Origin of the sequence: Alcaligenes sp. AB3 (assembly GCF_031844565.1) — a bacterium.
Classification (GTDB): domain Bacteria; phylum Pseudomonadota; class Gammaproteobacteria; order Burkholderiales; family Burkholderiaceae_B; genus Alcaligenes; species Alcaligenes faecalis.
Genome location: NZ_JAUZVM010000001.1, coordinates 114,868 through 169,093 on the forward strand (window position 1 = coordinate 114,868; position 54,226 = coordinate 169,093).

A 54,226-nucleotide genomic window follows, 5' to 3' on the forward strand; every position below is an offset into this window, starting at 1 on the left:
CAAGGGGATGTTGGCTTCTTCGGCCAAGCTGGCTTTCAGGGCTTCCGCGTAAATGGTGAACTGACGACCCAGCATCTTGCCCAAATCCATCAACATCTTCTCTGACAACATGCTGTGCTCATCGTTGTGCGAGGACCAGTTTGACCGGGCCCCGGCGTTTTGCGCGCCAGGGTGAAAGTTCACTGGCAAATTGACCGGGTTCATGACTTTATTCATCATTTCCGGCCACCTCCCAGCAGACCGCCGACCAGGCCCGTGACGGGGGCCAGCAGGCCGCCGTTTGCTTGTCCACTACCGGCTTCGCCAGCATTTGCCTGTACGTTGACGCCACCTGTTAAACCGCCGACCAAGCCACCGACCAAGCCGGTGACGGGTGCCAACAAGCCGCCGCTTGCCTGGCCTTCTGCTGCTGCACCACCACCAATTGCAACACTGCCTGTGATGCCGCCCAAAAGACCCGTGACAGGAGCCAGCAAACCACCGCTGGAGGCGTCGCCGCCGGTCAGGCCGCCCGTCAAACCACCGACCAGATTGGTGACGGGGGCGAGCAAGCCGCCGTTCGCACCTTCGCCGCCGGTCAGGCCGCCCGTCAAACCACCGACCAGATTGGTGACGGGGGCGAGCAAGCCGCCGTTCGCACCTTCGCCGCCGGTCAGGCCGCCCGTCAAACCACCGACCAGATTGGTGACCGGGGCCAACAAGCCGCCGTTCGCACCTTCGCCGCCACCCAGGCCGCCTGTCAAACCGCCGACCAGATTGGTGACTGGGGCCAGCAGGCCACCGTTAGCGGCATCGCCACCGCCCAAACCACCAGTCAAACCGCCCAGCAAACCAGTGACAGGAGCCAGCAGGCCACCGTTTGCCGTATCACCACCACCCAGGCCACCTAACAGGCCGGTCACGGGTGCCAGCAATCCACCACCTTCACCGCCTGTAATACCGCCCAGCCCACCCGTCAGGGAGGCGACGGCTTGAGTGGCGTGATTCAAGGTATTACCTAGAGGATTGGTGTTCGCATCGGTCTTGTGCAGCAGGCCACCTGCCGAGGCGACTGCCTGGCCCAGATGTTCCACCACACCGCCCAGTCCCAGCGGTGCTGCGTTGTCCAGTTGGCTGCCAACATTGCCCAAAGCGCTACCGACCCCACCCAACAAGGCGTTGATAGGTTGTCCAACCCCCAGACCATCACCTACCTGTTGAGTCACGTTGGTGACGGTGGCAGCAATAGGTGCCACCGTGTTATCCAGGGCACCCCCCACATCACCCAGGATCGGGTTCAGGCCCAATGGTAGAATGTTGTCTACGGTTTGACCGACATTGCCCAGCGCAGGTTTCAGGATGGGCTCACCGCCATCCGCCAGCAAGATACCGCCCAGCCCCAACTGCGAGGTCAATGGGTGCAGCAGGCTGCCTTCACCCAGCAAGGAACCGGTCAGCACTTCTACGCCTTTGGTGGCGTGGTGCAGGGTATTGCCCAGTGGGTTGGGGTTCTTGGGATCGTTGACCAGCAGGCCGCCGACCGAACCCACGGCTTGACCCAGATGGGACAGCAGGCCGCCAGCACCTTCACCCAGATTCAGGGGCAGGCCTGTCTTGCCCAATTGATCGCCCAGATTGGTCACGACACCACCGACTTGATTTGTCAGGCCGTTGACAGGCTGGCCCAGTCCAGTGACGCCTCCGACGGTGCGTGTGGTATCTGTCACGATATCGGTGACGGGCTTGAGTGCGCCATCCAGCGTTTTGCCCAGTTGATTACCCGTTTTGCTCAGGTTCAACGGCACCACGTTGTCGACGGCCTGGCCCAGGTTGCCCAGCGCATTTTGCGTCAGGCTCGTGTCCTTGCCACCTCCGTTGTTTCCGCCGTTATTGCCCCCGCCATTGTTGCCACCGCCGGTGCCGCCGTCGCCGGGGTTGGGCAGGTTGGGATCAACCACGGGTGGGCGGACCGACACATCCAGACCATCGCGCACACCGCCGCGCGAGGAGCAGCCAGCCAGAACGGCGGCGCTGATGACCAATGTAGCGACAACGGCACGTTGCAAGTTGCGTTGTACCGAAGCGTTTCTTGCTGAATTCCTTGCTTTCATGTCTAACTCCGATTTGAAGTGTAAGCACGCCCTCAAGGGGCTGTTGATAGACATGAAGCAAGTAGCGTGCCATGTTTTTTTGTTTTCCTTTTGTTTTATTTTTATCTTTATTAATCAGCGACTTATTATTTTTTCTTATTCTTTTTTTGGCTGCTGTAGCCAAAATCAAAGAGCAATTTGAGCTTCTTTGGGGCTGTTTTTGCAGGGTGTTCCGTTCCCGTTACGTAACGTTTTTCGTAACACCTGGGGGCAAAATACGCCGGGATGGGAAACAAAAAAGGCCATCTTGCGATGGCCTTGGGGAAGATCGGCAGTAGTCGCCGCAGTGAAGCGGGCTTTAAAAACCGTCGTAAAAGAACAGAAAGTTGGTGTTCAAGCGTACTTTGCGCTTGTCGGAGTTAACCGGCAAATCGCCCAGCGGTTTGGCAACGTTGATATCAAACAAATAGTGTTTGTTATTGGACAGTCGCACCCCAATCGCCGCGGAGCGCAGGCTGCGGTTGTTATAGCTGTTGAGCCGCTCCAGGTTGTACCAGGCGCGAGCCCAGTCATACGCAATATAGGGCTGGATGTTATTGAGCCAGGTGGAGGAGTTCGTAAAGCGGCGGTTGATCTCCAGGGTGGCGCCCAAGCCCTTGTCACCCGCCAGTTCGCCTTGCGGATAACCGTAGCCATGCCGCCAGGCACCAAAAGACACCTGTTCGGAGTTCGGCAATACATCGGAGCTGTACTGGCCGCTGGCCGAGAAGCTCATGCCAAACTGCCCCGGCAGAGCCAGATTCTGTTTGAAGGACGCTGTCCAGCGAGTGAAGTTCAAATCCAGATCCGATTCGGCATCACGCTGCAAATAGGTGTTCAAGGATTTGCGAGCCCCCATGGCGTCCAGACCTTTATACACCCCGAAATTGACTTCGCGTGACTGCCGCGGCGAGGCATCGGTATAGCGTAATTCGGCTTTCAGCGCGCGCACATCTGTGGTGTTTTCAATCCAGACATTGTCCAGCGTCTTGTGGGTGTAGTCATCCAGAGAGCGGCTGGCATAAAAGCCTGCCGTGCCCTTCAGGCTGCGCTGATTGTTCAGGATGAAGGGGTAACTGATGGCTGCCCCGATACGTTCGTTGATGACCTTGCGGTTCCAGCCCTGACTCTCCAGTACCTCGTCGCGCGGCTCGGAGCGGTAGTGATAGCCATCAATTTCCAGGTTCAAACCATTGCCGGTCAGGGGAATGGTCAGGTTGCCGCTGATGTACTTCACATCCTCAGAACGGGTGGGAATGGCGGCAGTCAGTTTCAGCTCTTCGCCTAAAGGTGTCAGGCTATTGGCACTCAACTGCACCAGAGCCTGTTTGCTGGACCCCATTTCCGCAACGCTGGCATTTGCGCTGAAGGATTTGTGCTGAGCATTGATGACCAGCTCCGAGGCGCCATCAGTGCGTACGGGCATGTCCAGCTTGGGATCGATTTTCAGGCCAGGGACGGTGCGAAGCAGATTCATGGTGCGCTCCAGCGTGCGCTGGGTAAGCGGCTTCTCATCCACCATGGCCTGGGCAATACGCTCGATGCGGGCCTGGCTGCGGCCCGGATCGCCTTCGATACGGACACTGCCTACATGACCTTCTACCACGGTGACCTTGATATGCCCTTGCGAGAAGTCCTGCTGCTGCAAGATGGCAAAAGACAGGGGGTAGCCCTGCTGCTGATACAGGGCAGTGATCTTGTTCACCTCGTTGATCAGCTGGGCAATGCTGAGCGTTTTACCGGCCAGGGGTTCCAGAATGGCGGTGATTTGCTCGAAAGGGATGCTGCGGCTGCCGCTGACATCAAAGCTGCGCACCACCAACTGCAGTTGCAGCTGCTGTTGCAACTGACTCTGGGCTGCGGCGGGAGGAATGTTCAGAGACGGGGCGCGGGTGCTCGGTGCCGGCGTATTAATGGGCGGCAAAGAATCAACCGGGTTCCCCCGCAACGGGGCGTCCGCCCAGCTTTCTGAACCGGTCGTGGCCAGACCCACAAATAATCCCAAGCTCACCATCAGGCTGGGATTTTTTTTTCTAAGGAAGGCCAGTGACAAGTGGTGCTTGGAATTCATATTCATTAATCGTTATTCGCTAGAAATCGGGCGCTTTTTTCTACTGTGCCGTAGTTTATCTTCGCTGTCACTTTTTGCTGTTTGAAAGCGGGGTATTTCTCCATAGCGTTTTAAAAAGCGTTAACTATTACATTTTGAAACGCAAAAAAAATAGGCCTGATTTAACTCGTTGGCAGACAGTCCTTTATCGCTGTATTCATGCTTACTTGAAGCGCTGCGGGTTTTCCCTTGTCGCCCTCTATAAATTGAAAAAAAACTATTTTCTTTCAAGTAATTAAAGCGACTTCCGGGATGCTTTGCGGCAGGGGCGGACTGGTTTTTTTGTTTCATTCTGAAATGATAAAAACGGTAACAATAACAAATTTAGACACAATTTAGGTAAGTAAAGGTTTCAGGTTAGCCGGTTTTTGCTGTTTTCTTATGGGTTTTTTGATGTTGTAAATACACAATCATGCGTTTTTCGTATCTTTAGGCTAGAATTCGGTTGTGTGTTTCTCTTCTGTTACACGTAAATCTTATTAAAAACATACACATACGTGGGTATTGAGTGGTTTCGTTGGGGAAATGCAAAAATTGATAATGGTTTGCAGTGAAAGTTGCCAAAGTTGGCAAAATGTTGTGCCTCAAGGGGCCTCGATCCCTCGTCATTGAGGGTGGTTTTTTCTTTTTATTTGGGGACAGTCATGAAGACTCAACTTCAACAGTTCTGGCAGGACGAAGATGGTGCAACGGCTATTGAGTATGGCCTGATCGCAGGGCTGATCGCTGTGGCGATCATTGCTGCTTTGACAGCACTTGGTGCTGACTTGCGTGCGATGTTTGAGAAGGTTTCGACATCAGTTAAGGCTGGCACAGATGGGTCCAGCAGCGCCGGTAGCTAATTAATAAGAATGCTTTTGTTTTAGCATCAGCCAATTCAATTGTGGCTGTGCCTTTTATTTTGAATGGCTGATGCTTATGTTTGGTTCTATAAATCTTTCTTTTATTTTTATCTTGATTTTCTTTTCCGTTCAGATTCTGTATCGCGATCTGAAACTCCGGAAAATCCCGAATTCTTTACTTGTTTTTTACGGTGTAACGGTTGTGCTGCACAAGGTTCTTGTCAGTGTGTCCTATGGCCTTCCCTGGGGATGGGTGGCGGGCTGGGGAGACTCCCTGATCGGTTTTGCAGCCGCCTTGATTGTGTTTTATCCAGTCTGGCTATTGCGTTTGATGGGCGCCGCCGATGTAAAGCTGATGGCTGTGCTGGGCCTGGCCCTGGGGTGGAAAGAAGCAGGCATGGTGGTGTTGTTTGGCACGGTACTGGCCGGTTTACATGCCTTGATACTGGTGCTGATCCCATCCTTGGAACGTAAGTACGGATTTGCTTTGCCGGGAACCCGCGTCAAGGCACGTAGTGTGCCCTTAGGGGCCTGGTTATCCCTTGCAACAATGGGGTGGGTATGGATTCAAAATCAATAAAGCCCCCACGAGAGGGCCAATTAGCAACACGGCGTGGCGTAATTAAAAAGTACCAGCAAGGGGCTTACGCGCTGGAGTTTGCATTGGTCTTTCCTTTGTTGTTTCTCTTCATGTATGGCTTGCTGACTTTCGGTCTGATCATGACCGCGCAGCAGTCCCTGAATTTTGCTGCCGAGTCCGGTGCCCGTGCTGCCTTGATTGAGCCAGGGGCCGGGCAAGATGGCCCCATGCTCAGCCCGGACCGTTTGCAGGCACGTGCGGCTCGCGCCAAGGAAGTGGCTGCTGATCAGGTTCAGTGGTTAAGCAGCTGGGTGGGCAGTGAGCATGTACGTATCACCACTGATTTGCTCAGTGACGAGCTGCGTGTCGGCATTGTGTACGACTACCTGCAAGCCCCGCTGATTCCGCGTTTTGCGCCCGACACCTTGTTTTCGCTGGTTGTGCCTGAGCAGTTAAAGGGCCATGCGCAGATCAATCTGCTGGTTGCCGGCGAAGTGGGCGCCACGGGAGGCACGCCATGACTCGCGTCACCCAATTCACTCCTGCTGCACAACGCCAGCAAGGTGTTGCCGCTATCGAGTTTGCCTTGATGGTGGGGATTCTGTTGCTGATCTTCAGCGGCATCATCACTTTCAGTTCCTTGTTTCTGGCCAAGCAAAAAATGGATCATCTGGTCGGTGACCTTTCTCGACAAGCGACGATGCAGGTCAAAAACGCTGATGAGATCGCGCCCTTTGTCAATCAGGAACTGGCCAAGAACTATGGCAGGGGCCAAGCCAAGAGCGATGCGTTCTTGCACTGGTTTGGCGACCTGAGTGCGGATGTTCAATCTCAGGCCTGTGCCTCGGAGCCTCAGTACGACTGCGCCCAGCTTTCCCTGAAGCTGGAGATTGAACCCGGAATTCTTTCTACAACCCTGGATCTGCTCAGACCGCAAGAGGAACAGGCAGATCAATTGCGCAGCTTAAGCGCCAAGACATTACTCGTACTCAGGAGACCAAATTAATGAGCGGCATCATGAAGGGGGCGGCAGTCCTTTTATTGCTGATCGCAGCCGTACTGGTTGCGTTTGCCTTGTACCTGGGCATGAAGCCCAAACCCGAGGTGGTCCAGCCTGTAGTCAGCACGCAAAGCACGGAACCAGCGGCGACCTTGCAGGCAGTGGTCCTCGTCAAACGAGATATGAAAGCCGGGGAAACCTTGCAGGCTGATGCGCTGGAGCTGGCGCAGTGGCCGGCAGCACCCGCTCAGTCTTTCAATACATTGGAAGCCTTGACCGGCAAAACCTTGCGTTTTGATCTGGGCCAGGGCCAGCCTGTGCTGAGCAGTTTTATCGCGAAAAGCCTGGCGAGCTATCTGGAAGATGGCGAGCGGGCCGTCACCATTCCTATTGATGTGATTACCGGCGCCAGTCACCGGGTGGAGCCGGGTGATCTGGTGGATATCTTCATTACCTTCAACAGCGGCAACGAGGTCAATGACACACAAGCCCGTTTGTTGATGCCGCGGGTGCGCGTGCTGGCTTATGGCGGTGCCTCCTTGTCCGGGCCAGATCCGGCAGAAGCCAGTGCCACCAATCGTGCTGAAACCCAGGCGCGCCATGCCATGCTGGCCGTCCCTGTGGAGTCGGTCAATGAGCTCTTGCTGGCCAGCCGCGGCGGCAGCCTGCAACTGGTCTTGCGTGCGCCCAAGGACGAGAACTTGCCAGACGCTTCTTTATTCCCCGAATTTGCAGGCTTGATCCCGGCACGTGCTGGGCTGGACGCGGATCAACGCGACGCCTTGAAGTTGCCGGAAAACCGTGCCATGGCCGGTTTGGGCTTGCGTGAATTTGCAATCAGCCAGACTGAAAAAGAACAGGTGCAGGCACGAGCCAAGGCCAGTGGTGAACCGTATGCTGCGCCACCGCGCCGTACGGAAGTCATCCGCGGGGGCCGGTTAGAGGTCATTCAGTACTAAGCAATACAGAGCTTGTTGTGGGGACGGGTCAGCCTGCGTGTCTGGGCTGACGGGAAGCGACGCAAGGCAGCATGGATTAAACACATGAGACAGAAAATCAAAAAAGCAGGTCTGGGTTTGGGGTGCTGGTATGCGCTCTGCTTGTCGGGTCTGGCGCCGGTGCCAGTCATGGCGCAAACGACGCAGACCAGTGCCAGTCAAAAGGTGATACGCCTGGTGGCCAACGATCAGGATATCTTGCGCTTGTCGCAAGTCCCGCAGCGAGTGGCGATCAGCGATGAAAGCGTGGCGGATGTGCAAATCCTGTCCGCCTCGTCCGGGCAGCGGGGCGAAGTCCTGCTGATCGGCAAGCGCGCCGGTACGGCCGATTTGCGTGTGTGGATGCCGGGTCGAAGCAATCCGGATCGCTGGACCATCGAGGTGACCAGCCAGGTGCAGCAGCAACTGGCGCAATCGGGCAGTCCCATGTCGGCGCAGGTCTCCAGTGCGGGACAGCAGCCTTTGATTACCGGGAGCAGCCCCTCCTTGCTGGATCACCAAAATGCCATGGCCGCTGCACGCTCCGGCGCGGGGCCGGATGCGGCTGTGCTGGACCTGTCCGAGGTCAGCGCCAGCGGCATGGTGCAGGTAGAAGTCAAGGTGGTGGAAGTCTCCCGCGAAGTGATGAAGGACATTGGCTTGAGTGCCAATGCCATTGGCGGCAAGCCCTGGTCGGGCGGCATGAACCTCTTGCCCCAGGCCTTGAGCGGTGGCCTGAGCCTGGCGTATAACTCGCGCAACTTTAGTGCGGCTTTGAATCTGCTGGAACAAAACGGCCTGGCCCGTGTGTTGGCCGAGCCGACTTTGGTAGCCATGTCTGGCCATAGCGCCAGCTTTCTGTCCGGTGGTGAAATCCCCATCCCCAGTTCGGGCGGATTGGGAACGACTACGGTGGAATACAAGCCTTTTGGTATCGGTTTGACGGTAACCCCGACGGTGCTGTCTCCCGAACGTATTGCCTTGAAGGTCGCCCCTGAAGCCAGTGATCTGGATTATTCGCGTGTGGTGGAAATGCCCGGTGGCGGCGTGATGCCTTCCCTGCGCACCCGCCGTGCCGATACCACGATCGAGCTGGGTGATGGCGAGAGCTACATCATCAGTGGTCTGGTGTCGCGCCAAACCGCCGCTGCCGTCAAAAAGATTCCCTTCCTGGGTGATTTGCCGATCTTGGGCAGTTTTTTCCGCAACGTGCAGTACAGCCAGAAAGAGCTGGAACTGGTCATTGTCGTCACTCCTCGCCTGATCAAACCTATCCAGAAAGGCGCCACGATTGCCTTGCCGGGGGGACGTCAGGAAAAGCTGGATGACGCACCCAATGCCTGGGGCTACTTCTTGCTGGGCCGTCATGGTTACGAGCAGATGCCGGGGTTTTCGCGCTAAGCGCGTGGAGTGGTGACGTGCAACGATACCGGGAATATCTCTTGTGTACAGAGCACCCCGAGCTGGCTGTGATGATCAACACGGCAGCCGCCGGGCTGCTGACGGTAAGGGCGATTGAGCCTACGCCCGAGAGTTTGCGCCGGGAGCTGGCCAAGCAAGCGGAACCCTTGGTGTTTTTTGACTTTGTTCATGGGCAGCATGGGGAAGAGAACGGACAGATAGTGACCTTGGTGCGCAGTTTGGCTCGGCTCGATGCCAGTGTGCAGCGTGTGGCGGTGGGACGGGCTTCGGTGCCGCAGGGCCCGGTGAATGCCTTGCGCGCAGGCGCCAATGAGTTTCTGAATCTGGATACGAATGAAGACCTGCATCATCAGTTGCAGGTGTTGATTGAAAAAATGGGCCAGACCCAGCACAGCCCCTTGCTGGATAAACCCTTTCGCAGTGTCTTGTTGTTGGGGGCGCGTATTGGAGTCGGTTGCAGCACCGCCGCCAGCAGCCTGGCCTGGCTCTTGCAGCAAGAGATGAACCGCATGGGCAAGGAAGTCCGTGGTGTGTCCTCGGCCAAGCCCCTGCCGGTTGAGCTGGTGCCGCTGCCCGAGCGAGTCGGTTTGCTGGACCTGGGCGCACCGACAGGGGACTGCGCCTTGTACATGGGCCTGGGTTCGAATTTTGATTTCATTCAGGCGGCCTCACAGCGTCATCGCATGGACGACACCATGCTGCATTCGGCATTGGCGCAGCACAGCAGCGGTTTGAACCTGCTGTCTTTGCCAGCCGACGTGAATACCTTGAATCAAATCAGTCTGGAAGATTCGCTGGGTCTGTGCAGTTATTTGCGTGAACGCATGGGCTGCCTGGTGATTGATGCTGGTGGTTTTCCCAACCCGCGCTTTCTGGTGGAACTGGAATCGCTGGTGGACGAGGTGTTGGTGGTAACTGACCAAAGCATGGGAGCCCTGGTGTCCCTGGCCGAATTCATGGCCTTGCGCGCGCAGTTCGATGCGCTGGCCAATGTGCGTCTGGTCGTGAATCAGTTTGATCCGGCTTACGGCTTTTCAGGGCAAGCCATTGCAGAGCGCTTTGATCTGGATTTGGCGGCCGTGCTGCCGGATCGGCGTCTTGGGCATATGCGCAGCGCGAGCCTGGGCAAGATTCTGGTGCAAGTTGATGAGAAGGACCCGTATACCCGTGCCTTGCAAAGTCTGGCATCGGGTTTGGCGGGGCGCAGGCAGGGGCTGTCGCAGAACAAGGTCAGTACGGTTCTGGGGCGGTTGAAATTCAGGTTCGGGGGCTGAACAGGCCCAAGCATGGAAAAGTAAGGCATGAACAATACTTCATTGCTCGGTGGGCGTCCCGACCTGATTCAGGTCCGGGAACAGGCTCATGAACATTTGCTGGCCCGCATCGAAGAGCTGGGGGCCGAGTTTGGCCGCTGGACACGGCAGGCCATACAGGATTTTGTTGGCATTGAACTGGCCAGCTTTGTACGTTTGAAACGGGTGCCCGTCAACGAACAGGAAGTGCGCGAGATCGTGCAGGCGCTGACCCGTGAACTGGCGGGCCTGGGGCCGTTGGAAGACCTGCTGGAAGATCCGGCGGTTGAGGATATTTTGATCAACGGCTACGACAAGCTGTTTGTGTCGCGCGGCGGCGTGCTGGGCCAAGAACCCAGTGGGTTTACGGATGACCAGCACGTGCTGCGTATCGTGCGCCGTATTCTGGCTCCGTTGGGACGCAGACTGGACGAGTCGGTCCCGATGGTGGATGCCCGCTTGCCCGATGGTGGCCGCCTGAACGTGGTCATTCATCCCCTGGCGGTGGATGGTCCTATGGTCTCCATCCGTAAGTTCCGCAAGGACCCCTTAAAACCCGAAGACCTGATGCGTTTGGGTGCATTTGACGAGCCGGTGGATCGCCTGCTGCAAGCCGCGGTGAGATCGCGTTGCAATATCCTCATCTCTGGAGGAACCAGTTCGGGCAAGACTTCCTTGCTCAATGCCTTGGCTTTTTACATCCCCAAAACCGAGCGCGTCGTAACGGTAGAAGATACCGCCGAACTGGCTTTGAACCACCCCCACGTGGTGCGTCTGGAAGCGCGTCAGGCCGGGTATGACGGCAGTGGTGAAATCTCGATCCGCGAACTCTTGCGCAACAGCTTGCGTATGCGACCAGACCGCGTGGTCGTGGGTGAGGTGCGGGGTGCCGAGGTCATCGACATGCTGCAAGCCATGAATACCGGCCACGAAGGCTCCATGGCCACTATCCACGCCAACTCGCCACGCGAATGTGTGTATCGCGTGGAAATGCTGGCCGGTTTTGCGGGTTTTCAGGGTAGTGAAGACAGCTTGCGCAGGCAGATTGCCAGTGCGCTGGACTTCATTATTCAGATTGGTCGTTTGCCCAATGGCAAGCGCCGGGTGCTGTCCATTACTGAAATCACCGGCATGGGCGATGGCGTGATTGCCATGCAGGAGCTGTATCGCCACGAATCCTATGTGCTGGACGACGGCACCGAACAGGATCGCTGGGCCAGCCTGGGTATTCATCCACATACCCGCAAGTTGATGCAGTACCGCGATCAACTGGCTAACGAGCAGGTTCAGGCCCAGGAAAACACGCCTAAAGAAGGTGGTGGTTTCTGGGATTGGAGACGCTAAATGATGGCTTTGTATATCGCACTGGCGGCTGTGATTCTGATGCTGGGCGCTGTGCTGCTCTGGGCCAAAGGCGCGCAGCGTCAGCAGGCCCAGCGTTCAGCGCAGGTGCTGGAACAGCAGTTGGCCTTGCGTCCGGCGGTACAGAGCAGCGTAAGAGCCCAGCCCAGTCCCCAGGATGCCTGGCTGGGGGCACCCAAGGGGTGGCGGGAATTCATGCTGCGTACCGGCATTCAGCCATCGCAGCGTTTTTATCTGACCCTTTTGTTGGGCATTGTGGTGCCGCCTGCCGTATTGCTGGCCTTGGTTGGCCCCGTGACGGGGGTCGCCATGCTTATCGCGACGGTGTTGGGAGCCTATACCTTTTTGTGGTTCCGCAGCGATAAGCGTCACCGCAAAATCGTGTCGCAAATTCCTGACTTTCTGGATCTGATGGTGCGACTGATCACCATTGGCAACAGTATGGGCGCTGCCTTTTTGAATGCTGCGGACAACACGCCGCAACCGTTGGGGCAGGTGTTGCAGGACGCGAACTCCCTGCATCGTTCGGGGCAGGATCTGGATGTGGCCTTGCGTGCGGTGTCGCGTCAGCATGGATTGCACGAGCTGTTTCTGGTGGCTGCCGTGATCAGCGTGGCCATGCGTTTTGGTGGACGCAGTGACCAGACCATGGAACGTATGGCGGGCTTCATGCGTGACCGGGAAAACGCGCGCAGCGAGCTGGTGGCTTTGTCAGCGGAAGTGCGTCTGTCTGCCTGGATTCTGGCTTTATTGCCGATCCTGATCGGTGTCTACATTCTGATTTTCAATAACGAGCTGTTTCTGACCATGTGGAACGACCCGGTGGGTTTTCGCATGCTGCTGTTCGCAGCAGTCCTGCAGTGTGTGGGTTGTTATTGGCTGTATTGGATGGCACGCAATGTCTAGGAGCAAGACATGATGGCCTTGGAAGCACAAACCGTTCTGGTCTGGGGAGCCGTGGCTTGCGCTCTGGCTGGCCTGATTCTGTTTGCCTTGTGGTTTCACAACCATTGGCAGCAGCGTCAGCAAGCCATGCGCTTGAGCCAGGTCGTTGATGAACGCCTGAAGGGTGCGCCACATACGTCGCAAGCGCCCAGCCAGTCTCGTCAGACGGTGGAACAGATCAAGATCCAGGCAGGCAGTCTGGGGGAGCGCTGGCTGAAAGGGCGCTTCGGCTCCAGTCTGCTTAGCGAAGAGGACCGCGTGCTCATCATGAATGCCGGCTTCAAGCATATTGACGTGGCGCGGCAGTATTTCGTCTTGAGTCGAGTGGGGCTGAGCCTTCTCCTGATTGTTGTGTTCAGCTTGCTGCCCATGACTCGCAGGCTGAATGAATATGTGCCGTTTGTGTCCGTATTCATTGGCTTTGCCCTGGGCTGGATGCTGCCCAAATGGTGGCTGGCACGCCGAGTCTCGCAGCGTCGTCTGCGTATCGCTGCCGAGCTGCCCCTGTTTGTGGACCTGCTGCGTTTGCTGCAAGGCGTGGGCCTGTCCATGGACCAGACCTTGCACACCATTGAGCGCGAGTTTCACGACGTGATTCCCGTCATGGGTTCCGAGCTGACGATTGCAGTTGAGCAATATGCCCGTGGCCGTACTCGTGAACAGTCCCTGGAGCGCATTGCCAGCGGCTTTACCAACGAGGATCTGGCCGTGATTTGCCGTCTGATTGTGCAAGTGGATCAGCACGGGGGCGCCATGCAAGAACCCTTGCACCGCTTCGGTGTGCGTCTGCGAGAGCAGCGCCGTCTGGAACTGAAGGCCAAGGTGGGCAAGTTGACTGTGAAGATGACGGGCGTCATGGTGCTGACCTTGTTGCCTGCCTTGTTGATCATTACTGCAGGGTCAGGTTTTCTGGCCTTGTTCCGTGGCTTGAGCCAAGTGGCCGGAGGATGACTTTGATGAAAACGTCGAGATGGATTCGTCCCGTGATGCGCTGGGCCGCACTGGGTTTGAGCAGCACCTTGCTGGTGGCGTGTTCCACCACGGATTCGGCTTACGAGCTGGTGCGTCAGCAACAGGAGCAGGAAGCCTTTTTGCAGAGCAAGGAAATCGAGCATTGGGAAAAACGCAAACCCACTGACAAGCAGATGGCGGTACGCATGCTGCAAGAGACGCAAAAGCAGGGGCGTTACTTTGCGTCCCTGGCCTATGCCGAGGCCATGGAAAAAGAGTACGGAGCGGATCCCGAAGTCATGGTGTTGCGGGCTGAAGCGCAGCGTCAAACCGGCCAGTTGGAACAAGCTGCCCAGACCTTCAAGGCTTTGCTGAACACGCCAGTCGCCGGCCAGGCCTATCAGGGCTTGGGCTTGATTGCAGGGTCGCAACAGCACTTTGATCAGGCCGCTCATTTTCTGAAGCAGGCGGCGCAGCAAGATCCGACCAATGCAATTGTGCAAAGTGATCTGGCCTATGCCTACTTGCGCTCGGGTCGCCCTCAGGAGGCGCGTCTGGCCCTGGGCAAGGCGGCCGAACTGGCTCCGGACAACCCCAAGATCTTGAGCAATATGGCCTTGTATTTGCTGGTCAGCCAGGAAACGCAACGGGCTGGCTTTGTGATGCAGCAAGCGGGTATGGACGCCGCAACCCAGCAAGCCATTGTGCAGATGGCAGAACAAATTGGACAGGATCTGGAGCAATTGCACGCCCGTCAGCAAATGCAGAAACAACAAGAGCTGCGCATGGCAGCGGCTGCAAAGGATGAGCAGGCCAGAGCTCAGGCGGTGGCATTGAGTCCGGCAAGCCCGGCGCCAATGGGGCAAGTGGTCTTGAATCGATCCGCTCAGGCTCAAAATCCGGCGGTGGCTCGTCCAGCAGCAGTCGTAGTGTCGTCTACGCAAGCGGGCTTGAATCGCCCCTTGCTGGAAAGTCTGGGCCCTGTGTCCTCGTCAATGAATTGATTGCCGTTTTTTCAAGGATATCGCAATGAACCGATCCCGCATTTTGGCCTGCTGCACCTTGTTGATGGCCAGTAGTGCCTGGGCGCAGACACAAGCTCCGCTGACAGGAACCATGGTTTCAGGCACCAGCACCTACCCGGTCAGCACCAGCCCGGCAGCAGCCGGCAATCAGGGGGTGCATACACCGGCCGCTCCGGCGGCGGAAACAGCGCCCGCTGAACGTCAGCCTTACGAGAAGTACCGCTTGAGTGATGAGGAAGTCCACCCTTGGCCTGAAGTGGAAGGCCTGCCTGTGCATGTACAAAACGAGCGTCGTCATATTCCGCCACGTATCGAGGTCGGCCCGGATACCCGCAGCCTGCTCAGCATGCAGGCGGATCCGGACCGGGAAGGCAAGGTCTTGCCCGTGCATGGTGCGGCAGCGAATCTGGCCTGGGAGCGTTACTTGAACAGTTTCAAGCATCCCATCCCCGAGTACATGAAAGAGCGCATCAAAACAAACGGTAGTGATTAAAGCCCACAGGGCTGGAGCGGGTCAGGAGAGCGAGATGAAATGGGGAAGAACTCGAACCCGGAACGAGCAGGCGCACAAGCAGCAAGGTTCCATTATTGTGCCTGCGGCCGCCGCGTTGCTGGTGGGGCTGGTGTTGCTGGGTGCGGCGCACCTGGGACATAACTTCCATGTGAAGCGGGGGCTGCAAAACGCGGCTGACCTGGCTGCACTGGCGGGGGCGCAGGCTTTGGGTTCCGGGGATGCGCTGGGTTGCCAGCAAGGTGAAAGCATGGCCAGGTTCAGCCTGAATAGCCAGCCCGATTCGCCTGCTGCGGGTTTGACAGGCGATGGCGCCAAAGTCCTTTGCGGTAAATGGAATAGTAGCCACAGTGATCCGGCCCAGCGTTTTGTTTCTGCCTTGCCCGCTGATTCCGTGCGCGTGCATTTGAGCTATCAGCCGCCTTCCTTGTTCCCTTTCTTTACTTCCTCGGTGATTGAGGCGGTTGCCACCGCCAAGAACAGTGAGCCGGTTGCGACCTTCTCCGTGGGCAGTCGCCTTTTGTCCTTGAAACGCAATGGCCTGGTCTATAACCTGCTGCGTGGCGTGGGCCTGCGTCCCGATCAATTGACGGTGCTGGATTCGGCCGGTCTGGTCAATGCCAAGATCACGCCTTCCGGCTTGTTGAAAGCCTTGGGGCTGCCTGCAACGGTGATCGCGGGTGTGGGTACGCCGGAGGAGTTGGCGCGACTGGAGCAGCTGACTTTGGCGGATCTGCTTAGCGCCAGCCTGGATTTGCTGGATCAGCAGAAAACATTGGGCCTGGATGTGGGGGCCTTGCAGGAATACATCCGCTTGCTGCTAGGTGTTGGTCCTCTGGATCTGCCCGTCAAGTTGCTGGGTGATGGCGGTATTCTGGCCTTGATCGATGGCGTCGATCCCTTGTCGGCTTTGAATGTGAATCTGGACGTGCTGCAACTGGTCAATACCGGCTTGGTAGTGGCCAACGGCCAGAACTTGATTGATCTGAATCTGACTGCACTGCCTTCCGGTTTGACCAATATGTTCAATAACGCACTGGATCTGCGAGTGCGGGTTGTGGAACCACCCAGTATCGCTATGGGCGGGATAGGCACCAAAGCGAACTCGGCGGGTGTGCGTGTCTATCTGAATCTGGACACGTCCAAGATCCCATTGGCAGGCCCGATCTTGAAAGTGCTGGGAACTGAAGTCAGCTTGCCAGTCATTATTGAGCTGTCCCAAGCCACGGGTGAATTGGTCAATATTTGCCGCGCACCGATTGCCGAGAATCAGGCCACGATTGCGGTCAGCTCCTCGCTGGTGAACGTGTGTCTGGGCAAGTTCCCGCATTCGGATTTCTTTTCGACCAGCAATAGCTGCAAGGATGAATCCTTCGGGCAAATTCAGCGCCATCGTGTCATCAATGTGTTGGGTATCCTGCCGTTGACAGCCAAGGTCACCTTGCCCTTGATTGATACCAAAAAACCGGTGCATGTGACCCTGACCGCGCCTCCGGGCGAGCCGTCAGAGGCAACTGTCAACGCGACCCAGCTGGACTTGTCCCGCAGTGTGCGCCTGCTCTCTGATGCGGTTCTGTCGGGCATTTTGGGTGACTTGCTGAACACACCCTGGAGCGGTGCATCCGGCAAGCGTCAGATGGCAGAAAGTCTGGTGGGGGATGGGGCAGGTCGCTCAGTGTCGGCTGTTGTGAACGAGATGAACTGGTCCAAGGAGCGCATGGAGCAATTGTCTCGAACCATGAGCCAGAACGGCTTAATTGGTGTGCTGGGCGGAACTCTGGGCTTTGTCGATAATTTGCTGACAACCCTGCTGGGCGCGCCCTTGAGTGATCTGGCCTGCGTGATCGGTGGTATTGGTGGTCAGCAAGCGATGCGCGAGTGCCGGACAGGTGCGGTTGAGGTATTGGTCTTTAAAGACTCCAACCTGGTTGGTGCCGTATTAAGTCTGGTTGTCGCGTTGCTGGACCCTGTATTGCAAGGCTTGAGCGCGCTGCTGGAAGAACTGTTGAAGCTGCTGGGCCTGAGCCTGGTCGAGGCTGATGTGAAACTTCACGATGTGCAGTGTGGTACTGCCTATCTGGTGCAATAGGGCGGGAGGCGAACACAGCAATGAGTGTCAGCTTTATGGGTAATGAACCTGTTTTATACGTCTGGGAGGGCAGCTCCGATCTGGTGACGCGCGCTGAGCGTGCCATGGAACCCAGCTCGGTAGCGGTCATGCGCGTAGAGCCTTCCCTGGTGCTGGATGCCGAGCGTCATCCCACGCGCCATGCGGTGGCACTGGTGTCCGTCAGTGTGATGGCGCAAGGGCGTTTTGAGCAGCACCAGTGGCTGGTCGAGCACGCCATTCCGGTGATCTGGGTGGCCTCGGAGGACCGAGGTTACGACCCGCGTTTTTACCCCTCGGCCTACTCCTATACCTTGCCCCTGTCCTTTAGTCAGGCTGAACTGCGCACGCTGGTCGCCAAGCTGGCCGGACTGACCGCACAGGTCGAGCGCGAAGGGCAGGGCGGCCCCCAACCATTAGTAGCCGTATCGCCTGTGATGCGGGCCCTGATTGCTGAAGCCGATATGTATGCCGATAGCGGGGCCAGTGTCCTGATTCATGGCGAAACAGGTGTGGGCAAAGAGCGCATTGCTCAGCTGCTGCACGAGCGCTCTTCACGTGCTCAAGGTCCCTTTGTTCCCGTCAACTGCGGGGCGGTTCCGGAAGGTTTGTTCGAGGCCCATTTCTTCGGCCATGCAAAAGGGGCTTTTACGGGTGCGATTGGTGCCCATAAAGGCTACTTTGAGCAGGCAGATCAAGGGACCTTGTTTCTGGATGAGATCGGGGACTTGCCCTTGCACCAGCAGGTCAAGCTGCTACGAGTGCTGGAGCAGCGTTCGGTAACGCGCCTGGGATCGACACAACAGATCCCAGTAGATTTTCGTATGGTGGCTGCCACCAACAAAAACCTGTTGGGGCTGGTGCAACAAGGCCAGTTCCGTGCAGACCTGTATTACCGTCTGGCCGTGGTGGAGCTGCTGATTCCGAATCTGGAGCAGCGTGGCTCCCAGGAAAAAATCGCCATTTTCTGCGCCTTGCTGGAACAGGCCCTGGAGTGTGATGTCGAGGATATCCCTCAATGGGTATTGGATGCGGTGGGCAGCATGCGCTTTAACGGCAATGTGCGTGAGCTGGCCAATCTGGTTGAGCGCGTTGCTGTCATGAGCAAGCAGTTTGGGGCTTGGGAGTCAGTGCAGTTGCGACAGGTGCTGGAGCGCTTTAATGCCCCCGTTATGGCACCCGCCCTGGCCTTGCCTGATGATGCGCCTATTCTGGAGCGGCCCGAGCCCGTCATCAGCCTGAGTGCACAGGAGCAGGAAGAACGTGCCCGTATTATTTCGGTTCTGGATACACAGAACTGGCGACGTCAGGATACCGCTGCCGTATTAGGGATTTCTCGTAAAGTATTGTGGGAAAAGATGCGCAAATTCAACATAAAGGCACAAGATGCGACAAGCCGCGTTTAGAATACGGGCTGATTCTGTGTATCAAGCTAAACACAAAAAATTGATTATCAAGGGATGGGTATGGTGAACCTTAGTCAGAAGACGGCGGTGTTGCTGTCCATGGGAGGACTTCTTTTATTGTCAGCGTGCAGCTCGGTGTCTTTGGTACAGGAACCAGAGCGGCCCGTGGTGGCGCAAACCCAAGAGCAAGAGGTTGAAGAGGTAGCCCCGGTTGCGGCTCCAGCAGCTGCGCCTGCGCCCGCAGCGGCCCCGGCTTATCACAACACCACTGTGGCTCAGCTGCAGCAGCTGATTCAGGCCCGTGCCGTACAAGAGCTGCGTACCGCCTATAACGGCCGCTTTGGTGCCAGCCTGTTGTTCTCCGCCGAAAGCATGACCTATTACGTGGCCCTGTTCCAGCAGCGTGAGTTCTGGCGCGTCTTCAAGACCACCGACGAATCCCTGGCCGAACGTATGTACACCCAGTACCGTCAGGACACGGTGGACTACGCTGCCGCCGATCTGGAGCGCATCAAGCTGCAGGCTGAAGTTGCCAAGGCTGAAAAGCAATTGAATGAAAGCGCGGACCAACTGACTGTGTTGCAGAACGATCTGGCATTGCAGCGTCAGCAGGAAGCCTTGGCCATCGCCCAGCGCGAGGAGTCCCGCCGCGAAGCCCAGGCGCTGGCTGAACAAGAGCGTGAAGCCCGAGAGCAGTTGCGTGAATTGCAGAGTCAGATCAAGGATCTGGAGCGACAACGTGCCGGGATGTTGCAGCGTCAGAGAGGTCGTTGATCGCTGCAGTAGCAAAGCCTGATGGAAAGCCCGCACAGTCGCAAGATTCTGCGGGTTTTTTAGTCGTAAAAAAAGACCCGAAATTCGGGTCTTTTAATTTCCTGCTTGATAGAAGTCTGACGCTACCGCGACAAGTACCGCATCGCCTCTTCCAGCCCTGCACTGGTAACGGGGTACATGTGGTCGGACATCAGGTTTTGGATGATGGCGATGGATTGGCGATACGGCCAATAAGCCTGCGGTTCCGGGTTGAGCCAGGCAATACGCGGCCAATGGTCGTTCAGGCGTTGCAGCCAGGCCGCGCCAGTTTCCTTGTTGTAGTGCTCGACGGAACCACCTGGAGCCATGATCTCGTAAGGACTCATGGTGGCATCGCCCACGATGATGATGCGCCAGTCCTCGTTGTACTTGCGCAGCAAATCCCAGGTTTCCAACCTCTCGCTTTGACGGCGCGAATTGTTCCGCCAGACTGATTCATACACGCAGTTATGGAAGTAGTATGCCTCCAGGTGTTTGAATTCGGAACGTGCGGCCGAGAACAAGGATTCCACCTGAGCAATGTGGTCATCCATGCTGCCGCCTATATCCAGCAGCATCAGCACATTGACGCGGTTTTGTCGCTCGGCCTGCATTTGCAGGTCCAGCATGCCCGCATTGCGAGCCGTCTCGCGTATGGTGCTGTCCAGATCCAGCTCGGTAGGGGCGCCCTGGCGCGCAAAGCGGCGCAGGCGTCGCAACGCCATCTTGAAGTTGCGTGTGCCCAGTTCCTGCTGGTCGTCGTAATCCACGAACTCGCGCTTTTCCCAGACCTTGATGGCGGTACGGTTGCCCGCAGAAGGGCCGCCGATACGGATACCTTCGGGGTGATAGCCGCCGTGTCCAAATGGGGATGAGCCGCCCGTGCCGATCCACTTGTTGCCACCTGCATGTCGCCCTTGCTGCTCTTTCAGACGCTCTTTGAACATCTCCAGCAGTTTTTCCAGACCATGTTTTTCCAGCGCGGCTTTTTGTTCCGGGGTCAGGTTACGCGTCAGGGTTTTGCGCAGCCAGTCCTCGGGCAAGGTTTTATCTTTGGCCAGTGCTTCCAGTTGCGGTTGATAGAACTCGCCAAAGGCCAGATCAAAGCGGTCGTAAAGCGTTTCGTCCTTGATCAGCACCAGTCTGGACAGATGATAGAAGTCGTCCAGCGTGGGGGGCATGATCCCTTTGCACAATGCGTCCAGCAGCGTCAGGTGTTCCTGGATGGAAACCGGCAGGCCGCGTTCGCGCAGGTGGTAGAAGAAATCAAGCAACATGGCCGTGCTGCCTTAGTTTGTCCAGCAAGTGGGCGCGGGTATCGGGCCATTCGCCTGCCATCAGGCTGTAGAACATGGTGTCACGTATCGTGCCGTCGCGACGGATGGCGTGGTGGCGGACCCGCCCGTCAAAACGCGCTCCCAGGCGGGTGATGGCTTGCTGGGACTTGAAGTTCAGGTGGTCGGTGCGCCAGCCTACGACTGCGGCTCCCAGGGTGTCGAAGGCATGTTGCAGCAAGAGCAGCTTGGTCGCGGTGTTGACGTGGCTGCGCTGGGCGCTGCGGGCGTACCAGGTGTAGCCTATTTCCAGGCGGGCCAGCGGCGTGACAATATCGTGATAGCGTGTCGTGCCGACAGCCCGGCCTGTGCGCAGATCGCGTACAAGAAAGGGCAGCATATGGCCTTGTTCCAGGCCGTCCAGTGCTTTTTGTACATAGCCCTGAGCCTGACCGGGGGCGGGCACGCTGGTCACGCGCACATTCCAAAGCTCGCCATCGGCAGCGGCGGCTTCCAGCAATTCCACATGCGCCAGTTGCAAAGGCTCCAGACGTACGTCCCATCCTTCCAGTGTCAGGGGAACCAATGGCTGGGAGAAAGCGCTTGTTTGCATATCAGCTCCGGCGTTGGCTGCGTTGGCTCATGGCGGCCAGACGCTGCATCAAGGACAAGTCCTGTTCGTTTTTCAGCAAGGCTCCGGCCATGGGGGGCAGGCCTTCATCCAGCTCGTGCAGAGCATCGGAAGGAATGTCGTTGGCCAGCAGCAGACGCAGCCAATCCAGAAATTCCGAGGTGGACGGTTTCTTCTTCAGACCAGGGACGTCACGCAGGGCAAAGAAGGTGTCCAGGGCGCTGGACAGGATGTCGCTGCGCAGATTGGGGTAGTGCACGGCCACGATCTGTTCCATGGTCTCGCGCTCGGGAAAGCGGATGTAATGGAAGAAACAGCGGCGCAGGAAGGCGTCGGGCAGGTCTTTTTCGTTATTGGAAGTAATGATGATCAAGGGACGATGACGAGCCTTGACGGTTTGGCGAGTTTCGTAAACATGAAACTCCATGCGGTCCAATTCCTGCAGCAAGTCGTTGGGGAACTCGATGTCGGCCTTGTCGATTTCGTCGATCAGAACAACAGTGGGCTCTTCGGACTCAAAGGCTTGCCACAGCGTGCCCTGCACAATGTAGTTGCCAATGTCGCGGACTTTTTCATCGCCCAGCTGGGAGTCGCGCAGACGCGAGACAGCATCATATTCATACAGGCCCTGATGCGCCTTGGTGGTGGACTTGATATGCCATTGCAGCAGGGGGCGTCCTAGGGCGCGAGCCACTTCCAAAGCCAGCAGTGTCTTGCCGGTTCCCGGCTCGCCTTTGATCAACAAAGGGCGTTGTAGCGTCAAAGCGGCGTTGACGGCCAGCTTCAAGTCATCGGTGGCAACGTACTGGTCGGTGCCTTCAAAACGGGTCGTAGTAGTCATAAATCGGCTCAAACTTGTACTTAAAATGTTGATCTGTCAAGAATAGAAACTCGGGTATAAATACTAGTATCAGTCATCCTTGGCAATTATCATACAATCGACTCAGTACTCGTCGGTCAGCATCACAGAGCCAGGTGTCGCGTTGATTCACCTTTTGCTGCAATAGACGCAGAGCCTGACCCGGACCGTTTTCAACTCCACGACAAAGCGAATAGCGATGATGAAGTTGCAAATGAAGCGGTATGTCTCTTTCTTTCTTCTGGCCTCAAGCTCCTGTCTGCCCTGGGCAGCCCAGGCGCAGGATTCCGAGCCGATCAAGGCCAATCCCGAGGCGGCGCGCGACAAGATCTCCATGTGCATAGGCTGTCATGGCTTGCCCGGTTACAAGGCCAGTTTTCCCGAGGTCTATCACGTTCCCATGATTGCCGGGCAGGGGGCTGCTTATATAGAAGCAGCACTCAAGGAGTATGCCAGCGGCGCCCGAACCTTCCCCACCATGCAAGCCATTGCGCTGAGCTTGTCCGAACAGGACATGGCGGATATTGCCGCGTACTACGCGGGCAACAAACCTTGAGGACGGGGAGGCACGTATGAGAAAAACAGTCTTGCTGGTGGCAATGGGGCTGATGGTCGGGGTGGCCGGTCAGGCAATGGCCGCTGAAGATCTGGTCAAGGCAGGCGGGGAAGCCTGGAAGAATCTGAATTGCGCATCCTGTCATGGCGACGATGCGAAAACGCCCTTGAATCCGGAATATCCCATTCTGGCTGGCCAGCATGCGGATTATTTGCGGCAGGCCCTGATGGCCTATCAGCGCGGTCAGGCCGGAGCGCCGGCTACCGCCAATATTCGCAAGAATGCGGTCATGGGGGCGATGGCCAACACCATGAGTCAGGCTGATATCGACAGCATCTCGGTATGGCTGTCGCGTCAGCCCGGCCCGTTGAGCAATAGAAAATAGAGCAGCTCGCGGCGTCTAGTCGCGTGTGCTGTGGCGCAAGATCAATTCGATATAGCGCTCATTGTTCAGTGGTGTGCCCAGACGTTGTGCTTCCCAGATCACCTCGCCCAGCGCTTCCATGATGATATGCGCTGCGGCGTGCTGGTCGTGCTTGGTCAATAAGCGCTGATAAGCTCCCTTGATGCCCGGAGGCTGGTCAATGGACAGTTGCTCGTTGATGGCCAGGTGCATGGACAGGTGCAGAAAAGGGTTGCTGCGCCCTTGCTCCACCGAATAGTCCTGGTTGACGGCGTCGGCGTTGCGCAAATCGTCGTGGTACTCAGGGTGCTGTTGCACCAGATCCACCGCCATGGTTTCCAGAGCGGTCAGCAGATGACCACTTTGGTGCTTGTCCCAAGCTTCAATGAAAAATTGGCGAACCTGCTCGCGAGAGGGGTTGAACATGGTGGAATCGAGAAAAAAATAGTCAGAAAATGCGAATCTTTGGCGCGCATTTTACGGGAAACTGTGGGGGCGTCTGGCCGGCACAAGCCGCAAGCGTGGCCGTGTAGAATGGATAAGTTGTCAAGAATGCAAGCATTTTTGGCAAGCTTTGAGTTTACAGGTGCCTGAATACGCGCGAATTAAGTTAAACTCTTATATAAGACTTCGGAAACGCAAAAGCGTTCCGTGTTTAGCTATCCCTAATATTGGAGCACAACTGGAGCATCCATGTCCTATCAGCATATCAAGATCCCCGCGTCGGGGCAGAAAATTACAGTTAACGCGGATTTTTCCCTGAATGTTCCCGATCAACCCATTATTCCTTACATCGAGGGTGATGGTACGGGCGTGGATATTTCGCCTGTCATGATCAAAGTGGTCGACGCTGCTGTTGCCAAAGCTTATGGCGGCAAGCGCAAGATCGAATGGATGGAAGTGTTCGCCGGTGAAAAATCCACCAAGGTGTACGGTTCCGACGTGTGGCTGCCAGAAGAAACGCTGGATGCCGTTAAAGACTACGTCGTATCCATCAAAGGCCCTCTGACGACTCCCGTTGGCGGCGGCATCCGTTCCCTGAACGTGGCCCTGCGTCAGCAACTGGACCTGTACGTCTGCCTGCGCCCAGTGCGCTACTTCAAGGGTGTTCCTTCGCCTGTGCGTGAGCCAGAAAAGACCGAAATGGTCATTTTCCGCGAGAACTCCGAAGACATTTACGCCGGTATCGAATTTGCTGCTGAATCCGAAAGCGCCAAGAAGCTGATCGACTTCCTGCAAACCACTCTGGGCGTGAACAAGATCCGCTTCCCCAATACCTCCGGTATCGGTGTCAAGCCTGTTTCCCGCGAAGGTACCGAGCGCCTGGTGCGCAAGGCCATCCAGTACGCCATCGACAACGATCGCTCTTCCGTGACCATCGTTCACAAGGGCAACATCATGAAGTTCACCGAAGGTGGCTTCCGTGATTGGGCTTACGAACTGGCTCAAAAAGAATTCGGCGCTGAATTGATCGACGGCGGTCCATGGTGCAAATTCAAGAATCCCAAGACCGGTCGCGAGATCATCGTCAAGGATTCGATTGCTGATGCCTTCTTGCAACAGATCCTGCTGCGTCCTGCCGAGTACGACGTTATCGCCACACTGAACCTGAACGGCGACTACATCTCCGACGCTCTGGCTGCTCAAGTGGGTGGTATTGGTATCGCCCCCGGTGCCAACCTGTCCGACTCCGTGGCCATGTTCGAAGCCACCCACGGTACCGCTCCCAAGTACGCTGGCAAAGACTACGTGAACCCAGGTTCGCTGATCCTGTCCGCTGAAATGATGCTGCGTCACATGGGCTGGACTGAAGCTGCTGATCTGATCATCTCCAGCATGGAAAAATCTATCACCTCGCGTAAAGTGACATATGACTTTGCCCGTCTGATGGAAGGCGCTACTCAAGTGTCCTGCTCCGGTTTTGGCGATGTCATGATCGAAAACATGTAATGAAAACAGGCTGTTAAAGCCGGTTCTCTACATGAAAAACCGCCGACCTTCGGGTCGGCGGTTTTTTTTCGTCTCATGCTGTGGCGGGCTGGTCTGCTCCCGTCTCTTTCTTCTTGTTTATGCTCAAATTATTTTTGATCGTTAGTTTTATGCAATCAAAAATAATGAGAAATCGTGATTTTTTCTAGGTGAAAACCCGGATAAATCGCATAAAATAAGTAATTTTGACGGTTTCTATAATTATTAATATTGCGATTATCTAACGATAGCTATAAATTTGCCATATCAAATAATTCTAAGGAGCAGTTATGGCTATCACAGGAGCTACATTGGTCGCCGAGCGCGAGCGGGTCACCGTCACCCAGGCACCATCCCGTCAGGAGACCGAGGAGATTGTGGGGCGCATTCACGAAATCGGCCCGTTGCTACGCGAGCTGGCCCCTCAGGCAGACCGTAATCGCATGTTGTCGGATGAGGCGGTTCAGGCTTTGGAATCCACCGGGGCCTGGCGCATTTCGGCCTTGAAGCGCTACGGCGGTTACGAGGGTGGGGCGGACATGCTCTTGCAGTGCGCCAGCGCCGTGGGCTATTACGATCCGGCGGCCGCCTGGTGTGTAGTGATCTCGAATGGCTCGGTGATGTTGGCCAACCGCTTTAGCGATGCCATGCTCGATGAGGTGTTTGCGGATGGCCCTATCCGTGCCGCGTCCATTTTTGCCCAGCCGCAAGGTACGGCAACGCCGGATGGTGATGGCTGGCGCATTACGGGCAAGTGGCCTTTTGCCTCGAACAGCAACCACTCGGACTGGGCATTGGGGATTCTGTTCATCAAGGAAAGCGAGCTGGTCGAGCCTACCGTGGGCTTTGTGCTGATGCGTCGTGATGAGTTTGAAATTCAGGACACCTGGTACACCATCGGCATGCGCGGTTCCGGCTCCAACACCATGGTGGCTGAAAACCTGTGGGTGCCCAAAGAGCGTCTGATCACGTTTCAGCAATTGATGGGTGATGTGCAGGAGCAAGATCCCTTGGCTACGTTTGGCCGTCGTTTGACGCCGCACCTGACCATGTCGACCTGCATTCAAGCACCATCGTTGGGAGCGGCTCAAGCTGCCGTGGATTTCACCAGTGGCGTCAGTGGCAAACGCGGCATTACCTATACCCATTACAAGAAACAGTCGGATTCGGGGGCATTTGTGCAGAACCTGGGCACGGCCAGTATCCAGATTGATGGTGCCCGCTTATTGTTGGAACGCGCTGCGGCTCAAATTGATGCTGCTGCCTCTGGCACAGTGCCGATGCCCTTGGAGCTACGCGCCCGCCACCGCGCCGGGATCGGCCATGCCGGACACGAACTGGTGGATGCCGTGAATAATCTGTGCTGGTTGCATGGCACGGCCTCCTTTGCGGAAAACAGTCTGCTGGGCCGCATGTGGCGTGACATTAATACAGGTACTCGCCATGCCTCGATTACTGCGCCGATGGGATACGAGCTGCACGGCAACGGCATGACCGGTACGCCTTATATTTCCAACAAGCTCTAAGCCATGACGGCGACATTGCTGATCAATGCTCCCTCGCGTCGTTGTCGCGCTGATGGCGTAGAGGTGCAGGCCTGGTATGGCCTGCGTTACGCCCAAGGCACGCGCCGTTTTGAAGCGGCGCGGGCGACGACGGGTCGGGTGGCAGCGACATCGCTGGATCAGGTGCCTGTATTTCCGCAGCGTCCCAGCCGCCTTGCTGCAGTCATGGGCGCAGGCAGTGCCAATCCGCAATCTGAAGACGCTTATTTTCTGAATGTGTGGGCACCCGCCCAAGCGCAAGGTCTGCCCGTGCTGTTCTTTATCCACGGCGGTGCCTGGATGAGTGGCGGCGCTTCTTTGGATTGGTATGACGGCACCCGCCTAGCAGCGCAGGGCATGGTGGTGGTCAATGTCAATTATCGTCTGGGTGCCTTGGGACACTTGGGTGATGCACAAGCGAACGACTTGCCTTTGCCAGCAGCCGACCTGCTCTTGGCGCTGCAGTGGGTGAAGGATCGTATCCATGCCTTTGGTGGCGACCCGGACAAGATCACCTTGATGGGGCAATCGGCAGGTGGCTGGTATGCGCATTTGCTTAGCGTGCTGGAGTCCACACGAGGCTGGATTGACCGTGTGGCTTTGCTCAGCATGGGAACGCGCACGCCGTGGTCGCCCGAGCAGCAAAGAAAAACTACGGAACGCGTGCGACAAAGCCTGGGTGATCAATGGCTGACGGCGGACGTGGATACCTTGATGCAGCACGGCATGGTGGCCTTGGAAAAAGAGCCGCCACGTTTGGCTTATGCTCCTTCGGCATTCTTGCCGGTGGCCAGTGCGGAGATGCCGCCGGATTTATTGAATCCTGACTGGGCGGCGCAAGCCTGCCATGCACAGGCGGTGTATCTGCGCTGTACAGCCCAAGAGTCCTCGGTGTTCTTTTTTGATGTGCCTTTTCATCGGCAGGCGACGCAAGAGCAGGTCGATCAGGCTTTGAGTGTATGGCCTGTGGAGGATTTGCCAGACTGCCTGCTGCGAAATGGGGCGTATCAGGGAGTAGAGTCGGGCCTGACGCCGTATCAGCAAGTGGTGGCAGCTTCGTCCTGGTTGCAGTTTCAGCGTTTTCCCACGCAGTATGCGGCCAGTTTGAAGGCTGCGGGGCATTCTGTGGTTTGGAATGACTTCACGGAACAAAGCCCGCTTGAGGGGGTATTTAGCGGGCATTGTTTTGATTTGCCGTTTCAGTTTGGCAACCTTCAGGCCTGGCAGGATGCACCCATGATGCAGGGGGTGACGCAGGAGCGGTTTGAACGTATCGCCCAGGACTTGATGGGCGACATCGCTCGCTTTGCAGGGGCGTAACGAAAGGAGAGGGCTTACTCCGTGCCGCGAGCCTTCCAGTTTGGAATGGCTTGCTGCACGTGTTGCGAGCTCAGGGGGCTAAGCAGTCGATGCAAGTCACCAAACAGTTTGCGGGCCGTATTGCCTACCCAGTTGTCAGGCAATAGCTCGGGGGCCAGGCCAGGATCCAGAAAGGGCAGTCGGCGCCAGCGTGTCACCATGGGCATATAGAGTCGGAAGGCTTCCAAAGGGTCGCCCGTGCCCTGGCGCAAAGCGGTTTGCCAGACTTCAACCTCGTGCTGATACGAGTTCAAAAAGGACTGGTACTCATTGGCCAGCTTGTCCCAATTCCACCAGCGGGAAATCTTTTCCTGAATATCGCTCAGGCCACTGGGTTCACAGGTGAACAGCTCAATATAGGGCCAGAGCTGGTGCTCGCGTATGTACTCGACAGCTTCCGCCTGCAAGCGCGCCGGGCCTATATACAGGCCCGCATTCACCGTGCCAAAACCCATGCGGGCCAAGCCCGTACGAATCTTGTGGCGATGTTGACGTTCGCTTTCCGGAACGGAGAAGGAAACCAGCAGCCAGGGGTCCCGAATATTCATGGAGGGTGAAGAGAAAATCCGCTCGTCACCGGCTTGCATATGCGGTTCCAGCTCGGCGGCCAAGGCATAGCCCTTACCGGAGGCGGCTTGCTGGCTGACCAGCACACCTTTTTTCTTGAGTCGGGAGATGGCGGATCGCACGCTGGACGGTTCAGCTCCCAGATCGGCCAGCAGTTGGACCACGCTGGCCACGGGAATGATGACGCCGGTGGGGCGGGCGAACAGGCCGTAAAGCGTCAGAATGTAGTGATGCGGGGCAAGTTGCTCGTGCTCGCCATGGTCTCGGCTGGCGATGAACTCATCAATCGCGACGCTTGCTTTCATTCTGTTTTCCGGTGGTGGGGCTGATTGCTACCCATTTTTGATAGTAGGTTTGTAGCGGGCCATTTTACCGTGCGTGCCCCGGCGGCGCTAGCGCGGCCGCATGGGGGCTTGTTACGTCTTGTGTGCCTGGGTGGCGGCTGGGATTTCTCAGGGCAGGCTTTCCTCCAGCACGCTGTCCAGTACCACGATGTCTTGAATGTGTGGAGCGATGGCATCCAGCATGGCCTGATGGGCATCGCTTTCTCTGTAAGCATCCAGAGCATCCTGGGTGCGGAATACAGACAGCAGGGCATGGCTATAGCGCGCAGAGCTGCGCGACAAATTCGGCACCCATTCAAAGCGCTCTATGCCTGGGCACTCCTGGCGTATGCGGATAAAGGCGTGGTCCAGCTTGGGGGCCAGCTCCGGGCTGAGCGGGGTGTGGGGCGCCATCAAAACGATATGTAGATACATGTTTTCCTTTGGGCTTGAAAAGGGGGCGTTAGCCTATTTTTATTGCAAATAAATAATGACGAAAGATAATATGCAATAAAATTTAGGTGAATTGTATAGGTCTATAGCTTTTAAAACGACGATTTTTCATAGGGTTAATACCTAAAATCAACAAAAAACATCCTTGATTGACGTTTTTGTTATTGCAAATAAATGACGATCGAAACAGAATTGAGTCCAAGCGAGCAAGCGGTAAAAGAGCTCGCCTCATTTTGGGTTTTGGGTCTTTAACGCCTGAGCAGAGTCATCGTCATGAAAGAAAACATAAGTGGGTTGGGAGCCAGGGCGGTACGCGAAGCCTTCGGACACTTTCCATCGGGGGTAGCGGCCATTGCGGCTGTGCTCGATGGCAAGCCGCAAGTCATTGTTGCGTCCAGCTTCTCCGTAGGGGTATCGCTGGATCCGCCTTTGGCCGCCTTTTTTGTGCAGAAAAGTTCCTCGACCTGGGCGCTGCTGTCTCGCGCCTCGCGTCTGGGGGTGTCAATTTTGAGTGCTGAACATGCGGCTATTTGCCGTCAGCTGGCCGGGCCGGACAAGGACAGCCGCTTCAGCGATATTGAGGTCGAGTTGACCGAGGAGGGGGCCGTCCATATCCAAGGGGCATCAGTCTGGTTTGACTGCAGTGTTTTTCAAGTGCATCCGGCCGGGGACCACGATGCCGTGCAATTGCTTATCCACGATGTGCAGATCGAGCGCGAAATCTCGCCACTGATCTTTCATCGTTCTCGTTTCACGCAGTTGGTGGCCTAAGCCGCCGTATCAAAAACAATAAACAAGAAGCATAACTATCACAGTGAAGGGGACATCTCTTGGACGCACATATATCATCTTTGCGCGAGCAGCCCATGACTGCCGCGCAGCGGCGACGCGTTATTTTGGGGGTTGGGGCGGGTAACGCCCTGGAGTGGTACGACTGGACGGCTTACTCGATTTTTGCTGCCTATTTTGCCAAGCAGTTTTTTCATAGCGAGGACCCACTGGCTGCATTACTGGGCACGCTGGCGGTGTTTGCCGTGGGCTTTTTCATGCGCCCCTTGGGAGGCATCTTTTTTGGCTGGCTTGCGGACCGCAAAGGGCGACGTTTCACCATGACCTTGTCCATGCTGGTGACAGCCTTGGGCAGTCTGGTGATTGGTATTGCACCCACTTATGACATGGTTGGCCCAATTGCCGCCTTGTTCTTGTTGACGGGGCGTTTGCTGCAGGGGATTGGTCACGGCGGGGAGGTGGTTTCTTCCTTTACCTATGTCACCGAAATGGCGCCTGCTCATAAACGCGGGCTGTGGTCTTCCTCTGTCTTTGTGTTTGTCACGATCGGGGTCCTGGCGGCTGTCTTGCTCAGTGCCTGCCTGACCAGCCTTCTGGGTGAAGAAGTCGTTCGGGCCTGGGCATGGCGTGCGCCCTTTGTATTGGGTGGTGCCTTGGGGGTATATGCACTGTATCTACGCAGGAAGCTGGATGAAACCCCCATGTTCAAAGCCCGTCAGGCTGCAGCACAAGCGTCAGGCAAAACGGCACGCCCTGGTGCGCGGGTGTTCTGGGCGGAGGTCTGGAAGTACCGCAGCGCCTGCTTGCGCGTGTTTGCCTTGTCGGCAGGCGGCACCGTCCTGTATTACGTCTGGGCCATCATGGCGCCCACCTTTGCCATCACCTCCCTGGGCATGCCTGCCGCCAAGGTGATGTGGGTGGGGGTAGGGGCCAATCTGTTCCTGATTCTGTGTCTGATTTTCTGGGGCGCATTTTCGGATCGTTTTGGTCGCAAGGTGAACTGGTACTTCTTTTCTATCGGCTCCATCATCAGCATTATCCCGCTGACCATGGTGCTGACTGGCGGTCAGGGCGAGATCTGGCGTCTGGTGGTGTTCATGGCAGGCGGCATGCTCTTGATCTCGGCACCCACGGCTATCATGCCCGCCTTTTTCCCCGAGCAGTTTCCCACCCGTATTCGAGCGGTCGCCATGGGTTTGCCGTATTCGGTCGCCGGTGCCCTGACGGGCGGGACCGCTCCCTATTTGCAAGCCTGGCTGCATTCCATCAATCAAAGGCAGGTTTTTGACTGGTACCTGATTGGCCTGTGCGTTCTGGCCCTGTGGGCCACCATTGCCTCGCCCGAGACCAAGGGCAAGGATTTGCACGACTGATGTGTATAGGCGCTGCCCGGCTGAAAGAGCCGCGCAGCGCCTTTTTTGAATTTTCTAGGAGTAGTGAGATGTTGCGTGAGCATATTGAAGGCAAATGGATTGCTGATTTTGTAGAAGTGTTTGGACTGTGCAAAGTACAACCCGGCGAAATGGCAGTCGTGCTGTCCGAGACGCAATCGCGCTCCGTGCTGGCCGAGCTGGCTGAGTTGGCCCTGACGCAAATGGGGGCACGGGTTTGCCATGTGAAACTGGTATCGCCACGTCTGAAAAGCAATATTGCCCTGCGCTCGACCGGGACGTCTTTGGCGCTGGAAGGTATGGACCCGATTGTCCAGGCTTTGGCAGGCAGCCAGTTCATTGTGGACTGCACCGTAGAAGGGCTGCTGCATTCGCCCGAGCGTGCCGCACTGCTGGCCAAAGGTGCCCGCATCATGATGATTAGCGACGAGCATCCCGAGATTCTGGAACGGGTCAAACCCAGTCCTGATTTGCAAAGCAAGTGCGATATTGGCGGCAAACTGATTACCGACGCCAGCGTCATGCACATCAGCTCCGAGGCCGGTACGGACCTGACGGTCAGCCTGGCGGGTGTGATTGGCCGCGGTAGCGCTGGCATTGCCGACAAGCCGGGCAGCTTTGGTTACTGGCCTGCCGGTCTGTGCATTTGCTACCCCAGCAATGGCAGTGTGAATGGCACGCTGGTGCTCGATAGCGGGGATGTGAACCTGACCTTCAAGCGCTATCTGGAATCGGCGGTGACCCTGCGTATCGAAAATGATTATGTGGTGGCCATCGAGGGTAAGGGCGTAGACGCGGATTTGATCCGTTCTTATTACGCCAGCTGGAATGACAAGGATGCCTATGCGGTCAGCCATGTGGGATGGGGTATGGCTCCGGCGGCACGGTGGGATTCCATGGCCATGTATGACAAGCGCGATACCAATGGAACCGAGTTACGCGCCTTTGCCGGTAATTTCCTTTTTTCTACCGGCGCGAATCCGGCGGCAGGCCGTTTCTCCGATTGCCACTTCGACTACCCAATGCGCAACTGCACGGTTAGCCTGGATGGCCGTGAAGTTGTCAGCAAGGGTGTGTTGCAAGGCGATCTGGCCTAACGCGCTAACAAGAGCGGTACCCGCAGGGGAATGGGCCTACAGAGCCTGAGCTGCTGGGGCCGCCCTTTGATATTCCGTGGTACAAAACCAAGCTCAATGGTTGATGGCTATACGGTTTTATAGTCATCAGGCTGTTCAGGCTTGTCGTTGCCCTTATTCAACGGTGTTTGAAAGTGGCGCGACCCAGCCTCGCTTTGTTTTCAAGGGTACGGTTTATGCGTGAAGGTTTGGAAAAACTATTGGCTGCAGGCAAGGATAATGCCTTGCTGCGCTTTGGCCTGGGCAACGCCTGTATGGGCGAGGGCGATCTGGAAGCGGCCCGCGAGCATTTGTACAAAGCCGTGGAAATGAATCCGCGTTACACCGCTGCCTGGAAGCTTTTGGGGAGGGTGCTGGTGAACCTGGAACAATTCAAACAGGCCAAGGAAATTCTGGAGCAGGGCTTGGTGACTGCCCAGGAACAGGGCGACAAGCAGGCTGAGAAAGAAATGCAGGTGTTTTTGAAGCGGGCCGTGAAGGCTTTGGATCAGGCCGCGGAATAAAGGCGGCGAGTGGGCGACTGATATTTTCTTACCATGCGGGTATCAGTGCATTCCCTAAGTGTGACAGCTTTATAAATGGGGCACAATACGTTTCATGCAGGTGAGGAGACATAGCCCCGCAAAGCTGGGCAATAAAGACCGAAATAAAACGGTCACTATTATAAAAGCAATAGGCAGTACAACATAACAACAACAAAAAAAAGGCCAGCGAAAGCTGGCCTTTTTTACGTCTGTACCCCATGAAAAAATCAAACACCGGGTTCGGACATGGCTTGCAGCACCAGTTTGACGGCACCTTGCCCACCTTCATTGGGCGCGCATTCCATATAAGCCAGAACGCTGGGCAACTGGGTCAACCAGCGACGCACGGCATGACGTAAAACGGGTTCGCCATTGCGCGAGCCGTAGCCTGTGCCATGGACAATTCGTACACAGCGCACACCGTGCTCCAGACAGGAGCGCAGAAAGTTGTCCAGCCGCTCGCGGGCCTGTTCCAGATCCGAGCCATGCAAATCCAGGCTGGACTCAATGGGCCAACGGTTGCGTTCCAGATCGCGCAAGACATCGGTGCCACAGCCGGCACGTAAGTGTCGTATATCGTTGCCTTCACCTTGCACACTGACATATTGGTCAGAGGCCTGGGGCAGGGCAGGCGTACTAATGGGCGCACCTACCGCGTGGCGACGACGTTGCTCCAACTGTTCCGGGCTGGCCGCAGGGCGGCTCATGACTACGCTTTGACCGCGCTTTTTCAAGGGGGCGACGTCACGCATGGACTGACGTAGCCAAGCCCTGTCGCTGGGGTCCAATAAGGAAACGGGGTCTTGGGCCGCTGTAGCGTTACTGGCAGGAGCCAGTTTGGCTGGCTTGCCACCGGGATCTGGTGGGCGAGGGCGCTTGCGAGCCTGGGGACGGGCGGGGGCAGGGGGCGGATTGAGATCCTGGCGGACCTGACCTTGCAACTTCTTCAGGTCTGCCAGGCTACGCCCTATGGCTTTGGGCTTACTTGTTTTCATCCAACCAGCGCTGTGCGTCCAGGGCGGCCATGCAACCGCTGGCTGCACTGGTAATGGCCTGACGATAGATATTGTCTTGCACATCGCCCGCGGCAAACACGCCAGGAACGGAAGTCATGGTGGCCATGCCTTTCAGACCGCTACGGGTGGTGATGTAGCCGTCGTGCATATCCAGCTTGCCTTCAAAGATCCCGGTGTTGGGCTTGTGGCCGATGGCGATAAAGGCGCCGGTCACGGCAAGATCTTCTGTGGCCTGGGTCTGGTTGTTGATGATGCGCACACCGGTTACGCCAGAAGCGTCACCCAGCACTTCCTGCAGTTCGCTGTGCAGTTTCAGGCGGATATTGCCATTCTGGACGCGATCCATCAGCTTGTCGGTCAGGATGGGCTCGGAACGGAAGGTATCGCGACGGTGTATCAGCGTCACGGTTTTGCAAATATTGGACAGGTACAGGGCTTCTTCTACGGCGGTATTGCCACCACCGACCACGGCCACGTCCTGGTTCTTGTAGAAGAAACCGTCACACGTTGCGCAGCCGGACACACCACGGCCCATGAATTCCTGCTCTGTGGGCAGACCCAGGTACTGAGCCGAGGCGCCTGTCGCAATAATCAGCGAATCGCAGGTGTAGACTGTGCCACTATCACCATTCAGGGTCAGTGGGCGGGTGGACAGATCAACCGAGGACACCATGTCAAAGATTAATTCTGTTTCGAATCGTTCCGCATGAGCCTGGAAACGTGCCATAAGATCAGGTCCCTGGACGCCTTGGGCATCGGCTGGCCAGTTATCTACATCCGTGGTGGTCATCAGTTGGCCACCTTGCTCCATGCCAGTGACCAAGACGGGGTTGAGGTTGGCGCGGGCTGCGTAGATCGCTGCGGTATAGCCGGCCGGGCCTGAGCCCAGAATGAGTACTTTTGCGTGCTTAGTAGTCGACATCACAGAAAATCCGAAAAAGACGATCTCCAATTATAATGAGTCCATGGCAAGAATACCTGCAACATCCCCTCGTTCGTCCCGGTCATCCAAAAATGTGCGTAATGGGCCTTCAGCCCTGCAACAGCGCCTGACAGGACTGCTGCGCGAAGCACGGTGGATTATCTTCGCTGCTCTGGCAGCCTGGCTGGGCCTGGTACTGGCGACCTGGGATCCGGGCGATCCCGGCTGGTCGCACTCCGTACATTCGGGTCTGACCCAAAACGGCGGCGGCATTTTTGGCGCCCATATCGCTGACTTCCTCTTGTTTCTATTTGGTCTGACGGCCTGGCTCTGGGTGGTGCTGCTGGTGCAGCGCGTGGCCGTGGGCTTTTATCGTCTGACCGCCTTGCTCTTGCCCAGCACCAAAAACGAGGACGTTCTGCCTCGGGTGCGTTGGGAAATTGGCATAGGCTTTTTCTTTTTGTTTCTGGGCAGCATGGGCCTGGAATCGCTGTTTTTTAAAGACCTGGGCCAGCAATGGCAGCTCCCGGCGGGGGCTGGCGGACAGTTAGGCCAATTATTATCGCAACTATTGGTAACTTCGATAGGCTTTGGCGGTGCCACTTTGGTGCTGATGGGCCTGCTCGCCGGTGGGGCCAGTTTGTTCTTTGGTTTCTCCTGGCTGACGCTGGCCGAACGCCTGGGCGGCTTCATTGAAGGGGCGATTCGTCGGGTGATGACTTTGTGGTCGGCTCGTCAGGATCGTCGTGTGGGCGAGGTCAAACGTGCCGAGCGTACGGAAAGTGTGGTCGCCAAGCAGGAGCAACTGGTACATGAACAGCCTGTTCGTATCGAACCTGCTTTTGTGGCCGTGCCCAAATCCGAGCGCGTCGAGAAAGAAAAGCAGCAGACCTTGTTCAAGGCACCTCGTCAGGCGGGCGAAGCGGGCGATTTACCGCCGCTGTCCCTGCTGGACCCCGCTTCTGACAATGTAGAAACGGTGTCGCCGGAAACCATTGAGTTCACCTCGCGTCTGATTGAAAAGAAATTGTCGGACTTTGGTGTTGCGGTAACGGTGGTGACTGCCCAGGCCGGTCCGGTCATTACGCGCTACGAGATTGAGCCTGCTACCGGCGTCAAGGGCAGCCAGATCGTGAATCTGGCCAAAGACCTGGCCCGTGCCTTGAGTCTGGTCAGTATCCGGGTGGTAGAAACCATTCCTGGTAAAAACCTGATGGGTCTGGAACTCCCTAACCCCCGTCGCCAAATGGTGCGTCTGGAAGAAATCGTTGGCTCGCAAACCTATCACAGCAGCGCCTCTTTGCTGACCATGGCTTTGGGCAAGGATATTGCCGGCAAGCCCGTGGTGGCGGATCTGGCCAAGATGCCTCACTTGCTGGTGGCCGGTACAACCGGCTCCGGTAAGTCCGTGGGGATTAACGCCATGATTCTGTCGCTGCTGTACAAGGCAGACCCGGCAGATGTGCGCCTGATCCTGATCGACCCCAAGATGCTGGAAATGAGTGTCTATGAAGGCATTCCTCATTTGCTGGCGCCGGTGGTCACGGACATGCGCTTGGCGTCCAATGCCTTGAACTGGTGTGTAGCGGAGATGGAAAAACGCTACCGCTTGATGAGCAAGCTGGGCGTGCGCAATCTGGCCGGTTACAACGCCAAGATACGCGAAGCGCAAAAGCGTGAAGAGCCTATCCCCAATCCTTTCTCCTTGACGCCAGATGCGCCCGAGCCGCTGTCTGTTCTGCCCATGATCGTCGTCATTATTGACGAGCTGGCTGACCTGATGATGGTGCAGGGCAAGAAGATCGAAGAGTTGATTGCCCGCTTGGCTCAGAAAGCTCGAGCAGCTGGTATTCACCTGATTCTGGCTACGCAGCGCCCTAGCGTGGACGTAATTACGGGTCTGATCAAGGCAAACATTCCGACACGTATCGCTTTCCAGGTGTCATCCAAGATCGACTCGCGCACCATTCTGGATCAGATGGGGGCAGAAACCTTGCTGGGCATGGGCGATATGCTCTATCTGCCTCCCGGTACAGGCTTGCCCAAACGGGTACACGGCGCTTTTGTCAGCGACGAGGAAGTTCACCGCGTGGTTGAGCACCTGAAAGAACACGGCGAGCCCGATTACATCGAAGGCCTGCTGGAAGGCGCGGTCGAAGGCGAGTCGGGTGACGGCGTCAACCCGGCGACCGGCATGGCAGACGCTGAAGCAGACCCGCTGTACGACCAGGCTGTTCAAGTCATTATCAAGAATCGTCGCGCTTCGATTTCCTCGGTGCAGCGTCATTTGCGTATCGGTTATAACCGGGCAGCCCGACTGCTGGAACAAATGGAGCAGGCCGGTTTGGTATCGGCCATGCAGCCCAACGGTAACCGTGAAATTCTGGTCCCCGCAGGAGGTGCCAAAGATGAAGATTAAGACACTGCTGGCCAGCATGCTGCTGGCCGCTACACCTGCCTTGACCATGGCCGCTTCGGCCAGCGAGCAATTGCGCTCTTTTGTGCAAGATGTGCGCGCTGCAAAGGGCGAGTTTTCCCAGCGTACGGTCGATAGCAACGGCCAGTCCAAAGGCGCGCCGCAATCCGGGCAATTCGTGTTTCAGCGCCCTGGCCAGTTCAAATGGCATGTGCAGCGTCCTTATGAGCAGTTGATCGTGTCTGACGGCAAGTTGCTCTATCAATACGACCCGGATCTGGCCCAAGTCACCGAGCGTGGTGTGGACCAATCCATCGGCGCTTCGCCTGCTGCGATCTTGTTTGGGACTGGCAATCTGGAAGACTCCTTCCGTCTGGTTGAACAAGATGCACGGGATGGATTGGAGTGGATCCGAGCCACGCCTTTGCAAAGCGATGCCGGCTTTTCCTACGTGGATATCGGCTTCAAGGATCGTGAGCCACGTCGTCTGGAATTGCAGGACTCGTTCGGGCAAACCACGTATATCGACTTCACCGGCTTGGAACCGAACCCTCGGATTACCTTGGGTACCTTCACGTTCAAGGCTCCTGCCGGAGTGGATGTCGTCTCCATGCCTTGATGCACATTCTGTTTTTGTGCAGCTATCGTCAGGATCAGCACTTGGCTGGCTCTGACAAAACAAGTTTTCAATACAGACCTGGTCCGCTTGGCCAGGTCTTGCCATTTTAGGAAGGGCGATCGCCATGCGTGATTTGTTCGCTCAGGAACCCGCCGCACCCTTAGCCGAAGCACTACGCCCCAAAACTCTGGATCAGGTGGTAGGGCAGTCTCACCTGCTGGGCGAGGGCAAGCCACTACGTTTGGCTTTTCAGTCCGGCAAACCGCACTCCATGATTTTCTGGGGACCGCCGGGCGTGGGCAAAACCACGCTGGCGCGTTTGACGGCCAGTGCATTCGAGTGCGAGTTCATCGCCTTGTCTGCCGTTTTTTCGGGCGTGAAAGATATTCGTGCTGCCATGGAGCAGGCCCAGCAGAATCTGGCTATGGGCAAGCACACCATCCTGTTCGTGGATGAGATACATCGCTTCAACAAGTCCCAGCAAGACGCGCTGCTCCCTTATGCCGAAAGTGGCTTGGTGACCTTTATTGGTGCCACCACAGAAAACCCGTCGTTCGAGGTTAACTCGGCCTTGTTGTCGCGCGCTCAGGTCTACGTGCTCAAGTCCCTGACGGATGAGGAGCTGAAGCTGTTGCTGCGCCGTGTACAGGAGCAGAACGCGCTGGATGGTCTGGAGTTTGAGGATCAAGCCGTTGACACCCTGATCGGCTATGCGGACGGCGATGCGCGACGCTTCTTGAACCTGCTGGAGCAGACCAATACGGCCGCCAAGACATCCGGCACCGAGCTGGTCACGACAGATTTTCTGCAAAACGCTCTCACCTTGAATTCACGGCGTTTTGACAAGGGGGGCGACAATTTCTACGACCAGATTTCTGCTTTGCATAAATCGGTGCGCGGTTCCAACCCGGATGCCGCCTTGTATTGGCTGACCCGGATGCTGGACGGCGGGGCTGATGCCCGCTATTTGTCGCGCCGCATCATACGTATGGCTTGGGAGGATATCGGTTTGGCCGATCCGCGCGCCATGCAAATTGCCAACGATGCAGCCTTGACCTTCGAGCGCCTGGGCAGTCCTGAAGGCGAACTGGCGCTGGGACAGGCCGTGATTTATCTGGCTATCGCAGCCAAGAGCAATGCCGGTTATATGGCATACAACCAGGCCCGCGCCTTTGTGAAGCAGGATAAAAGCCGCGAAGTGCCAGTGCATTTGCGCAACGCGCCCACCAAGCTGATGAAAGAGCTGGGCCACGGTCATGCGTATCGCTATGCGCATGACGAGCCCAATGCCTACGCGGCGGGAGAGACTTACTTGCCGGACGGTATTCCCGATCCGCATTGGTATCAGCCCGTGCCCCGTGGTCTGGAAATCAAGATCGCTGAAAAAATGGAGCGCCTGCGTCAGCTGGACGAGCAGGCCGGTAAGAAAGATACCTAAGACAGGACAGGCGCTTGCTTGGCCTGTCACCTCCGTATTTCCCGATATCTCGCTACGGCTTGCGCTGTGCTGCGCTTGTGGTGGCTTGTGGTTAAAATCACCAGATCAATCGGGATTGAACCATCACCTATATGGCTATTAAATGTTAGATCTGAACCAATTACGCAAAGACTTGGAGCCGCTGGTACAGGGCTTGGCGAAACGTGGCGTGCAATTTGACACCGAGCGTTTCCAGCAGCTGGAAGCCCGCCGCAAAGCGGTACAGGTGGAAACCGAAACTTTGCAGGCCGAGCGCAATGCACTGGCCAAGCGCATCGGCCAGCTCAAGTCCAAGGGCGAAGACGCCAGCGAGGCATTGGCTCAATCCCAGCAAATTCCTGTGCGCCTGAAGCAGCTGGAGCAGGACCTGTCCCAAGTGCAGGCCGAGCTGTCCTCCTGGTTCGCCACAATTCCTAACCTGCCACATGAAAGTGTGCCGGTGGGCGAGTCCGAAGAAGACAACGTCGAAGTACGTCGTTGGATTCCCGGTCCTAAAGATGATCAGGGCAAGCCTGCGCATATCACCTTTGAGCCGCGTGATCACGTGGACCTGGGTGAGCAGTTTGGTCTGGATTTTGAAGCAGCCCGCAAGCTGGCTGGTGCCCGTTTCATGGTTCTGCGTGGACCTCTGGCCCGTTTGCACCGTGCTCTGGCTCAGTTCATGTTGGATACCCAAGTGGAAGAGCACGGCTACACCGAGTGCTACACCCCTTACATCGTGAACGCGTCCACCTTGTATGGCACAGGCCAGTTGCCCAAGTTCAAGGACGATATGTTCTGGGTCACCAAAGGTGGTCAGGACAATGAGCCAGCAGATCCTGCCGAATCCAAGCCTGAAGACCTGTACCTGATCTCCACCTCCGAGATCAGTTTGACGGGCATGGTGCGCGACGAGATTCTGGCTGGTGATGCGTTGCCTATGCGTCTGACTGCCCATTCGCCTTGTTTCCGTTCGGAAGCCGGTAGCGGTGGCCGTGACACCCGTGGCGTGATTCGCCAGCACCAGTTCGACAAAGTGGAAATGGTGCAGATCGTTCACCCTGAACAATCCTACGAAGCATTGGAGTCCATGGTCGGTCACGCCGAGCATGTTCTGCAGGCTTTGGAGCTGCCGTATCGTGTGGTTCAGCTGTGTACCGGCGATATGGGCTTTTCTGCCGCCAAAACCTACGATCTGGAAGTGTGGTTGCCTGCACAGGACACGTTCCGCGAGATTTCTTCGGTCTCGAACTGCGAGGCTTTCCAGGCCCGTCGTCTGCAGGCGCGTTTTCGTGCCGACAGCAAGGCACGTCCGGAGTTTGTGCATACGCTGAACGGTTCCGGTCTGGCCGTAGGCCGTGCCTTGGTCGCCGTGCTGGAAAACCACCAGCAGGAAGATGGCAGCGTGATTGTGCCCAAGGTTCTGCGTCCTTACATGGGCGGTCTGGAACGTCTGGTGCCTGCGAAGTAACGCCTCGGCTTGAATAGCAAAAGGGCTGATGACCTTTATGGTCTTCAGCCCTTTTTTATTCCAGGTTCCGTAATGAGGGATTAGTCATCATCCCAGTAGCGCTCCTGCTGCTTGCGCCAGCGCTTGTGCGCGCGTCGCTGTTGCTTGCGCCATTCCTTGTTGGAGCGACCATATTCCACGTAGCCGGGACGATAGACATAGCGTGGAGGGTGGTAAACCACCGGGGGTGGAGCGACATAAACCGGGCGTTCCACAACATGAGCGGGCGGGTAGTAGATCGGTCCGTAACCGATACCGGGAATACCGACATTGATGTCCACATTCACACCACCTGCAAAGGCAGTGCTGGTGCCCAAAACCATCAAGCCGGCTAATAGTAGCTTTTTCATATGCTGCACCTCTCGTGACTCTAGCTGCAGCGATTGTTGCTCGAAATTCGAGCCTCAAACGTTAGGCAATCCTGCCAAAGCACTTCCAAACGCAACATGGCTCGTATGAGCTATGCCAGAGGTTTACCTTTCTTAACACATGTGTCTCCCTGCCCGGCTGGACAGGGGAGGCACCTGAGCGTGTTTAGAAGGTATGGCGTTCAACCTGACGATGGCGGATTGGGCGACGGTTGTAGTTCGCATGCAGCTGTCGGCCGTGCACAGAATCCAGCTGTTTGTTCAGGTGAGGGGCATGGCGCGGCTTGCGTTGTGGCGGCTCTGCGCGAGGCTTGGAGTTGACTTCCAGAAACCAGAGACAGAGAGCGGCCCAGAAGAACAGCGACAGGATATTGACCAGCCCGCCTCGCAGGGAAGCGTAGCCCGTCGCCTCCGAGGCCTGAATACGCAATACATCAGACAGGACCGGGATAGAGCCCAAGGTTTCAACCACCAGACTGCCTGGTATCCGGAAAGCCCAGCGCAAAGTCTGGAGAATCTCATTCAGGCTGTATATGCCGTCGCCGTTGGCGTCGATAATCCATTGGAAGGTTTGCATGACAATTCCTTTTATCAAGTCCGGCAAGTTGCGCCGGAATTACAAGGACTGCCTTAAAAAGGGCAGGGCTGCGATGCATCAATGTGTGCTTCCAATATAGGCCTGCGGCTCAGGGGGAACAAGAGAAATAGGTCAAAAAGAAGGGTAAACCCTTGATTGAAAAGCATTCTTTGGCTTGGCTTAAGGGGGGCTATCCAGAAACAGTGTTCTTTGACGCCAGTGCTATACGTCTTTAGTGCTTGTCAAAGTGTGTTCTTTCATCTATATTTATGGGCTTGCTTGTAACCATATAAGCAATCGCGGACAGGTGGCAGAGTGGTCGAATGTACCTGACTCGAAATCAGGCGTACGTGCAAGCGTACCGTGGGTTCGAATCCCACCCTGTCCGCCAATATTCATATCGCCGGTGCTCAATGAGTCCCGGCGATTCTTTTTGTGCGTTGATTCCATTAGCGTCACAGTCTATAGTCGTCTCGATCAGTCCCGGACGATACCACCCAAGCCATCAATCAGTAATGGTATCGCCCGTGGCATTCGGGAATTGATACCATGGCTCTCACAGTTAAAAAGATCGACGGCGCAAAGCCTCAGGATAAACCGTACAAACTTTCTGATAGCGCAGGGTTATATCTGTTTGTTGCCCCAACGGGGCTTCGCAGTTGGCGAGCAAACTATCAGCAGGACGGAAAACAGAAAACACGGACGTACGGGCGATACCCTGAAATGAGCTTGGCACAGGCAAGGGAGGCGCATGCTTTGGCGAAATCCTCCGGTGCCACGAGCGATACCACGGCGTTGCCGACATTTCAGCAGGTGGCCGGGAAGTGGCTATCCGTGAAACTTCCGTCGCTATCCAACCACAAGCACAAGGTTCAGGTAGAAAACACACTGGATAGGTTTGTGTATCCGTCAATCGGAAGCCTTCCTATCGATCAGATAAAGCGCCCTCAGTTAACGGAGGTCGTCCTAAAGACACAAGAGGGCGGCAGGATTGAAACCGCGCATCGTGTTGCCGGCCGCATTGCGGCGGTATTCGATTACGCGGTTGATATGGGAATCATTGAGCATCATGGCGCGTCTGGCCTGGTGCGTGTGCTCCAATCAAGGCGCGTTAAAAAACCAATGGCCAGCATCCTTCCCGCTGAAACAGGGAAGCTGTTGTCTGATATAGATGGATACGACGAGCCTGTAACCCGCTTGGGCCTTAATCTGTTGGCCCTGACTTTTGTTAGGGTTGGCGAACTCAGGGGCATGAGGTGGGATGAGTTACGCGAAAACGGCTCAGTCTGGGTTGTCCCTGCCGACCGCATGAAATTGAGGATTCCGCATGTAGTACCGTTGTCGCGTCAGGCTCAATTGATACTGAAAGAACTTGAGCTTATCAGTGGTGAGCGTGAGTTTGTCTTGCAATCACCAATCAGCAGATCCAGCCCAATATCCGAGAACACATTGTTGTTTGCTTTGTATCGTCTCGGATATCGGGGGAAAATGACCGCTCATGGCTTCCGGTCGCTTGCGTCCACTGTGTTGAACGAGCAATCCAGTTTTGAGCGGGACGTGATCGAGCGTCAGCTTGCCCATAAAGAAACAGATGCGGTCAGGGCTGCGTACAACCGTGCGCAATATCTGCCTCAGCGTCGTGAGTTGATGGCATGGTGGGCTGACTGGCTTGACCAACAGCGCGAATGTCATCGACTCGCCAACGCGTGACCCCTCCGAACTTAACCGGCTGCGGCAAATCTCCCTGCGTGACCTTTCTGAAAAAGGTGGAGCGACCCATAGACAGCATTGCCGCCGCCTCGGATGCAGTTACAAGTACTTTTTCCATTTTAATTTCCCATCAAAAACCCGGCACAAGGCCGGGCAGGTTCCATTCTTTAGCTGTCACAGCGAGCATGGTCGTGATTGATTCGGTCACTGGTCTGGCTCCTTTGTGATCAGTTTCACGCGCAGCTTGCTATGCTTGGGCTTTGGTTTCCGCGCAAACCAGAGAGCCAGCAAGTAGACGACGGCTACCCCCATCGTGAACCCGAGCCCAGGCAGGAAGCCATCTAGGAACTTGTTGAGCATCACCAGCCACTGAAACTCGTAGCCGAATGCAGTGAATGTCACTGGTTTTCCTCCTGTTCATCAGCAGGCACTGAGTCACCGTACTTGCTGGATACGTACGCACGCATGGCGGCGATAAGACAAGTTTCACCCCATTCACGCGGCAAGGAGTCTTTAAGATCAATCATGGCGAACCATTGTTTTTGACGGGCTCTGTATTCAATGTCGATCTTCTCTCGCTCGATGATCGGGCCACCGTGAGACCACTCTGTTGACGGGCAGTACCGATGTAGAGTATGCCCGTTAGCTACGACGCAAACACCACCTATGCCGAGTTGCGGATTCATTTCACCGGCAGCTTTGGCCACCCAGTAATCCAGCTCAGCACCAATCAGTTCAGATACTTTTTTCATGCCTCCTCCTTACGGGCCGCTTCGATGGCGGCACGGGCCTTGATGATGGTCTCCGAGTGCTCGATCAGCCCTTCTTCATCGCTCGCGATCACTGCACCCACTATCTCGACCAGAGAACTTAAAAGGTCAGCTTTTACCTTGTCGGCGTCCTGTTGCACTGCTCCTGGGGAAAGTGCATTTTTAACCGCATCCAGCGCAGCATTGCAGGTGGCTATGTCTCGGGCTGTTATCTGGATAAGCCCGGTGTGATCGGTAAGGTAGCGAACCCACGTCTCTTTTCCGCCCCAATACTTGAAAGCTTCGGCGTCGTTGCGAACCTTGCATTGGCCATCAGGGCAAGGTGTACGTTCTTGTCGCCATTCGTGGCGGGCGTCATCACAATGGTGACCATTCTGCTGCGTAACCCCTTGATTTTCAACCGATACCGATTTCCCGGTTTCGGCGTCCTGCTGGGCGAGTGCGGCGATGCGTTTCGCAAGCACAGTCTCTCCATTCAGCGGGGGCATGTTGAGGAAAGCGTGAGCTCGGGCCTTTTTAGGGCTGTCTGGTAGATCAGGCAGAAGTTTCTTCAGCCATGCCAGTGCCTGCATTCGGTGGCCGTCGAATTGCAGCGCAAGATTGCGCCACTGGTCCTCACTGCTGCTATCCGCCTTGGCTGCGAGTGCAGCTTGGTAGCAGTCCATCCCATACTGCTTAATGCAATCCAGAACGCTGTCCCAATCATCCGTAGGCGCGATGTCCGGCAGTTCTGGCAACTCTCCGTAATTTCCGAATGGTTGGGTACTGGACTGATAGCCATCAACCAAAGCGCGCACCCCAGGATGAGCAAGACAGCCCCAAGATTGCAGGTATTGGCGTACGTCTGCGATGTCGATTTCCCCATCCGCCAACAACCCATCAGCACCGCTTACAGGTTGCTGCTGACCTTGCAAATTTGGCGATTCGTCAACCGGCGTTCCTTGCATTTCTGGTGATCTGTCAACCAGCTGCGCCTGCAGGACTTCAATCTCCTTACGCAGCGCTTCAATCTCTGCATCCCTTGCTGGGATACCTGCCATCACATCATCGAGCGTTTGTTGTGTGACGTCTGGCTGGGTTACAACGGGGGCGGAACTATAGCGAGACAGCAGCGCACGGGCGAAAACGACAACGCCGTAGGGCATGCGATCGCAATCAATGCCCAGCGGCTCAACTGCAATATCGATAATTTCGTCGTCGGTCGGCTCCGCGCTCATAGGGGCGTCAATCTCAGCCCACTGAAAAGCTGAAATCAGATCATGAGCGGTCAGGGTGTAGGTGTCGTTCTCGTGGGGCAGCTCGTTATCCTGGCCGAACTGCAAAGACGAAAAACTTTTACCGATGAAGGCGCGGATTTCCTCGGGAGTATTGGGCAGGCCTGTGTGTTCTTTGCTCATTGCTTCTTCTCCCGCAGTTGGGGGTAATTAGGATTGGGGGCGGCTTTGGATGTAACTGGGATGAATGCGCGTGTGCCGTAGACCTGGGCGGCTCGCTGCAGGTTGAACGCTTCTTGCGGGGTAGACCGCGCCTGGTTGTGTGGGTGGAGTGCTGTCATTCTGGCCTCACGTCGATTACGTACACCTCGACCGGATCGGGTCCGAAGTGCGGATGGATGATGGTTGCAGTTGTGTAGCCGCGCCAAGGTCGTATCAGGCGACGTTCGCTGTCGTCGCGCCTGGGATAGCCAAGCGTCAGGATGATGCGGTCGTATGCGCCGTGGCCGTCCAGGCGCTTGCGCCAGTAGTCGTTGCAGAGCCGGTATTCAAACCACTTTTCACCGGCCTTGATCTGCTCGAAGTATTCGCGCTTGAGGGGTAGTACCAGGTCACTCATGGCCTGCTGTCCTCCTGGCGTGCAGCAACAATAGCGGCCATTTCCTCAGGCGTTGGATGGCGTACTTCGCCACATGTTTGGCACTCCATGCGAGTGGCCTCAATCGGATAGGTGCGTCTTGGCTCCCAGATATGCTGGCCATCATTCAAGCAATCAGCCTTTTCGGGCTCAAAGTAGAAGCTGATGGACGTTGTGAAAGTGAAGTGCTTTCCGCATGATCGGCAGTGATCGTGGTGCAGAACACCTTCTTCGTAACCGTGCCCGTCATCGTGACAAACTTCAAAGGGAGCTTCGCAGTACGGGCAATCAAAGTCGTGGCTCATGTTTAGCCTCCCATCCGTTCTCACCCCAGACCACACAAGAGCGCTCCAGCTCATGGCACAGGGATGCATATCCGTTATTGAAATGACCGTGATGCTTGGATTTGTGCAGCAGAATCCGAGGCGTGGGGTCATGGCGAAGGGTAAAAAATTGCCCCGGTTCGATGTGTCGAAGGCGGGGCAGGGGTCGGGCAAATTCGGCTTGTCTGGCCATGCGGCCTCCGTTTTCATCTACTGGGGCGTCAGAGCTTCTGCTCTGGCAATGGGGGTGACAGATTCATCTATTTGTCTTGTCTGGCTACTCACCAGCGAGGGCCAACGCACCATTCAGGATGGAGCGGATTGATTTCGTCACCTTCTCGGGCTGACCTAAGTCCACCACTAGTTCTGTGGCTTCGAGGTCGATTCCTGCAGCGTCAGCGAACGCCTGGGTGGTCTTGGCAAGCATATAAACGTAGGCGCGCAGCTTGCGTGCCTCCTCAGCGGTCGGCGCTGGAGATTCAACGGTGGTCATGAGTGGTTCCTAGAAAAGAAAAACCCCGGTTGAGTAAATCAAGCGGGGTTATGGGGTGTGGCTGTAGTCGTGATGCTTCATAGGGGAGGCATCCTGTGTTTTAGCCACAAGGTATCGACTATGATGGCGAAATTCATAGATAAGGGGAGGCGCATGGAGGGCCTGATGCGGAAATTCGTTAAAAAAGTTTTTTGTCAGAGTGACGCCCATGTGTTCCTGCTGTGCGTCCTGGTTTCTTTTGTGTTTGTTTCCGCTGGCACTTGGCTGCTCTTTACCTACTTCAAACTCAGTTCAAGTGATGTGGCTTCATGGGTGCAAGCTGTGGCTTCAGTCGTAGCAATACGATGGGCTGGGCGTCAAGGCACTGCACTATTGAGGCATCGTCGAGAAATGGAAAAAAAGGCGGCTATTGAGTTGGCTGTAAGTATTCTGCGATCCGTGCATGGGCATATCTTCAGGGTTGGTAGGTCCAGATGGTGGGATGGAGAAAAGCTACGTAAGGTCGTGATCGGAGAGAGCTACTTTGAGGTTGAATATCTCGGCCCTATAGAGAAAATGTTCGATCAAGTGAATTTAGGGCATCTTGATAACCCTGAAGCAGTTGAAATTATGGTTTCAGCTCGAGCAAAAATATGGCGATTACGGGAGTTATTAGACTGGATAACCAAAAACGGCTCTACAGTCGAACAACGAGTGAATAAAGAGGAAACATACGATCGTCAAGCTAGGCACATTGTTCAACAAGTTAGCGAATTGAGAGGATGTTTAAACCAACTAATTCAAATTATGAATAGCTACGAGCGATTACCCGTAGTTGAGTCATAGGCGTCCGCCAATATGCAAGGCTATTCAAGCTCTGCAACTGCAACTGCTTGGCATTGACCAGGCGGGCCAGTACTCTGGCCGTTCTGGCCCTCTCAAACACAATAAGCGTTCCGTGAGAGCAGGGGAGCGAATGGAATGTCATCGTCCATATCCGCCAGGTTGCCGGGCGAGGGCGTCGGAGACTGCCTTTGCTGCTGCCCGTGCCCGGTGGCTTCCGCGTAATTGTTGCGCTGCTGGCCCTGTGGCGGTGAGTTGGGTTGCTGCGATTCCCCGTCACGGCCGCCCAGCATTTGCATTTCCTCAGCGATGATTTCGGTTGTGAGACGCTCCTGACCGTCCTGGCCCATCCATTTGCGGGTGCGCAGGCGACCTTCTACGTAAACGGGACGGCCTTTGCGCAGGTATTCGCCGGCGATTTCAGCCAGACGGTTGTAAAACACCACACGGTGCCATTCGGTTTCCTCACGGCGCTCGCCGGAGGTACGGTCTTTCCACTGCGAGGTCGTGGCAATGGAAATATTGCAGATGGCCGAGCCTTCTGCGCTGTAGCGTACTTCTGGGTCGCGGCCAAGATTGCCCACCAGAATGACTTTATTTACCGATGCCATTTAAGCGGCCTCCAACAGGGCTTCCTGTAATGCTTGCTGGTGCTTGGTAACTGTCCGCTCGAACTCCATCAGGTCAGACTCCAGCGATTCGATCTGATTGTCGTCGCGGTCGATGCGGATGATCTTCATGCGGCCCAGGTCATGAACCCATAAGACCAGATCCACCCATTTGCGGCCGAGCAACCACATTGCGCCATTGCATTGGTCTACGTAGGCGGCAATGTCACCGTTCACAAAGGCGGTGAACAGGGTGTCGCTGCTGACCATGGTCTTGATTTCAATGATCCCGTCATCGCCTACCAAACCGTCTACGCTCACCCCAAACAGACGGTCAGGCGTTGTAATGAAGCCGGCCTCGTCAACGATCTGGCCGGTCTTGCGCTCATAGACAGCTCGGGCGTAGGGCTCTTGCTCTGTGCCCAGGCGCATAGCGCCATTCACAAAGACCTGCATAGGCTCGCCGCCTTCGCGCTCTCGGGCCACATCCATAGCGTAGTCCAAGCATTTCTTGGATGGGGCACCGCTTTTCAGGCGGTCGCGGCAGTCTTTGAAACGGCTGCCGGTGATGACGCCTTTGCGGGCCTGGAGCCATTCCGGTGTACCTTGTTCTGCGGTGTGAATGATTAAGCCTTCCATTATCGAGCCTCCGTGAGCATCTTCTTCTTGTCCGATACAGCCTTTTTGAAGGCGTTGTAATCAGCAAGGTTGTTGGTTGCGTAAATGACGTTGCCGCCTTGTTGCCAGATGGTTTCCAGCTTTTCGAGCGTGTCGGCCTGGGCCACTTGGCTGATCCATTCATCTTTCAGAGCAGGGTCAGCCGGCGCCCGACCATCGGTGTCGTCGTCTTGCTCGGACAGGCCGGTAATGGCCTTCAAGGTGTATCGCTCCAAGTAGGTCTTGGTGCTGGCGCGTGACTGAATGGCGTTGCGGCCTGGGCCGGTATCTGGTGGCCCGCCCATGCTGACACTTTCTTGATGGCCTCCAACGTGCCGCAGGTAGCAGGTGACCTCCATCCAGTCTTTGTCATCCTTGGTCAGCTTCCAACTGGACGAAAGCCCGTGCTTGGAGAGGGCGGGAGTAACTGCATTCACAACATCATGCAGCTCGGCGTATTTTTGATTCTTAAGCGGGCCATCGGAACGGGCCTTACCCTTGATGATCGTGACTGACTCGGCCTTGAATGCAGCGAACGCCTCGTCGTAGGCCTTCTTGGCCTGGGTGGCGTTGTAGCGATCCTGCAGGTCCATCATTTGTCCGATCTGCTCAGGGCTCATTCCCGATTGCAGGGCTGCGATTGCCATGGCCATTGGTGACCCGGCTGGTGCGGGTGCTGCGACAGCGGCCTGTGGCGTCTCAATAATTTCTGTGCTCATGGTGTCCTCAATATTGGATTCGGATAGCCGGGATCAGACCCTTGGCGATCAGAATGACGGCCTGCTTGGCGCATGCGTCGGGCAAGCCGTTTTCAATAAATGCAGCCAGGGCGGCGTTGTTGATACTGGCCTTATGCGCTTTGTCCTCTTCGCGGCGGCGCTGCTCGGCTTCTTCGGCTGCCTTTTCGTCGGCCTGGCGCTTGATTTCTGCCTGGCGGGCGGCTTCGGCGGCTTGTTCGGCCCGCGCAATTGATGCAAGCCGTTCAGCTTCGGCCTGTTCTTCTGCGCGGCGCTGACGTTCGGCTGCGTCCTTGGCGTCTTGCTCAGCCTTGGCCTGGGCGGCTTTCGCGTCTGCCTCGCGTTTGGCAGCTGCATCGCGCTCAGCCTGGGCCTTGGCTTCCGCGTCGGCGCGGGCCTTTTCAGCGGCTTGGCGAGCAATCTCGGCCTCGCGGTCTTTCTGCTCCTGCTCGGCCTGCTTGCGTCGTAGCTCAGCCAGTTCTGCCTGCTCAGCTTCGTACTTCTGGCGGTCAGTCAGGGCTGTGTTCAGGATTTCCAGCGCTTTGGCCTTCACGCGGTGTGCCTCCGCTTCGAATTCCTCCCAGGCCTCGTCCACGACCACAGACTCAACCGCAGCCAGGCGTTGCCGGAGACTGTCAGCGTCCATGCCGCCAACATCCGTTGCACGGTCCGCGATGTTGGCCAGGTTCGCCCTGTGCTGCCCCACGCGGCGATCTTCCGCTTCCTCCCATTCCGTCAACGGCTTGCGAACCTCGTCGCGTAGCGATTCCATCTTGGCGTTCCAGTCCCGGCGCTGTGCGTCGATCTGTTTCGGCACTTCTTTGTATTTCGCCGACAGTGCGGCGCCCATCTTTTCAACAGCCGTCTTTGTACGCGTTACCTTGTAGGCGTCAGCGGCGCAGGCTTCACGGTCCTTGCGGATCTTCATGTCGTACACCGTGCCGCTGACCTTCTCGCGCACCTGTTCGACATAGTGATCCAAGCCGCCAGGTGTGGTGAATGTTGCCAGTGCCGTGTCTTCCGATGGCAGCTCAATCAGTTCTGTGGATTCGGTCATGTCATGCTCCAACTAAGTAAGTCAGCAGGGCAGGTCCGAATGCAAACAGGCCGCCTAATGCGATGACTACAGGAATTGCGATTGCGAAGGTAGGGAACCAGCCCCAGGGCGGGGTGCTGCTATTTGGTGCGTAGCATCCCTGTCCGTCGAAAGGGTTGCGGCGGCGAGTGCGGGGGAAGCCGGGGTTTTGGTCTGTCACGGCTGCCTCCAGATGCTAAGAACGCCCTCAATCCCGAGTGCGATAAAGAAAGCGGCGCAGCAAAAGAACACCGCAAAGATGAAAAACTCGATCAGCACGGCAGCGCCTCCAGTTCTTGCTGGGTCATGCAGTTATGCGTAGTGTCTGCCCAGTCGCCGATGATTCGTTCGCGTTCGGTGCGCAGGGTAGGGCGCAGGCTTTCATCATCAAGCGCAGCAAGCAGCTTGGCGGAGTAGTCGAAGCCTGCCGAACTGGACGCCAGAAGCGCATTCTCCATTTCCTCAATCAGCCCTATGCGGCTTACCTTTTGAGGAATCGATTGCAGGGTCCAGGCCATGTTTACGTACAGCGTTTTGCCGTACAGGCAGTTGCGGATCTGCTCCGCGATATAGGCGCGGCGGCGCTCCGCCAGCTCGTAAGCGCGTACTTCGCGCTCTGCGATAGCGTTCATGGTTAGCTCCGGGGGGATTGCGCCGCGTCCGGCGCCATTGAAAAAGGGGAGAGGGTTAGCTTGCATCCCCCACCGTCACGACTTGCGCGCGCAACTCGGTATTGGCAGGTTCTGGAGTTCTATGCCCTCTAGTCGCAGCACTCCCGCCGCCCATGGCGTGGGCGGGGTTGATTTAGAATTGGTTAAGAGAGTGGGAGTGCTGCGGCTGGAGGGTGCCGGTTACGTCCTTCCGGCGCTGTTGGGTCAGCCGTCCTCTGAGGTCTCATGCAGGATTCCCAAATTCCTACATCGTGTCGTTTACGCAGACACGCAGCCCCCTAGCTCCTCGGCATCGCGGGTAATACGGGCAACGTCTTTATCACTCGTCTGCCAGCGAGTCGCATCAAGGGTCAGGGTTTGCTGCCTGCCCAAACGTGCAATTAGGTTGATGGTGGCCTGCGCCGATCTCAGGCTCTGGCAGTAGGCTCCCCGCTCTGTAGCGGACATTCACCATCATCAAGGCGGGCCGGGCTTGATACCGGCATGGGCAGTTCACCCTGAGTCTGCCTTGCACCTTTCAGCAGCGGGTCTGCCGTCCAGTGGTACTGCGTGTTCGTCCACGCCGCCGCCTTGATGATGCCCCTCATAAGAAGGGCTGCCTGGACCTCGCTACTACTTGCCACGAGTCATGCAGGCGTTGATTCGATTAGGGATCGCACTTGGAGCGATGCATCAGTCAGGGCCAGAGCGCGTTCAAGGCAGCCTTGGTTATGGCCATCTTCGTCCTCTTCCTCTGGAACCCGAGACTTCACGGCCTCCGTGTACATGCCCGTCAAAATTCGTTGTACTGCCTCCAATGTTTCACGCCGCACGGCGTCCGCGTAGCGTGTCATTTGGTAGTCACGGTATACGGCGCACGTTGAATTAGTGATGAATGTGCTGTTTGTGTGCGGATCAGTCTTACTGAACACTAGTCCACCGTTCATCAAAGCGTCTGAAAGCCATCCGAACGGCTCCGGCATCGTTGCCTTGCTCATGCTTTCTTCTCCATTTCTGCGCGAATGTCGTTACCCGCTTGGCAGTGACAAATACCGCGCCACTCGCCTGTAAAGTCGTGAACATCGCCAGCCCCATTGCACGTCTCGCAACTCTCAATCTCTTGTTTGTCATGCTTGCCCGGAAAATCTGCGGGCCAGCGCATTGGTTTGTCCTGTTGTTCCATGTCTAACTCCTATTTATCCGGCGCGACTCTCAATGAAACCCGCCTCGGATAAGGCCCGCCAAGGGGCCGAGAGGTTAAAAGGTGGTTGGCTGGGCGATGCCGCGGATGGCCCACATGAAACCCTGCTGCAGGTTGGTTTTGCCCAGGGCCACAGCACGCTGATCCAAAGAGCCATCGGCCTGCAGCTTGTCCATCCAGGCACCGACTTTCTGAGCCAGTTCCTTGCCTTCGTTCATTGCAGCAATCTCGGACTCCGACAAATCGCGGTAGCCCTTGATGTGCTTGTGTTGGTTATCCATATTTCCTCGCTTCAGTAAGCACCACCATTGATGCTTACCAAAACGCCCGCGTTAGCAGGCGGTTTGTTCATTCTGTGATTGGTGGTACGTACCCGTAGCATCTCGCACACAGACCTGGCATTGTTTTCAGTCGCCCAGTTACGACTATCCAACCCTTGGACCGCTGCCACTTGTTTTGGTGTGGCTTGGTGAAGCGTTGGATGAACTATATCACTAGAAAAACTAGCATGCAAGAAAAACTAGTAAATTGATTGGAACTCTTCTTTGGCACGAATTTCAGGCGAAAAAAAACCGCCCGAAGGCGGTGTTAGTGGAGGTCAAGCTAGATAGTAGGTTCTCTTCTTTCTTGGGTAGAAGTTCTATTCGCAGCTTCTCCGCTCCTAAAGTATGTATTGGTGACCCTGGTAGATACTTTTAGGTACCAGGTCCAAATAAACGCATAGGCAAACGAGCCAAGAAGGGGGCCAATCAGGTCGGGGGCAAGGAACTCGCCGAGGCTGACATCAAAAAACAACCATGACAGATAAGCATCTGCTCCTTGCAATAAGAGAGAGCTGGTCCAAATCACTACGATCGCATTCCGAACTGAGCTCGGCATATGCACTTTCAGTAGATTCCAGCCAGCCCATACCATTAAGGCCGCAACTGCCAATACGGCAAACCATATTGACATCTTATAGTTGACCCACTCAGGGACACTGATAATCGCCGGATAGAGTCTTTCGGCATTTTTTAGGTTTGCTGCCGTTTCCAAAATTGCCCGAGCTGGGCTGAGAGCCATAAGAGAAACTACAAAAAACATCAGCCACCCACCCACTCCACTAATATCTTTCTTAGGCTTGCTGGGTATTACGGCATGGTGATTTCTTGGTATAGCCTTGCGTTTTAACGGCCAAAACAAGTTTCCACTTCCGGACCCTTTCCCAATAAAACCATCAAAAACCCAAACAACGGCTT

General features: G+C 56.3%; 58 protein-coding genes and 1 tRNA gene (2 of these 59 running past the window's edge). 31 read left to right on the forward strand and 28 right to left on the reverse strand.

What is annotated here, in order from left to right:
• The 3 genes from Q9R35_RS00490 to Q9R35_RS00500 form a co-directional block, all read right to left on the reverse strand.
• Positions 1–219, reverse strand: partial view of a MarR family winged helix-turn-helix transcriptional regulator gene (locus tag Q9R35_RS00490; protein WP_026483238.1) — the 5' portion only. The gene continues 372 nt to the left of window position 1, outside the view; only the first 219 of its 591 coding nucleotides appear in the window; it begins with the start codon at positions 217–219; its stop codon lies beyond the left edge, outside the window.
• On the reverse strand, positions 216–2,090 hold the full coding sequence (locus tag Q9R35_RS00495; protein ID WP_311219175.1) for a collagen-like triple helix repeat-containing protein: 1,875 nt from the start codon (positions 2,088–2,090) through the stop codon (positions 216–218). Before Q9R35_RS00495 ends, Q9R35_RS00490 begins: the two co-directional genes overlap by 4 nt.
• Before the next feature lie 337 nt (positions 2,091–2,427).
• Positions 2,428–4,179 (reverse strand): ShlB/FhaC/HecB family hemolysin secretion/activation protein, encoded by a 1,752-nt coding sequence (locus Q9R35_RS00500; RefSeq protein WP_231691371.1) that lies wholly within the window; start codon positions 4,177–4,179, stop codon positions 2,428–2,430.
• Positions 4,180–4,862: 683 nt separating this feature from the next.
• Here Q9R35_RS00500 and Q9R35_RS00505 point away from each other — a divergent pair.
• From Q9R35_RS00505 to Q9R35_RS00575, 15 genes are all read left to right on the forward strand, one after another.
• Positions 4,863–5,060: a Flp family type IVb pilin gene (locus tag Q9R35_RS00505; protein ID WP_197313506.1), complete on the forward strand. Its 198-nt coding sequence runs from the start codon at positions 4,863–4,865 to the stop codon at positions 5,058–5,060.
• A gap of 76 nt (positions 5,061–5,136) precedes the next feature.
• Positions 5,137–5,640 (forward strand): prepilin peptidase, encoded by a 504-nt coding sequence (locus tag Q9R35_RS00510; protein ID WP_197313507.1) that lies wholly within the window; start codon positions 5,137–5,139, stop codon positions 5,638–5,640.
• Positions 5,622–6,161, forward strand: coding sequence for a TadE/TadG family type IV pilus assembly protein (locus Q9R35_RS00515; RefSeq protein WP_233249472.1), 540 nt, complete (start codon positions 5,622–5,624; stop codon positions 6,159–6,161). The genes Q9R35_RS00510 and Q9R35_RS00515 overlap by 19 nt, the downstream gene beginning before the upstream one ends.
• Complete coding sequence (locus Q9R35_RS00520; RefSeq protein WP_042488392.1) at positions 6,158–6,646, forward strand: TadE/TadG family type IV pilus assembly protein; 489 nt, start codon at positions 6,158–6,160, stop codon at positions 6,644–6,646. Before Q9R35_RS00515 ends, Q9R35_RS00520 begins: the two co-directional genes overlap by 4 nt.
• The gene (gene cpaB / locus Q9R35_RS00525) at positions 6,646–7,599 is read left to right on the forward strand and encodes a Flp pilus assembly protein CpaB (protein WP_042488389.1); all 954 of its coding nucleotides are present in this window, start codon (positions 6,646–6,648) and stop codon (positions 7,597–7,599) included. Before Q9R35_RS00520 ends, cpaB begins: the two co-directional genes overlap by 1 nt.
• 84 nt (positions 7,600–7,683) lie before the next feature.
• Positions 7,684–9,018, forward strand: coding sequence for a type II and III secretion system protein family protein (locus Q9R35_RS00530; RefSeq protein ID WP_042488387.1), 1,335 nt, complete (start codon positions 7,684–7,686; stop codon positions 9,016–9,018).
• 41 nt (positions 9,019–9,059) lie between these two features.
• Positions 9,060–10,313 carry a pilus assembly protein CpaF gene (locus Q9R35_RS00535; RefSeq protein WP_311219176.1) on the forward strand — a complete coding sequence of 418 codons (1,254 nt, stop codon included), beginning with the start codon at positions 9,060–9,062 and terminating at the stop codon, positions 10,311–10,313.
• Between the two features lie 27 nt (positions 10,314–10,340).
• Complete coding sequence (locus Q9R35_RS00540; protein WP_042488385.1) at positions 10,341–11,675, forward strand: CpaF family protein; 1,335 nt, start codon at positions 10,341–10,343, stop codon at positions 11,673–11,675.
• Entirely contained in the window at positions 11,676–12,599 is a 924-nt protein-coding gene (locus tag Q9R35_RS00545; RefSeq protein WP_197313508.1) for a type II secretion system F family protein, read from the forward strand.
• Between the two features lie 9 nt (positions 12,600–12,608).
• Complete coding sequence (locus Q9R35_RS00550) at positions 12,609–13,589, forward strand: type II secretion system F family protein (protein ID WP_125303489.1); 981 nt, start codon at positions 12,609–12,611, stop codon at positions 13,587–13,589.
• A gap of 5 nt (positions 13,590–13,594) precedes the next feature.
• Positions 13,595–14,593 (forward strand): tetratricopeptide repeat protein, encoded by a 999-nt coding sequence (locus Q9R35_RS00555; protein WP_052363026.1) that lies wholly within the window; start codon positions 13,595–13,597, stop codon positions 14,591–14,593.
• A gap of 25 nt (positions 14,594–14,618) precedes the next feature.
• Positions 14,619–15,107: a DUF3613 domain-containing protein gene (locus Q9R35_RS00560; protein ID WP_311219177.1), complete on the forward strand. Its 489-nt coding sequence runs from the start codon at positions 14,619–14,621 to the stop codon at positions 15,105–15,107.
• A 34-nt stretch (positions 15,108–15,141) separates the two neighbouring features.
• The gene (locus Q9R35_RS00565; RefSeq protein WP_311219178.1) at positions 15,142–17,214 is read left to right on the forward strand and encodes a pilus assembly protein TadG-related protein; all 2,073 of its coding nucleotides are present in this window, start codon (positions 15,142–15,144) and stop codon (positions 17,212–17,214) included.
• A 20-nt stretch (positions 17,215–17,234) separates the two neighbouring features.
• Positions 17,235–18,638 carry a sigma 54-interacting transcriptional regulator gene (locus Q9R35_RS00570; RefSeq protein ID WP_042488373.1) on the forward strand — a complete coding sequence of 468 codons (1,404 nt, stop codon included), beginning with the start codon at positions 17,235–17,237 and terminating at the stop codon, positions 18,636–18,638.
• Positions 18,639–18,698: 60 nt separating this feature from the next.
• A complete protein-coding gene (locus tag Q9R35_RS00575; protein WP_045930406.1) occupies positions 18,699–19,412 on the forward strand; it encodes a DUF2968 domain-containing protein in 714 nt (237 codons plus the stop codon).
• 122 nt (positions 19,413–19,534) lie between these two features.
• Here the strand turns inward: Q9R35_RS00575 and Q9R35_RS00580 are convergent, their stop codons facing one another.
• Genes Q9R35_RS00580 through Q9R35_RS00590 form a run of 3 tightly spaced genes read right to left on the reverse strand, consistent with a single transcriptional unit; the run spans position 19,535 to position 22,176 of the window.
• Positions 19,535–20,707, reverse strand: coding sequence for a VWA domain-containing protein (locus Q9R35_RS00580; RefSeq protein WP_063691242.1), 1,173 nt, complete (start codon positions 20,705–20,707; stop codon positions 19,535–19,537).
• A complete protein-coding gene (locus tag Q9R35_RS00585; RefSeq protein WP_086068419.1) occupies positions 20,697–21,317 on the reverse strand; it encodes a GNAT family N-acetyltransferase in 621 nt (206 codons plus the stop codon). Before Q9R35_RS00585 ends, Q9R35_RS00580 begins: the two co-directional genes overlap by 11 nt.
• Before the next feature lies 1 nt (position 21,318).
• The gene (locus Q9R35_RS00590) at positions 21,319–22,176 is read right to left on the reverse strand and encodes a MoxR family ATPase (protein WP_311219179.1); all 858 of its coding nucleotides are present in this window, start codon (positions 22,174–22,176) and stop codon (positions 21,319–21,321) included.
• 217 nt (positions 22,177–22,393) lie between these two features.
• Here Q9R35_RS00590 and Q9R35_RS00595 point away from each other — a divergent pair, with 217 nt between their 5' ends.
• A complete protein-coding gene (locus tag Q9R35_RS00595) occupies positions 22,394–22,750 on the forward strand; it encodes a c-type cytochrome (RefSeq protein ID WP_009456766.1) in 357 nt (118 codons plus the stop codon).
• A gap of 16 nt (positions 22,751–22,766) precedes the next feature.
• Positions 22,767–23,135, forward strand: a complete 369-nt coding sequence (locus Q9R35_RS00600) for a c-type cytochrome (RefSeq protein ID WP_311219180.1) — start codon at positions 22,767–22,769, stop codon at positions 23,133–23,135.
• A 15-nt stretch (positions 23,136–23,150) separates the two neighbouring features.
• Here the strand turns inward: Q9R35_RS00600 and Q9R35_RS00605 are convergent, their stop codons facing one another.
• Positions 23,151–23,579 carry a DUF1841 family protein gene (locus tag Q9R35_RS00605; RefSeq protein ID WP_045930267.1) on the reverse strand — a complete coding sequence of 143 codons (429 nt, stop codon included), beginning with the start codon at positions 23,577–23,579 and terminating at the stop codon, positions 23,151–23,153.
• A 267-nt stretch (positions 23,580–23,846) separates the two neighbouring features.
• On the opposite strand from Q9R35_RS00605, the gene icd reads away from it, so the two are divergent.
• The 3 genes from icd to Q9R35_RS00620 all read left to right on the forward strand — a co-directional run bounded on the left by icd (position 23,847) and on the right by Q9R35_RS00620 (position 27,985).
• Positions 23,847–25,103: an NADP-dependent isocitrate dehydrogenase gene (icd, locus tag Q9R35_RS00610; protein WP_042488358.1), complete on the forward strand. Its 1,257-nt coding sequence runs from the start codon at positions 23,847–23,849 to the stop codon at positions 25,101–25,103.
• Between the two features lie 308 nt (positions 25,104–25,411).
• Positions 25,412–26,647, forward strand: coding sequence for an acyl-CoA dehydrogenase (locus tag Q9R35_RS00615; protein WP_042488355.1), 1,236 nt, complete (start codon positions 25,412–25,414; stop codon positions 26,645–26,647).
• 3 nt (positions 26,648–26,650) lie between these two features.
• Positions 26,651–27,985, forward strand: a complete 1,335-nt coding sequence (locus Q9R35_RS00620) for a carboxylesterase family protein (RefSeq protein ID WP_042488353.1) — start codon at positions 26,651–26,653, stop codon at positions 27,983–27,985.
• Positions 27,986–27,999: 14 nt separating this feature from the next.
• On the opposite strand, the gene Q9R35_RS00625 is transcribed toward Q9R35_RS00620, so the two are convergent.
• Positions 28,000–28,896: a PaaX family transcriptional regulator C-terminal domain-containing protein gene (locus Q9R35_RS00625; RefSeq protein WP_052363022.1), complete on the reverse strand. Its 897-nt coding sequence runs from the start codon at positions 28,894–28,896 to the stop codon at positions 28,000–28,002.
• A 147-nt stretch (positions 28,897–29,043) separates the two neighbouring features.
• A complete protein-coding gene (locus tag Q9R35_RS00630) occupies positions 29,044–29,349 on the reverse strand; it encodes a Dabb family protein (RefSeq protein ID WP_042488350.1) in 306 nt (101 codons plus the stop codon).
• 291 nt (positions 29,350–29,640) lie between these two features.
• Between Q9R35_RS00630 and Q9R35_RS00635 the strand changes: the two genes are divergently transcribed.
• The 4 genes from Q9R35_RS00635 to Q9R35_RS00650 all read left to right on the forward strand — a co-directional run bounded on the left by Q9R35_RS00635 (position 29,641) and on the right by Q9R35_RS00650 (position 33,186).
• Complete coding sequence (locus Q9R35_RS00635) at positions 29,641–30,138, forward strand: flavin reductase family protein (RefSeq protein ID WP_035272120.1); 498 nt, start codon at positions 29,641–29,643, stop codon at positions 30,136–30,138.
• 95 nt (positions 30,139–30,233) lie between these two features.
• Positions 30,234–31,529, forward strand: a complete 1,296-nt coding sequence (locus tag Q9R35_RS00640) for an MFS transporter (protein WP_311219181.1) — start codon at positions 30,234–30,236, stop codon at positions 31,527–31,529.
• Positions 31,530–31,597: 68 nt separating this feature from the next.
• A complete protein-coding gene (locus tag Q9R35_RS00645) occupies positions 31,598–32,644 on the forward strand; it encodes a hypothetical protein (RefSeq protein WP_009456751.1) in 1,047 nt (348 codons plus the stop codon).
• A 215-nt stretch (positions 32,645–32,859) separates the two neighbouring features.
• The gene (locus tag Q9R35_RS00650; protein ID WP_311219182.1) at positions 32,860–33,186 is read left to right on the forward strand and encodes a tetratricopeptide repeat protein; all 327 of its coding nucleotides are present in this window, start codon (positions 32,860–32,862) and stop codon (positions 33,184–33,186) included.
• 248 nt (positions 33,187–33,434) lie between these two features.
• Here the strand turns inward: Q9R35_RS00650 and Q9R35_RS00655 are convergent, their stop codons facing one another.
• On the reverse strand, positions 33,435–34,202 hold the full coding sequence (locus Q9R35_RS00655; RefSeq protein ID WP_197313515.1) for a Smr/MutS family protein: 768 nt from the start codon (positions 34,200–34,202) through the stop codon (positions 33,435–33,437).
• Positions 34,189–35,145, reverse strand: a complete 957-nt coding sequence (gene trxB, locus Q9R35_RS00660; RefSeq protein WP_063691263.1) for a thioredoxin-disulfide reductase — start codon at positions 35,143–35,145, stop codon at positions 34,189–34,191. Before trxB ends, Q9R35_RS00655 begins: the two co-directional genes overlap by 14 nt.
• 43 nt (positions 35,146–35,188) lie before the next feature.
• Between trxB and Q9R35_RS00665 the strand changes: the two genes are divergently transcribed.
• The 4 genes from Q9R35_RS00665 to serS all read left to right on the forward strand — a co-directional run bounded on the left by Q9R35_RS00665 (position 35,189) and on the right by serS (position 41,107).
• Positions 35,189–37,564, forward strand: coding sequence for a DNA translocase FtsK (locus Q9R35_RS00665; RefSeq protein ID WP_283738290.1), 2,376 nt, complete (start codon positions 35,189–35,191; stop codon positions 37,562–37,564).
• Complete coding sequence (lolA, locus tag Q9R35_RS00670) at positions 37,554–38,180, forward strand: outer membrane lipoprotein chaperone LolA (RefSeq protein WP_045930260.1); 627 nt, start codon at positions 37,554–37,556, stop codon at positions 38,178–38,180. Before Q9R35_RS00665 ends, lolA begins: the two co-directional genes overlap by 11 nt.
• 124 nt (positions 38,181–38,304) lie before the next feature.
• Positions 38,305–39,618 (forward strand): replication-associated recombination protein A, encoded by a 1,314-nt coding sequence (locus Q9R35_RS00675; RefSeq protein ID WP_042488323.1) that lies wholly within the window; start codon positions 38,305–38,307, stop codon positions 39,616–39,618.
• 142 nt (positions 39,619–39,760) lie between these two features.
• A complete protein-coding gene (serS, locus tag Q9R35_RS00680) occupies positions 39,761–41,107 on the forward strand; it encodes a serine--tRNA ligase (RefSeq protein ID WP_042488319.1) in 1,347 nt (448 codons plus the stop codon).
• A gap of 80 nt (positions 41,108–41,187) precedes the next feature.
• On the opposite strand, the gene Q9R35_RS00685 is transcribed toward serS, so the two are convergent.
• Both Q9R35_RS00685 and Q9R35_RS00690 read right to left on the reverse strand, forming a co-directional pair.
• The gene (locus tag Q9R35_RS00685; RefSeq protein ID WP_045930259.1) at positions 41,188–41,496 is read right to left on the reverse strand and encodes a hypothetical protein; all 309 of its coding nucleotides are present in this window, start codon (positions 41,494–41,496) and stop codon (positions 41,188–41,190) included.
• Positions 41,497–41,680: 184 nt separating this feature from the next.
• Positions 41,681–42,091, reverse strand: a complete 411-nt coding sequence (locus tag Q9R35_RS00690) for a hypothetical protein (RefSeq protein WP_042488313.1) — start codon at positions 42,089–42,091, stop codon at positions 41,681–41,683.
• A 301-nt stretch (positions 42,092–42,392) separates the two neighbouring features.
• Here Q9R35_RS00690 and Q9R35_RS00695 point away from each other — a divergent pair.
• Both Q9R35_RS00695 and Q9R35_RS00700 read left to right on the forward strand, forming a co-directional pair.
• Positions 42,393–42,482: transfer RNA gene (locus Q9R35_RS00695), tRNA-Ser, on the forward strand.
• A gap of 158 nt (positions 42,483–42,640) precedes the next feature.
• Positions 42,641–43,801 carry a phage integrase central domain-containing protein gene (locus Q9R35_RS00700; protein ID WP_311219183.1) on the forward strand — a complete coding sequence of 387 codons (1,161 nt, stop codon included), beginning with the start codon at positions 42,641–42,643 and terminating at the stop codon, positions 43,799–43,801.
• A 204-nt stretch (positions 43,802–44,005) separates the two neighbouring features.
• Here Q9R35_RS00700 and Q9R35_RS00710 read toward each other — a convergent pair whose 3' ends face one another.
• The 6 genes from Q9R35_RS00710 to Q9R35_RS00735 all read right to left on the reverse strand — a co-directional run bounded on the left by Q9R35_RS00710 (position 44,006) and on the right by Q9R35_RS00735 (position 47,238).
• Positions 44,006–44,203: a hypothetical protein gene (locus Q9R35_RS00710; protein WP_311219185.1), complete on the reverse strand. Its 198-nt coding sequence runs from the start codon at positions 44,201–44,203 to the stop codon at positions 44,006–44,008.
• A complete protein-coding gene (locus Q9R35_RS00715; RefSeq protein ID WP_311219186.1) occupies positions 44,200–44,553 on the reverse strand; it encodes a phage protein NinX family protein in 354 nt (117 codons plus the stop codon). Before Q9R35_RS00715 ends, Q9R35_RS00710 begins: the two co-directional genes overlap by 4 nt.
• Positions 44,550–45,968: a hypothetical protein gene (locus tag Q9R35_RS00720; RefSeq protein ID WP_311219187.1), complete on the reverse strand. Its 1,419-nt coding sequence runs from the start codon at positions 45,966–45,968 to the stop codon at positions 44,550–44,552. The genes Q9R35_RS00715 and Q9R35_RS00720 overlap by 4 nt, the downstream gene beginning before the upstream one ends.
• A gap of 154 nt (positions 45,969–46,122) precedes the next feature.
• Positions 46,123–46,404 (reverse strand): ASCH domain-containing protein, encoded by a 282-nt coding sequence (locus tag Q9R35_RS00725; RefSeq protein ID WP_311219188.1) that lies wholly within the window; start codon positions 46,402–46,404, stop codon positions 46,123–46,125.
• Positions 46,401–46,727: a hypothetical protein gene (locus tag Q9R35_RS00730; protein WP_311219189.1), complete on the reverse strand. Its 327-nt coding sequence runs from the start codon at positions 46,725–46,727 to the stop codon at positions 46,401–46,403. The genes Q9R35_RS00725 and Q9R35_RS00730 overlap by 4 nt, the downstream gene beginning before the upstream one ends.
• Positions 46,728–47,022: 295 nt before the next feature.
• Entirely contained in the window at positions 47,023–47,238 is a 216-nt protein-coding gene (locus tag Q9R35_RS00735) for a hypothetical protein (protein WP_311219190.1), read from the reverse strand.
• 120 nt (positions 47,239–47,358) lie between these two features.
• Here Q9R35_RS00735 and Q9R35_RS00740 point away from each other — a divergent pair, with 120 nt between their 5' ends.
• Entirely contained in the window at positions 47,359–48,063 is a 705-nt protein-coding gene (locus Q9R35_RS00740) for a hypothetical protein (RefSeq protein WP_311219191.1), read from the forward strand.
• Between the two features lie 92 nt (positions 48,064–48,155).
• Here Q9R35_RS00740 and ssb read toward each other — a convergent pair whose 3' ends face one another.
• The 9 genes from ssb to Q9R35_RS00785 form a co-directional block, all read right to left on the reverse strand.
• Entirely contained in the window at positions 48,156–48,671 is a 516-nt protein-coding gene (gene ssb / locus Q9R35_RS00745; RefSeq protein WP_311219192.1) for a single-stranded DNA-binding protein, read from the reverse strand.
• Entirely contained in the window at positions 48,672–49,307 is a 636-nt protein-coding gene (locus Q9R35_RS00750; RefSeq protein ID WP_311219193.1) for a YqaJ viral recombinase family protein, read from the reverse strand.
• Positions 49,307–50,044: an ERF family protein gene (locus Q9R35_RS00755; RefSeq protein ID WP_311219194.1), complete on the reverse strand. Its 738-nt coding sequence runs from the start codon at positions 50,042–50,044 to the stop codon at positions 49,307–49,309. Before Q9R35_RS00755 ends, Q9R35_RS00750 begins: the two co-directional genes overlap by 1 nt.
• A 7-nt stretch (positions 50,045–50,051) precedes the next feature.
• Positions 50,052–51,119 carry a hypothetical protein gene (locus tag Q9R35_RS00760; protein ID WP_311219195.1) on the reverse strand — a complete coding sequence of 356 codons (1,068 nt, stop codon included), beginning with the start codon at positions 51,117–51,119 and terminating at the stop codon, positions 50,052–50,054.
• 290 nt (positions 51,120–51,409) lie between these two features.
• Positions 51,410–51,769: a hypothetical protein gene (locus Q9R35_RS00765; RefSeq protein WP_311219196.1), complete on the reverse strand. Its 360-nt coding sequence runs from the start codon at positions 51,767–51,769 to the stop codon at positions 51,410–51,412.
• Positions 51,770–52,066: 297 nt separating this feature from the next.
• Positions 52,067–52,255: a hypothetical protein gene (locus tag Q9R35_RS00770; RefSeq protein ID WP_311219197.1), complete on the reverse strand. Its 189-nt coding sequence runs from the start codon at positions 52,253–52,255 to the stop codon at positions 52,067–52,069.
• A 526-nt stretch (positions 52,256–52,781) separates the two neighbouring features.
• Positions 52,782–52,970, reverse strand: a complete 189-nt coding sequence (locus Q9R35_RS00775) for a hypothetical protein (RefSeq protein ID WP_311219198.1) — start codon at positions 52,968–52,970, stop codon at positions 52,782–52,784.
• Positions 52,971–53,044: 74 nt separating this feature from the next.
• On the reverse strand, positions 53,045–53,269 hold the full coding sequence (locus Q9R35_RS00780; RefSeq protein ID WP_311219199.1) for a hypothetical protein: 225 nt from the start codon (positions 53,267–53,269) through the stop codon (positions 53,045–53,047).
• Between the two features lie 322 nt (positions 53,270–53,591).
• Positions 53,592–54,226: the 3' portion of a DUF2569 family protein gene (locus Q9R35_RS00785; protein ID WP_311219200.1), read on the reverse strand. 154 nt of this gene lie beyond the right edge of the window; only the last 635 of its 789 coding nucleotides appear in the window; its start codon lies off the right edge, out of view; it ends in the stop codon at positions 53,592–53,594.

Coding starts and splice junctions, on each gene's coding strand:
- Q9R35_RS00495 (WP_311219175.1), bottom strand. CDS start 2,090: ATGAAAGCAAGGAATTCAGCAAGAAACGCTTCGGTACAACGCAACTTG.
- Q9R35_RS00500 (WP_231691371.1), bottom strand. CDS start 4,179: ATGAATTCCAAGCACCACTTGTCACTGGCCTTCCTTAGAAAAAAAAAT.
- Q9R35_RS00505 (WP_197313506.1), top strand. CDS start 4,863: ATGAAGACTCAACTTCAACAGTTCTGGCAGGACGAAGATGGTGCAACG.
- Q9R35_RS00510 (WP_197313507.1), top strand. CDS start 5,137: ATGTTTGGTTCTATAAATCTTTCTTTTATTTTTATCTTGATTTTCTTT.
- Q9R35_RS00515 (WP_233249472.1), top strand. CDS start 5,622: ATGGATTCAAAATCAATAAAGCCCCCACGAGAGGGCCAATTAGCAACA.
- Q9R35_RS00520 (WP_042488392.1), top strand. CDS start 6,158: ATGACTCGCGTCACCCAATTCACTCCTGCTGCACAACGCCAGCAAGGT.
- cpaB (WP_042488389.1), top strand. CDS start 6,646: ATGAGCGGCATCATGAAGGGGGCGGCAGTCCTTTTATTGCTGATCGCA.
- Q9R35_RS00530 (WP_042488387.1), top strand. CDS start 7,684: ATGAGACAGAAAATCAAAAAAGCAGGTCTGGGTTTGGGGTGCTGGTAT.
- Q9R35_RS00540 (WP_042488385.1), top strand. CDS start 10,341: ATGAACAATACTTCATTGCTCGGTGGGCGTCCCGACCTGATTCAGGTC.
- Q9R35_RS00545 (WP_197313508.1), top strand. CDS start 11,676: ATGATGGCTTTGTATATCGCACTGGCGGCTGTGATTCTGATGCTGGGC.
- Q9R35_RS00550 (WP_125303489.1), top strand. CDS start 12,609: ATGATGGCCTTGGAAGCACAAACCGTTCTGGTCTGGGGAGCCGTGGCT.
- Q9R35_RS00555 (WP_052363026.1), top strand. CDS start 13,595: ATGAAAACGTCGAGATGGATTCGTCCCGTGATGCGCTGGGCCGCACTG.
- Q9R35_RS00560 (WP_311219177.1), top strand. CDS start 14,619: ATGAACCGATCCCGCATTTTGGCCTGCTGCACCTTGTTGATGGCCAGT.
- Q9R35_RS00565 (WP_311219178.1), top strand. CDS start 15,142: ATGAAATGGGGAAGAACTCGAACCCGGAACGAGCAGGCGCACAAGCAG.
- Q9R35_RS00570 (WP_042488373.1), top strand. CDS start 17,235: ATGAGTGTCAGCTTTATGGGTAATGAACCTGTTTTATACGTCTGGGAG.
- Q9R35_RS00575 (WP_045930406.1), top strand. CDS start 18,699: ATGGTGAACCTTAGTCAGAAGACGGCGGTGTTGCTGTCCATGGGAGGA.
- Q9R35_RS00580 (WP_063691242.1), bottom strand. CDS start 20,707: ATGTTGCTTGATTTCTTCTACCACCTGCGCGAACGCGGCCTGCCGGTT.
- Q9R35_RS00585 (WP_086068419.1), bottom strand. CDS start 21,317: ATGCAAACAAGCGCTTTCTCCCAGCCATTGGTTCCCCTGACACTGGAA.
- Q9R35_RS00590 (WP_311219179.1), bottom strand. CDS start 22,176: ATGACTACTACGACCCGTTTTGAAGGCACCGACCAGTACGTTGCCACC.
- Q9R35_RS00595 (WP_009456766.1), top strand. CDS start 22,394: ATGATGAAGTTGCAAATGAAGCGGTATGTCTCTTTCTTTCTTCTGGCC.
- Q9R35_RS00600 (WP_311219180.1), top strand. CDS start 22,767: ATGAGAAAAACAGTCTTGCTGGTGGCAATGGGGCTGATGGTCGGGGTG.
- Q9R35_RS00605 (WP_045930267.1), bottom strand. CDS start 23,579: ATGTTCAACCCCTCTCGCGAGCAGGTTCGCCAATTTTTCATTGAAGCT.
- icd (WP_042488358.1), top strand. CDS start 23,847: ATGTCCTATCAGCATATCAAGATCCCCGCGTCGGGGCAGAAAATTACA.
- Q9R35_RS00615 (WP_042488355.1), top strand. CDS start 25,412: ATGGCTATCACAGGAGCTACATTGGTCGCCGAGCGCGAGCGGGTCACC.
- Q9R35_RS00620 (WP_042488353.1), top strand. CDS start 26,651: ATGACGGCGACATTGCTGATCAATGCTCCCTCGCGTCGTTGTCGCGCT.
- Q9R35_RS00625 (WP_052363022.1), bottom strand. CDS start 28,896: ATGAAAGCAAGCGTCGCGATTGATGAGTTCATCGCCAGCCGAGACCAT.
- Q9R35_RS00630 (WP_042488350.1), bottom strand. CDS start 29,349: ATGTATCTACATATCGTTTTGATGGCGCCCCACACCCCGCTCAGCCCG.
- Q9R35_RS00635 (WP_035272120.1), top strand. CDS start 29,641: ATGAAAGAAAACATAAGTGGGTTGGGAGCCAGGGCGGTACGCGAAGCC.
- Q9R35_RS00640 (WP_311219181.1), top strand. CDS start 30,234: ATGACTGCCGCGCAGCGGCGACGCGTTATTTTGGGGGTTGGGGCGGGT.
- Q9R35_RS00645 (WP_009456751.1), top strand. CDS start 31,598: ATGTTGCGTGAGCATATTGAAGGCAAATGGATTGCTGATTTTGTAGAA.
- Q9R35_RS00650 (WP_311219182.1), top strand. CDS start 32,860: ATGCGTGAAGGTTTGGAAAAACTATTGGCTGCAGGCAAGGATAATGCC.
- Q9R35_RS00655 (WP_197313515.1), bottom strand. CDS start 34,202: ATGAAAACAAGTAAGCCCAAAGCCATAGGGCGTAGCCTGGCAGACCTG.
- trxB (WP_063691263.1), bottom strand. CDS start 35,145: ATGTCGACTACTAAGCACGCAAAAGTACTCATTCTGGGCTCAGGCCCG.
- Q9R35_RS00665 (WP_283738290.1), top strand. CDS start 35,189: ATGGCAAGAATACCTGCAACATCCCCTCGTTCGTCCCGGTCATCCAAA.
- lolA (WP_045930260.1), top strand. CDS start 37,554: ATGAAGATTAAGACACTGCTGGCCAGCATGCTGCTGGCCGCTACACCT.
- Q9R35_RS00675 (WP_042488323.1), top strand. CDS start 38,305: ATGCGTGATTTGTTCGCTCAGGAACCCGCCGCACCCTTAGCCGAAGCA.
- serS (WP_042488319.1), top strand. CDS start 39,761: ATGTTAGATCTGAACCAATTACGCAAAGACTTGGAGCCGCTGGTACAG.
- Q9R35_RS00685 (WP_045930259.1), bottom strand. CDS start 41,496: ATGAAAAAGCTACTATTAGCCGGCTTGATGGTTTTGGGCACCAGCACT.
- Q9R35_RS00690 (WP_042488313.1), bottom strand. CDS start 42,091: ATGCAAACCTTCCAATGGATTATCGACGCCAACGGCGACGGCATATAC.
- Q9R35_RS00700 (WP_311219183.1), top strand. CDS start 42,641: ATGGCTCTCACAGTTAAAAAGATCGACGGCGCAAAGCCTCAGGATAAA.
- Q9R35_RS00715 (WP_311219186.1), bottom strand. CDS start 44,553: ATGAAAAAAGTATCTGAACTGATTGGTGCTGAGCTGGATTACTGGGTG.
- Q9R35_RS00720 (WP_311219187.1), bottom strand. CDS start 45,968: ATGAGCAAAGAACACACAGGCCTGCCCAATACTCCCGAGGAAATCCGC.
- Q9R35_RS00725 (WP_311219188.1), bottom strand. CDS start 46,404: ATGAGTGACCTGGTACTACCCCTCAAGCGCGAATACTTCGAGCAGATC.
- Q9R35_RS00730 (WP_311219189.1), bottom strand. CDS start 46,727: ATGAGCCACGACTTTGATTGCCCGTACTGCGAAGCTCCCTTTGAAGTT.
- Q9R35_RS00735 (WP_311219190.1), bottom strand. CDS start 47,238: ATGACCACCGTTGAATCTCCAGCGCCGACCGCTGAGGAGGCACGCAAG.
- Q9R35_RS00740 (WP_311219191.1), top strand. CDS start 47,359: ATGATGGCGAAATTCATAGATAAGGGGAGGCGCATGGAGGGCCTGATG.
- ssb (WP_311219192.1), bottom strand. CDS start 48,671: ATGGCATCGGTAAATAAAGTCATTCTGGTGGGCAATCTTGGCCGCGAC.
- Q9R35_RS00750 (WP_311219193.1), bottom strand. CDS start 49,307: ATGGAAGGCTTAATCATTCACACCGCAGAACAAGGTACACCGGAATGG.
- Q9R35_RS00755 (WP_311219194.1), bottom strand. CDS start 50,044: ATGAGCACAGAAATTATTGAGACGCCACAGGCCGCTGTCGCAGCACCC.
- Q9R35_RS00760 (WP_311219195.1), bottom strand. CDS start 51,119: ATGACCGAATCCACAGAACTGATTGAGCTGCCATCGGAAGACACGGCA.
- Q9R35_RS00765 (WP_311219196.1), bottom strand. CDS start 51,769: ATGAACGCTATCGCAGAGCGCGAAGTACGCGCTTACGAGCTGGCGGAG.
- Q9R35_RS00770 (WP_311219197.1), bottom strand. CDS start 52,255: ATGTCCGCTACAGAGCGGGGAGCCTACTGCCAGAGCCTGAGATCGGCG.
- Q9R35_RS00775 (WP_311219198.1), bottom strand. CDS start 52,970: ATGGAACAACAGGACAAACCAATGCGCTGGCCCGCAGATTTTCCGGGC.
- Q9R35_RS00780 (WP_311219199.1), bottom strand. CDS start 53,269: ATGGATAACCAACACAAGCACATCAAGGGCTACCGCGATTTGTCGGAG.